At 66.6% G+C, this 55,542-nt stretch carries 53 protein-coding genes (1 of these 53 only partly in view); 29 read left to right on the top strand and 24 right to left on the bottom strand.

Going from position 1 to position 55,542, the window contains the following annotated elements; genetic code table 11:
* The 15 genes from A6723_RS08495 to A6723_RS08425 form a co-directional block, all read left to right on the top strand.
* A protein-coding gene (locus A6723_RS08495) for a CoA transferase subunit A (protein WP_054907163.1) crosses the window boundary here: on the top strand, positions 1-866 show its 3' portion. It extends 16 nt beyond the left edge of the window; the window shows 866 of its 882 coding nt (coding positions 17-882); its start codon lies beyond the left edge, outside the window; it ends in the stop codon at positions 864-866.
* A gap of 2 nt (positions 867-868) precedes the next feature.
* Entirely contained in the window at positions 869-1,684 is an 816-nt protein-coding gene (locus tag A6723_RS08490) for a CoA-transferase subunit beta (protein WP_054907162.1), read from the top strand.
* On the top strand, positions 1,681-2,538 hold the full coding sequence (locus tag A6723_RS08485) for an enoyl-CoA hydratase (RefSeq protein ID WP_054907161.1): 858 nt from the start codon (positions 1,681-1,683) through the stop codon (positions 2,536-2,538). The genes A6723_RS08490 and A6723_RS08485 overlap by 4 nt, the downstream gene beginning before the upstream one ends.
* Positions 2,535-3,635: a nitronate monooxygenase family protein gene (locus A6723_RS08480; protein ID WP_054907160.1), complete on the top strand. Its 1,101-nt coding sequence runs from the start codon at positions 2,535-2,537 to the stop codon at positions 3,633-3,635. Before A6723_RS08485 ends, A6723_RS08480 begins: the two co-directional genes overlap by 4 nt.
* The gene (locus tag A6723_RS08475; RefSeq protein WP_054907159.1) at positions 3,616-4,368 is read left to right on the top strand and encodes an enoyl-CoA hydratase family protein; all 753 of its coding nucleotides are present in this window, start codon (positions 3,616-3,618) and stop codon (positions 4,366-4,368) included. Before A6723_RS08480 ends, A6723_RS08475 begins: the two co-directional genes overlap by 20 nt.
* A gap of 16 nt (positions 4,369-4,384) precedes the next feature.
* Positions 4,385-5,551 carry an acyl-CoA dehydrogenase gene (locus A6723_RS08470; RefSeq protein ID WP_054907158.1) on the top strand — a complete coding sequence of 389 codons (1,167 nt, stop codon included), beginning with the start codon at positions 4,385-4,387 and terminating at the stop codon, positions 5,549-5,551.
* Between the two features lie 11 nt (positions 5,552-5,562).
* Entirely contained in the window at positions 5,563-6,624 is a 1,062-nt protein-coding gene (locus A6723_RS08465) for an acyl-CoA dehydrogenase family protein (RefSeq protein ID WP_054907157.1), read from the top strand.
* 10 nt (positions 6,625-6,634) lie between these two features.
* The gene (locus A6723_RS08460) at positions 6,635-7,783 is read left to right on the top strand and encodes an acetyl-CoA C-acetyltransferase (RefSeq protein ID WP_054907156.1); all 1,149 of its coding nucleotides are present in this window, start codon (positions 6,635-6,637) and stop codon (positions 7,781-7,783) included.
* A 165-nt stretch (positions 7,784-7,948) separates the two neighbouring features.
* Entirely contained in the window at positions 7,949-8,824 is an 876-nt protein-coding gene (locus A6723_RS08455; protein WP_054907155.1) for an SDR family oxidoreductase, read from the top strand.
* Positions 8,825-9,134: 310 nt separating this feature from the next.
* Entirely contained in the window at positions 9,135-10,301 is a 1,167-nt protein-coding gene (locus A6723_RS08450; RefSeq protein WP_054907148.1) for an acyl-CoA dehydrogenase family protein, read from the top strand.
* Positions 10,298-11,491 (top strand): acyl-CoA dehydrogenase family protein, encoded by a 1,194-nt coding sequence (locus tag A6723_RS08445; protein WP_054907147.1) that lies wholly within the window; start codon positions 10,298-10,300, stop codon positions 11,489-11,491. Before A6723_RS08450 ends, A6723_RS08445 begins: the two co-directional genes overlap by 4 nt.
* A 12-nt stretch (positions 11,492-11,503) precedes the next feature.
* Entirely contained in the window at positions 11,504-12,286 is a 783-nt protein-coding gene (locus tag A6723_RS08440) for an SDR family oxidoreductase (RefSeq protein WP_054907146.1), read from the top strand.
* A 1-nt stretch (position 12,287) separates the two neighbouring features.
* On the top strand, positions 12,288-12,746 hold the full coding sequence (locus A6723_RS08435; RefSeq protein WP_054907145.1) for a MaoC family dehydratase: 459 nt from the start codon (positions 12,288-12,290) through the stop codon (positions 12,744-12,746).
* A gap of 145 nt (positions 12,747-12,891) precedes the next feature.
* A complete protein-coding gene (locus tag A6723_RS08430) occupies positions 12,892-14,094 on the top strand; it encodes an acetyl-CoA C-acyltransferase (RefSeq protein ID WP_054907144.1) in 1,203 nt (400 codons plus the stop codon).
* Positions 14,094-14,477: a nuclear transport factor 2 family protein gene (locus tag A6723_RS08425; protein ID WP_233297684.1), complete on the top strand. Its 384-nt coding sequence runs from the start codon at positions 14,094-14,096 to the stop codon at positions 14,475-14,477. Before A6723_RS08430 ends, A6723_RS08425 begins: the two co-directional genes overlap by 1 nt.
* 126 nt (positions 14,478-14,603) lie before the next feature.
* On the opposite strand, the gene A6723_RS08420 is transcribed toward A6723_RS08425, so the two are convergent.
* Together A6723_RS08420 and A6723_RS08415 are read right to left on the bottom strand one after the other, a co-directional pair.
* Positions 14,604-15,077 carry an SRPBCC family protein gene (locus A6723_RS08420; protein ID WP_054907143.1) on the bottom strand — a complete coding sequence of 158 codons (474 nt, stop codon included), beginning with the start codon at positions 15,075-15,077 and terminating at the stop codon, positions 14,604-14,606.
* 4 nt (positions 15,078-15,081) lie between these two features.
* The gene (locus tag A6723_RS08415; RefSeq protein WP_054907142.1) at positions 15,082-15,852 is read right to left on the bottom strand and encodes an SDR family oxidoreductase; all 771 of its coding nucleotides are present in this window, start codon (positions 15,850-15,852) and stop codon (positions 15,082-15,084) included.
* Between the two features lie 276 nt (positions 15,853-16,128).
* Between A6723_RS08415 and A6723_RS08410 the strand changes: the two genes are divergently transcribed.
* The 4 genes from A6723_RS08410 to dmpG are packed head-to-tail and all read left to right on the top strand — an operon-like array spanning position 16,129 to position 19,708.
* A complete protein-coding gene (locus A6723_RS08410) occupies positions 16,129-16,956 on the top strand; it encodes an alpha/beta fold hydrolase (protein ID WP_054907141.1) in 828 nt (275 codons plus the stop codon).
* A complete protein-coding gene (locus A6723_RS08405) occupies positions 16,953-17,744 on the top strand; it encodes a fumarylacetoacetate hydrolase family protein (RefSeq protein WP_054907140.1) in 792 nt (263 codons plus the stop codon). The genes A6723_RS08410 and A6723_RS08405 overlap by 4 nt, the downstream gene beginning before the upstream one ends.
* 9 nt (positions 17,745-17,753) lie before the next feature.
* Positions 17,754-18,662, top strand: coding sequence for an acetaldehyde dehydrogenase (acetylating) (locus tag A6723_RS08400; protein ID WP_054907139.1), 909 nt, complete (start codon positions 17,754-17,756; stop codon positions 18,660-18,662).
* 11 nt (positions 18,663-18,673) lie between these two features.
* Complete coding sequence (gene dmpG / locus A6723_RS08395) at positions 18,674-19,708, top strand: 4-hydroxy-2-oxovalerate aldolase (RefSeq protein ID WP_054907138.1); 1,035 nt, start codon at positions 18,674-18,676, stop codon at positions 19,706-19,708.
* Between the two features lie 42 nt (positions 19,709-19,750).
* Here the strand turns inward: dmpG and A6723_RS08390 are convergent, their stop codons facing one another.
* Entirely contained in the window at positions 19,751-21,259 is a 1,509-nt protein-coding gene (locus A6723_RS08390; RefSeq protein WP_054907137.1) for a winged helix-turn-helix domain-containing tetratricopeptide repeat protein, read from the bottom strand.
* A gap of 105 nt (positions 21,260-21,364) precedes the next feature.
* On the opposite strand from A6723_RS08390, the gene A6723_RS08385 reads away from it, so the two are divergent.
* Both A6723_RS08385 and A6723_RS08375 read left to right on the top strand, forming a co-directional pair.
* Positions 21,365-21,580, top strand: a complete 216-nt coding sequence (locus A6723_RS08385; RefSeq protein ID WP_054907136.1) for a DUF1127 domain-containing protein — start codon at positions 21,365-21,367, stop codon at positions 21,578-21,580.
* Between the two features lie 362 nt (positions 21,581-21,942).
* On the top strand, positions 21,943-27,153 hold the full coding sequence (locus A6723_RS08375) for an autotransporter domain-containing protein (protein WP_082450507.1): 5,211 nt from the start codon (positions 21,943-21,945) through the stop codon (positions 27,151-27,153).
* A 30-nt stretch (positions 27,154-27,183) separates the two neighbouring features.
* On the opposite strand, the gene A6723_RS08370 is transcribed toward A6723_RS08375, so the two are convergent.
* Positions 27,184-27,669 (bottom strand): GFA family protein, encoded by a 486-nt coding sequence (locus A6723_RS08370; protein ID WP_054907134.1) that lies wholly within the window; start codon positions 27,667-27,669, stop codon positions 27,184-27,186.
* 130 nt (positions 27,670-27,799) lie between these two features.
* Here A6723_RS08370 and A6723_RS08365 point away from each other — a divergent pair, with 130 nt between their 5' ends.
* Positions 27,800-28,699, top strand: coding sequence for a LysR family transcriptional regulator (locus A6723_RS08365; protein WP_054907133.1), 900 nt, complete (start codon positions 27,800-27,802; stop codon positions 28,697-28,699).
* A 3-nt stretch (positions 28,700-28,702) separates the two neighbouring features.
* On the opposite strand, the gene A6723_RS08360 is transcribed toward A6723_RS08365, so the two are convergent.
* The 3 genes from A6723_RS08360 to A6723_RS08350 form a co-directional block, all read right to left on the bottom strand.
* Entirely contained in the window at positions 28,703-29,884 is a 1,182-nt protein-coding gene (locus tag A6723_RS08360; protein ID WP_054907132.1) for an iron-containing alcohol dehydrogenase, read from the bottom strand.
* A 117-nt stretch (positions 29,885-30,001) separates the two neighbouring features.
* Positions 30,002-31,507: an APC family permease gene (locus A6723_RS08355; protein WP_054907131.1), complete on the bottom strand. Its 1,506-nt coding sequence runs from the start codon at positions 31,505-31,507 to the stop codon at positions 30,002-30,004.
* Between the two features lie 557 nt (positions 31,508-32,064).
* Positions 32,065-32,280, bottom strand: coding sequence for a hypothetical protein (locus tag A6723_RS08350; protein WP_054907130.1), 216 nt, complete (start codon positions 32,278-32,280; stop codon positions 32,065-32,067).
* Positions 32,281-32,814: 534 nt separating this feature from the next.
* Between A6723_RS08350 and mntP the strand changes: the two genes are divergently transcribed.
* Positions 32,815-33,384, top strand: a complete 570-nt coding sequence (mntP, locus tag A6723_RS08345; protein ID WP_054907129.1) for a manganese efflux pump MntP — start codon at positions 32,815-32,817, stop codon at positions 33,382-33,384.
* A 141-nt stretch (positions 33,385-33,525) separates the two neighbouring features.
* Here mntP and A6723_RS08340 read toward each other — a convergent pair whose 3' ends face one another.
* The 8 genes from A6723_RS08340 to A6723_RS08305 all read right to left on the bottom strand — a co-directional run bounded on the left by A6723_RS08340 (position 33,526) and on the right by A6723_RS08305 (position 39,950).
* A complete protein-coding gene (locus A6723_RS08340; protein WP_054907128.1) occupies positions 33,526-35,562 on the bottom strand; it encodes an LTA synthase family protein in 2,037 nt (678 codons plus the stop codon).
* A complete protein-coding gene (locus tag A6723_RS08335; RefSeq protein ID WP_054907127.1) occupies positions 35,559-36,200 on the bottom strand; it encodes a hypothetical protein in 642 nt (213 codons plus the stop codon). The genes A6723_RS08340 and A6723_RS08335 overlap by 4 nt, the downstream gene beginning before the upstream one ends.
* Positions 36,197-37,474, bottom strand: coding sequence for an exo-alpha-sialidase (locus A6723_RS08330; protein WP_054907126.1), 1,278 nt, complete (start codon positions 37,472-37,474; stop codon positions 36,197-36,199). Before A6723_RS08330 ends, A6723_RS08335 begins: the two co-directional genes overlap by 4 nt.
* Positions 37,471-37,746 carry a PepSY domain-containing protein gene (locus A6723_RS08325; protein ID WP_054907125.1) on the bottom strand — a complete coding sequence of 92 codons (276 nt, stop codon included), beginning with the start codon at positions 37,744-37,746 and terminating at the stop codon, positions 37,471-37,473. The genes A6723_RS08330 and A6723_RS08325 overlap by 4 nt, the downstream gene beginning before the upstream one ends.
* A gap of 267 nt (positions 37,747-38,013) precedes the next feature.
* Entirely contained in the window at positions 38,014-38,442 is a 429-nt protein-coding gene (locus tag A6723_RS08320; protein ID WP_054907124.1) for a molybdopterin-binding protein, read from the bottom strand.
* A 76-nt stretch (positions 38,443-38,518) separates the two neighbouring features.
* A complete protein-coding gene (locus tag A6723_RS08315; protein ID WP_054907123.1) occupies positions 38,519-38,860 on the bottom strand; it encodes a gamma-glutamylcyclotransferase family protein in 342 nt (113 codons plus the stop codon).
* A 15-nt stretch (positions 38,861-38,875) separates the two neighbouring features.
* Positions 38,876-39,541: a M24 family metallopeptidase gene (locus A6723_RS08310; protein WP_054907122.1), complete on the bottom strand. Its 666-nt coding sequence runs from the start codon at positions 39,539-39,541 to the stop codon at positions 38,876-38,878.
* 73 nt (positions 39,542-39,614) lie between these two features.
* Positions 39,615-39,950: a hypothetical protein gene (locus A6723_RS08305; RefSeq protein ID WP_037008997.1), complete on the bottom strand. Its 336-nt coding sequence runs from the start codon at positions 39,948-39,950 to the stop codon at positions 39,615-39,617.
* A 116-nt stretch (positions 39,951-40,066) separates the two neighbouring features.
* On the opposite strand from A6723_RS08305, the gene A6723_RS08300 reads away from it, so the two are divergent.
* Complete coding sequence (locus A6723_RS08300; protein WP_064979609.1) at positions 40,067-40,711, top strand: TetR/AcrR family transcriptional regulator; 645 nt, start codon at positions 40,067-40,069, stop codon at positions 40,709-40,711.
* 13 nt (positions 40,712-40,724) lie between these two features.
* Here the strand turns inward: A6723_RS08300 and A6723_RS08295 are convergent, their stop codons facing one another.
* The 4 genes from A6723_RS08295 to A6723_RS08280 all read right to left on the bottom strand — a co-directional run bounded on the left by A6723_RS08295 (position 40,725) and on the right by A6723_RS08280 (position 44,252).
* Positions 40,725-41,039, bottom strand: a complete 315-nt coding sequence (locus A6723_RS08295) for an AzlD domain-containing protein (protein ID WP_054907120.1) — start codon at positions 41,037-41,039, stop codon at positions 40,725-40,727.
* A complete protein-coding gene (locus A6723_RS08290; protein ID WP_054907119.1) occupies positions 41,036-41,734 on the bottom strand; it encodes an AzlC family ABC transporter permease in 699 nt (232 codons plus the stop codon). The genes A6723_RS08295 and A6723_RS08290 overlap by 4 nt, the downstream gene beginning before the upstream one ends.
* 108 nt (positions 41,735-41,842) lie before the next feature.
* The gene (locus A6723_RS08285; RefSeq protein WP_054907118.1) at positions 41,843-42,865 is read right to left on the bottom strand and encodes a DNA topoisomerase IB; all 1,023 of its coding nucleotides are present in this window, start codon (positions 42,863-42,865) and stop codon (positions 41,843-41,845) included.
* Positions 42,866-43,049: 184 nt separating this feature from the next.
* The gene (locus A6723_RS08280; protein ID WP_054907117.1) at positions 43,050-44,252 is read right to left on the bottom strand and encodes an NAD(P)/FAD-dependent oxidoreductase; all 1,203 of its coding nucleotides are present in this window, start codon (positions 44,250-44,252) and stop codon (positions 43,050-43,052) included.
* Between the two features lie 323 nt (positions 44,253-44,575).
* Between A6723_RS08280 and A6723_RS08275 the strand changes: the two genes are divergently transcribed.
* Positions 44,576-45,097, top strand: coding sequence for an Rrf2 family transcriptional regulator (locus A6723_RS08275; protein WP_054907116.1), 522 nt, complete (start codon positions 44,576-44,578; stop codon positions 45,095-45,097).
* On the opposite strand, the gene A6723_RS08270 is transcribed toward A6723_RS08275, so the two are convergent.
* Together A6723_RS08270 and A6723_RS08265 are read right to left on the bottom strand one after the other, a co-directional pair.
* Positions 45,094-45,720, bottom strand: a complete 627-nt coding sequence (locus tag A6723_RS08270) for a cell wall hydrolase (RefSeq protein WP_054907115.1) — start codon at positions 45,718-45,720, stop codon at positions 45,094-45,096. The genes A6723_RS08275 and A6723_RS08270 overlap by 4 nt on opposite strands.
* 172 nt (positions 45,721-45,892) lie before the next feature.
* Positions 45,893-46,714: an alpha/beta fold hydrolase gene (locus tag A6723_RS08265; RefSeq protein WP_054907114.1), complete on the bottom strand. Its 822-nt coding sequence runs from the start codon at positions 46,712-46,714 to the stop codon at positions 45,893-45,895.
* 422 nt (positions 46,715-47,136) lie between these two features.
* Between A6723_RS08265 and A6723_RS08260 the strand changes: the two genes are divergently transcribed.
* On the top strand, positions 47,137-47,841 hold the full coding sequence (locus tag A6723_RS08260; RefSeq protein WP_054907113.1) for an MgtC/SapB family protein: 705 nt from the start codon (positions 47,137-47,139) through the stop codon (positions 47,839-47,841).
* A 157-nt stretch (positions 47,842-47,998) separates the two neighbouring features.
* Here the strand turns inward: A6723_RS08260 and A6723_RS08255 are convergent, their stop codons facing one another.
* The 3 genes from A6723_RS08255 to A6723_RS08245 form a co-directional block, all read right to left on the bottom strand.
* Positions 47,999-49,084 carry an MBL fold metallo-hydrolase gene (locus A6723_RS08255; protein ID WP_054907112.1) on the bottom strand — a complete coding sequence of 362 codons (1,086 nt, stop codon included), beginning with the start codon at positions 49,082-49,084 and terminating at the stop codon, positions 47,999-48,001.
* Positions 49,085-49,403: 319 nt separating this feature from the next.
* Positions 49,404-50,546: a class C beta-lactamase gene (gene ampC, locus A6723_RS08250; RefSeq protein WP_054907111.1), complete on the bottom strand. Its 1,143-nt coding sequence runs from the start codon at positions 50,544-50,546 to the stop codon at positions 49,404-49,406.
* Positions 50,547-50,642: 96 nt separating this feature from the next.
* Positions 50,643-51,083, bottom strand: coding sequence for a hypothetical protein (locus A6723_RS08245; protein WP_024763830.1), 441 nt, complete (start codon positions 51,081-51,083; stop codon positions 50,643-50,645).
* 206 nt (positions 51,084-51,289) lie between these two features.
* On the opposite strand from A6723_RS08245, the gene A6723_RS08240 reads away from it, so the two are divergent.
* From A6723_RS08240 to A6723_RS08230, 3 genes are all read left to right on the top strand, one after another.
* Positions 51,290-52,306 (top strand): RNA methyltransferase, encoded by a 1,017-nt coding sequence (locus tag A6723_RS08240; RefSeq protein ID WP_054907110.1) that lies wholly within the window; start codon positions 51,290-51,292, stop codon positions 52,304-52,306.
* Positions 52,307-52,681: 375 nt separating this feature from the next.
* On the top strand, positions 52,682-53,569 hold the full coding sequence (locus A6723_RS08235) for a hypothetical protein (RefSeq protein ID WP_054907109.1): 888 nt from the start codon (positions 52,682-52,684) through the stop codon (positions 53,567-53,569).
* A 520-nt stretch (positions 53,570-54,089) separates the two neighbouring features.
* Positions 54,090-55,542, top strand: a 1,453-nt coding sequence (locus A6723_RS08230) for an ESPR-type extended signal peptide-containing protein (protein WP_256546894.1), incomplete at its 3' end; no start/stop codon positions are given.

Here is a 55,542-nt window from a genome sequence, read left to right as displayed (position 1 = left end):
CGGCCAGCGAGGCGGTCGCCCGGCTGCGCGACGGCATGACCATTGGCATCGGCGGCTGGGGCCCGCGCCGCAAGCCCATGGCGCTGATCCGCGAAATCCTCCGTTCCGGGCTCAAGGACCTCACCGTCGTCGCCTATGGCGGCGCTGACGTCGGCATGCTCTGCGCTGCCGGCAAGGTCAGGAAGCTGGTATTCGCCTTCGTCTCGCTGGATTTCATTCCGCTCGAACCCTACTTCCGCAAGGCCCGCCAGGCCGGCGAGCTGGAAGTGATGGAGATCGACGAAGGCATGCTGCTGCTGAGCCTGCGCGCAGCGGCGATGAACGTGCCGTTCCTGCCCACCGCCGTGGGCCTGGGTACCGATGTGCTCAGGCACAACCCGCAGATCAGGCTGGTGGCCTCGCCCTACGCCGACGGCCGCGACTGGGTCGCCATGCCGGCGCTGGAGCTGGACGCGGCGCTGGTCCATGTCGACCGCGCCGATGCCCGTGGCGTCTGCCAGATCGAAGGGCCGGACCACTACATGGACGACCTGTTCGTGCGTGCCGCGAAGCAGACCTTCGTCAGTTGCGACGAGCTGGTGGATTCCGCGCACTTCCACGCCAACCCGCAGGCGGCGCGCCAGGTGTTCTGGGAGCGCAACCTCACCGATGGCGTGGTGCATGTCCCCGGCGGCGCGCACCCCAGTTCCTGCGCACCGCTGTACGGCTTCGACGTGCCGCACTTCCAGCGCTACAACGCCTCGGCCCAGGAAGAGGGCGGCTGGCAGCGCTACTACGACGAATTCATCCGCGACGGCGAAGCCGCCTACCTGGACAAGGTCGGCGGGCTCGACGCACTCCGCAAGCTGCCCCTACCGGTGTTCTGACCATGACTGACGCAACCGCTTCCTGCAGCCTCGCCGAGCTGCTGATCTGCGCCGCCAGCGAGTGCTGGCGCGACGACGGCGAAGTGCTCGCCACCGGCATCGGCGTGGTCCCGCGCCTGGCCGCTTCCCTGGCCATGCTGAGCAGCAACCCGGACCTGCTGATGACCGATTCCGAGGCCTTCATGGTCGCCGAGCCGGTGCCGCTGGGCGCGCGCAACGGCTACGTGCCGAAGTTCGACAGCTGGATGGGCTTCTCGCGCATCTTCGACAACGTCTGGGGCGGCCGCCGCCATGCGCTGGTCGGGCCGACCCAGATCGACCGCTTCGGCCAGGCGAACATCTCCTGCATCGGCGACTACGCCAGGCCCAAGGCACAGATGCTCGGCGTGCGCGGCTTCCCCGGCAACTCCATCAGCCACGCCAACTCCTTCTTCGTGCCGGCGCACAGCCGCCGGGTGTTCGTCGAAGGCGAGGTCGACATGGTTGCCTCGGTCGGCTACAACCCGGCGCGCCTGGCCCGTGGCTGGTCGCTGGACGACATCGACATCCGCCTGATCGTCACCGACCTCTGCGTGCTCGACTTCGGCGGCCCGCAGCGACAGATGCGCGTGCGCTCGCTGCATCCGGGCGTGGAGCTGGCGCAGGTGCTGGACAACACCAGCTTCGACCTGGCGCTGCCGGCGCAGATCCCGACCACCGCGCTGCCCACGACGGCGCAACTGGAAATCCTCCAGCGCCTGGACCCGCACAACCTGCGTAGCCGCCAGCTCAAGGACAATCCGCCGGTCGTGCGCAGCGCCGAAGGAGTGCGGTCATGAGCGAAGAGGTCGTCCTCTACGAAGTCCAGGGCCCGGTGGCCCTGGTCAGCATGAACCGCCCGGAGTTCCACAACGCGCAGAACTCGAAGATGACCTACGCGCTGGACGCGGCCTTTCGCCGTGCCTGCGACGACGATGCGGTCAAGGTCATCGTCCTGCGCGGCGAGGGCAAGCACTTCTCCGCCGGCCACGACATCGGCACGCCGGGGCGCGACGTCAACCAGAGCTTCGACCGCGCCAGCCTGTGGTACGACCACGTGAACAAGCCCGGCGGCGAGTTCCTCTATGCCCGCGAGCAGGAGGTCTACCTGGGCATGTGCCGGCGCTGGCGCGAGATGCCCAAGCCGACCGTGGCCATGGTGCAGGGTGCCTGCATCGCCGGCGGGCTGATGCTGGCGTGGGTCTGCGACCTGATCGTCGCCAGCGACGATGCCTACTTCCGCGACCCGGTGGTGCGCATGGGCATTCCCGGCGTCGAGTACTTCGCCCACGTGCATGAACTCAATCCGCGCATCGCCAAGGAGTTCCTCTTCCTCGGCGAGCGCCTGGGCGCCGAGCGTGCCTGGCAGTTGGGCATGGTCAACAAGGTGGTGCCGCGCGATGTGCTGCTGGACGTGACCCTGGACATGGCCCGGCGCGTCGCCGAGATGCCGCGCCTCGGGCTGCAGTTGGCCAAGCAGGCGGTGAACAACGCCGAGGACCTGATGGGCAAGCGCGCCACCATGGACATGGTGTTCGGCCTGCACCACTTCGCCCACGCCCACAACGAGCTGGTCAGCGGCGACCGCCTGGGCGGCTACGATGCCCGCGCCATGGCCAGCTCGCAGCGCGAGCCGGTGGAGGGCGGCCGATGAGTGCGGACCTGGGCACCCGCGTCAGCCAACTGCTCGGTTGCCGCTACCCGATCATCCAGACCGCCATGGGCTGGGTGGCCGACCCGCGCCTGGTGGCGGCCACCGGCAATGCCGGCGGCTTCGGCTTCCTCGCCGGGGCGACCATCGAGCCGCAGCGGATGGAGGCGGCGATCCTGGAGACCCGCTCGCTGACGACGGCGCCGTTCGGCGTGAACTTCCATATGTATCAGCCCAACGCTGGCGAGATCGTCGAGCTGGTGCTGCGCCACGGGGTGAAAGCGGTGAGCTACAGCCGCTCGCCGGGCAAGCAGATGATCGCCCGGCTGAAGGAAGCCGGGGTGATCTGCATGCCCACCGTCGGTGCGCTCAAGCACGCGCAGAAGGCCGTGGAGATGGGCGCCGACATCGTCACCGTGCAGGGCGGCGAGGGCGGCGGCCACACCGGCGCAGTGCCGACCTCGCTGCTGCTGGCGCAGGTGCGCGAAGCGGTGCAGGTGCCGGTCGTCGCGGCAGGCGGCTTCCATGACGGCGCCGGCCTGGTGGCTGCGCTGGCCCTGGGCGCCGAGGGCGTGGCCATGGGCACGCGCTTCCTGATGAGCCGCGAAAGCCCGGTACCGGACGCCACCCTGGCGCGCTACCTGGGCGTGAAGGACCCGGCGCAGGTGATCGTCAGCCGCGCGCTGGACGGCCTGCCGCAACGGATGATCCGCAACGAACTGCTCGATGCCCTGGAAGCGGCCGGCCCCTGGCGCCGCCTGGGCCTGGCCGTGCAGTGCGCGCTGGCCTACCGCCGCCACTCCGGCATCAGCCTGGCGCAGATGCTCCAGGCCCTGCGCAACCGTGGCGAGCTGACGCTTTCCCAGGCGCTGCTGGCGGCCAACGCACCGATGGTGATCCAGAAGGCCATGGTCGACGGCCAGCCCGAAGATGGCGTGCTTCCGGCCGGGCAGGTCGCCGCGCTGCTCGGTTGCCGCCTGCCGTGCGCCGAGATCATCCAGAACATCGTCACCCAGGCCGAAGCCCGCCTCGCCGAGCTGGCCCGCCGGGTAGAACCGCAGCCGTCACAGGAGAACCGCCATGCCGCCGTTTCGCGTTGAGATCCACGAGCACATCGCCGAGCTGGTGTTCGACCGGCCGCCGGTGAACGCCTTCGACTGCGCCGGCTGGGCCGCCATCGCCGCCGAGCTGGAACGCCTGGGCCGCGATGACGCGGTGCGGGTCATCGTCATCCGCGCCGAGGGCCGGGGCTTCTGCGCCGGCGTCGACATCAAGGAACTGGCCGCCGACGGCAACCTGATCGTCGCGGTGAACAAGGGCAACTACGACAGCTTCAAGGCTGTGCACCGCAATCCCAAGCCGGTGATCGCCGCCGTGCATGGCTTCGTCCTGGGTGGCGGTATCGGCCTGTGCGGCGCGGCGGACATCGTCGTCGCCAGCGAGTGCGCGACTTTCGGCGTGCCCGAGGTGGACCGCGGCGCCATGGGCGGCGGCGCGCACCTGCAGCGGCTGTTCCCGGTGCAGAAGGTGCGCCACATGTACTTCACCGGCGAGCCCATCGATGCCTTCGAGGCCTATCGGCTGGGCGCGGTGGAGCGCGTGGTGCCGCGCGAGCAGCTGCGCGACGCGGCGCTGGACGTGGCCCGCAGGATCGCCGCCAAGAGCCCGGCGATGATCGCCCTGGCCAAGGAGGCGCTGACCGGCATCGAGGACGGCAACCTCGAAGACAAGTACCGCTGGGAGCAGGGCTTCACCCTCGAGGCCTACCGCTCGCTGGACTCCCAGGAAGCGCGCGACTCCTTCGTCGAGAAGCGCGAAGCGCAATTCAACTGATCACAGGCAGCAGCCCATGGACCTGAACTACAACAACGAACAACAGGCCTTCCGCGAGGAAGCGCGCGCCTGGCTGGCGGCCAATGTGCCGCAGAAACCCTTGCCCTCGTACGACACCGAGGAGGGCTTCCGCCTGCACCGCGAGTGGGAAGCGCGCCTGCACGACGGCCACTGGGGCATGGTGACCTGGCCGCAGGAGTATGGCGGCCGCGGTTGCGACCTGATCCAGTGGCTGATCTTCGAGGAAGAGTACTACCGCGCCGGCGCTCCCGGCCGGGTCAACCAGAACGGCATCTTCCTGCTCGGCCCGACGCTGATGGAGTTCGGCACCGAGGAGCAGAAGGCCCGCTTCCTGCCGCGCATGGCGCGCGGGCAGGACGTCTGGGCCCAGGGCTGGTCCGAACCGGGCGCAGGCTCCGACATGGCGGCGATCCGTTCGCGGGCCGAGCGCGTGGGCGACCACTACGTGATCAATGGCCAGAAGACCTGGTCGACCCGCGCGGTCTGGGCCGACTGGCTGTTCGGCATGTTCCGCACCGACCCGGCCTCCAGCCGCCACCATGGGCTGACCTTCATCCTGGTGCCGCTGGACTCGCCGGGCATCACCGTGCGCCCGATCGCCCAGCTCGACGGCTTGCCGGGCTTCGCGGAAATCTTCTTCGATGACGTCAAGGTGCCGGTGGAGAACGTCCTCGGCGGCGAAGGGCAGGGCTGGCATGTGGCGATGTCCACCGCCGGCTTCGAGCGTGGGCTGATGCTGCGCTCCCCGGCGCGCTTCCAGGAAACCGCGCGGCGCCTGCTGCAGCTGTACCTGGACAACCGCGAGGTGGCCGACCGCGATCCGGCCATCGGCGAGGCGGTGATGCGTGCCTGGCTCGACGCCGAGGCCTACACCCTGAGCACCTACATGACCGCCTCGCGCCTGCAGCAGGGCGGCCGCATCGGCCCGGAATCCTCGACCAACAAGATCTTCTGGTCGGAGCTGGACCAGCGCATGCACGACACCGCCCTGAGCATCCTCGGCGCCCGCGCCGAACTGCTGCCCGGCGAGCCGCTGGCCGGTGAGGTCGGGCGTTGGCTGGACGGTTTCCTGTTCTCCCTGGCCGGCCCGATCTACGCCGGCACCAACGAAATCCAGCGCAACATCATCGCCGAACGCATGCTCGGCATGCCGCGCGCCTGAGGAGCCGGGACATGGACTTCACTTTCAACGACGACCAGCTGAGCTTCCACGACAGCGTGCGCGCCTTCCTCACCAACCAGGTGACCCCGGAGCGCCAGCGTGAACTCTGGGGCAGCGAGACCGGGCGCAGCGACGAACTCTGGGCGCAGCTCGCCGAACTCGGCCTGACCGCCCTGAACCTGCCCGAAGCCTATGGCGGCCTGGGCCTGGACGAAACCGACTGGGTGCTGCCGGCGCAGGAGTGCGGCTACGCCGCGCTGGCCGAACCGCTGCTCGACAGCGTGCTGGTGGGCGCGCCTTTGCTGGCCGCGCTCGGTGACGAGCACGAGGCACTGAAAGCCGACTGGCTGGGGCGCATCGCCGCTGGCCAGGCGCGGCTCGCGGTCGGCCATCCGGACAACCTGCTGGTAGCCGACGCCCACGTCGCCGACCTGCTGATCCTCGGTCACCACGACGACATCCACGCCGTCCCGCGCGAGGCCGTGCAGCTGACCCGCAGCCAGGCGCTCGACCCGGCGCGCCGCCTGTTCAGCGTTGCCTGGACGCCCAGCGCCGCCACTCGTGTGGCCAGTGGCGAGCAGGCTCGCAGCTTGTGGGCGGCGGCCTTCGAGCGCGGCGCGCTGGCGTGCGCCGCGCAGCAACTGGGTCTGGCCCGGCGCATGGTCGACCTGGCGGTGGACTACAGCTTCGAGCGCAAGCAGTTCGGCAAACCCATCGGCAGCTTCCAGGCGGTCAAGCACCTGATGGCCGATGTGGCGGTACTCATCGAGTTCGCCAAGGCGCCGCTGTACCGCGCGGCGCAGTCCCTCGCCGAGGGTCACCCGCAGGCGGCGCTGCACGTTTCCCAGGCGCGCCTGGCGTGCTCGGAAGCCGCACAGCTGGCGGCGAAGAACGCCATCCAGGTACACGGCGCCATGGGTTACACCTGGGAAGTCGACCTGCAGCTCTACATGAAGCGCGCCTGGGCCCTGGACAAGGTCTGGGGCGACCGCAGCCTGCACAAGGCGCGGTTGTGCCAGGCACTGTTCGGCGGGGCGATCAGCGCCGGCGCCGGCCACACCTTCGCGGTCTGAGGAGATCGAAATGGCAGAAGCCTACATCGTCGACGCCCTGCGCACGCCCACCGGCAAGCGCAAGGGCGGCCTGGCGCAGATCCATGCCGCCGACCTGGGCGCCCACGTGCTGCGCGAGCTGGTGCAGCGCAACGGCATCCCCGACGCGGACTACGACGACGTCATCTTCGGCTGCGTCGATACCATCGGCCCGCTGGCCGGCGACATCGCCCGCACCTGCTGGCTGGCCGCCGGCCTGGACCAGGGCGTGCCCGGCACCACCGTGGACCGCCAGTGCGGCTCCTCGCAGCAGGCCGTGCACTTCGCCGCGCAGGCGGTGATGAGCGGCACCCAGGACGTGGTGATCGCCGGCGGCGTGCAGACCATGACGCAGATCCCGATTTCCTCGGCCATGACTGCCGCCGAGCCGCTGGGCTTCAGCGATCCGTTCAGCGGCTCGGAAGGCTGGGTCAGGCGCTATGGCGCCACGCCGCCGAGCCAGTTCCGTTCCGCGCAGATGATCGCCGAGAAGTGGGACATCAGCCGGGAGGCGCTGGAAGCCTATTCGCTGGAGTCCCATCGCCGCGCCCTGCGCGCCATCGAAGCGGGGCGCTTTGCCCGCGAGATCGTTCCCATGGCCGGGGTTGCGCACGACGAGACGCCGCGCCAGACCAGCCTGGCGAAGATGGCCGAGCTGGAAACCCTGTTCGGTTGTGACCGCGTCACGGCCGGCGTTTCCAGCCAGACCTGCGACGCCGCCAGCGCGCTGCTGATCGTCTCCGAGCGAGCGCTCAAGCGCTACAACCTGACGCCGCGGGCGCGCATTCACCACCTCAGCGTGCGCGCAGACGACCCGGTGTGGATGCTCACCGCGCCGATACCCGCCACCGCCTACGCACTGAAAAAGGCCGGCATGCGCCTGGACGACATCGACCGGGTGGAGATCAACGAAGCCTTCGCCTCGGTGGTCATGGCCTGGCTGCAGGAAACCGGCTACCCCCACGAGCGCACCAACGTCAACGGCGGCGCCATCGCCCTCGGTCACCCGCTGGGCGCCACCGGTGCGCGGCTGATGACCACGCTGCTGCATGAGCTGGAGCGCACTGGCGGCCGCTACGGCCTGCAGACCATGTGTGAAGGCGGTGGGCAGGCCAACGTGACCATCATCGAGAGACTGTGATGGGGCGGCTGCGCTAGGCCATGCGGCGTTGGAATGCGGGTCGTGAATGCTCATTGGCTGCAGCCAACTCCGCTTCCCGCCCCGCATTCCGCCTTGCCTGGCCGTCGCTCGCTACGCCCCGAAGATTTGTTCTGCGCGTACTAGCGCAACCGCTTGGAGAACCCCATGTCCATCTGCAAAGACCGCGTCGTCATCATCACCGGCGCAGGCGGCGGCCTTGGCCGCGCCTACGCCCTGGCCCTGGCGGCAGAGGGCGCGAAAGTGGTGGTCAACGACATCAACCGCGAAGCCGTGGCCGGCGTTGTCGCGCTGATCCGTGACCAGGGCGGCCAGGCCATCGGCGACTGCCACGACATCACCGACTACCACGAGGCCGGCGAGATCGTTCGCGCCGCCATCGCCGCCTTCGGGGACCTGCACGCGGTGGTCAACAATGCCGGCATCTGCCGCGACCGCATGTTCGCCAGCCTCACCGAGGCCGACTGGGACGCGGTGATGAACGTGCACCTCAAGGGCCACTTCTGCATCGCCAGCCACGCCGTGCACCACTGGCGCGACCAGGCCAAGGCAGGCGTGACGGTGCGCGCGCGGATCATCAACACCAGTTCCGGCGCCGGGCTGCAGGGCTCCATCGGCCAGTCCAACTACTCGGCGGCCAAGGGCGGCATCGCTTCCCTCACGCTGGTGCAGGCCGCGGAACTGGCGCGCTACGGCATTACCGCCAACGCCCTGGCCCCGGCCGCCCGGACAGGCATGACCGAGCAGGTGTTCGCCGAGGTGATGAAGAAACCCGACGATGGCTTCGACTACTTCGCCCCGGAGAACGTCGCGCCGCTGGTGGCCTGGCTGGTGTCTGAGGACTCCCAGCACGTCAGCGGCCGCCTGTTCGAGGTGGAAGGCGGCAAGCTCTCCCTCGGCGACGGTTGGCGCCGCGGCCCGGAACGCGACAAGGGCGAGCGCTGGTTGCCGGCGGAAGTCGGCGGTGTGGTCAACGAGCTGATCGACCAGGCCGTACCGGCGCAGAAGGTCTACGGCAGCTGACACGCATCCCCGCTTTGTGGGATGGGCTTCGCTTTGCTCCACTCATCTTCCGCTGCTGTTTGCAGGAGCGAGCTTGTTCGCGAACCACTTGCCGCTGCGGGGCCTAGCGCGTTGTAGGGATCTGCTCCTGCTCTTCGTAGGAGCGAGCTTGCTCGCGAACCAATCCCCGCTGCGGGGCCGGGTTCGCGAGCAAGCTCGCTCCTGCATTGTCTGGCCCACTTCAGTACGTTGCCCCACGTCCATTCGGACGATTCCCGCCCGGGCATCTCCCGCCAGACTGCGCCCATCCGACACCACAGGGCCGCCTTCCATGGAATTCGCCTTCACCGACGAGCAGCTGATGATTCGCGATAGCGCGGAAAGCTTCCTCGCCGATGCTTCACCTACCAGCGCCGTGCGCGCGGCGATGGCCGCGGGCGGGCACGACGCCATGCTCTGGCAGCGGATTCGCGATGAACTCGGCTGGCAGGCGTTGCTGGTGCCCGAGGCCCACGGCGGCCTGGGGCTGGGCTTCGTCGAGCTGGCCATCGTCCAGGAGCAGCTGGGCCGTCGCCTGGCGTCGTTGCCGTTCCTCGCCAGCGCCATCGCCATCTGCGCCCTGCGCCTGCTGGGTGGCGAGGCGCAACAGGCGCGATGGTTGCCGGCATTGGCCGAGGGCAGCCTGAGTGCCACCCTGGCGCTGGGCGCTGAAGGTGTGCCGGACGTCGGCGCGGTTCAGGTCCGGGCGCGCAAGGAGGGCGAGGGCTTCGTGCTGGATGGCCGCCTGCGCCCGGCGCTCGATGGCCACAGCGCCGACCTGCTGCTGATCCCCGCGCGGCTGGCCGGCAGCCGGGGCGAAGAGGGCATTTGCCTGTTCGCCGTTCCTGCGATCAGCAGCGGTTTGCAGCGTCGCGCCCTGGCCACGCTGGACCAGACTCGCCCGCTCGCCGAAATCGAATTGGACAATCTCTATCTCCCCGCTGACGCATTGCTCGGCGTAGCCGGCAGCGCCTGGCCGAAGCTGCAAACCGTCCTGCAACTGGCTGCCATCACGCTGGCCGCCGAGCAGGTCGGCGGCGCCCAGCAGGCGCTCGACCTCACCGTCGCCTACACCCGCGAACGCCAGCAGTTCGGCCGCCCGGTGGGCAGTTTCCAGGCGCTCAAGCACCGCATGGCGGACATGATGGTGAAGGTCGAATGCGCACGCTCAGCGCTCTACTACGCCGCGTGCGTGGCCCAGGAAGCGCTGGACGCCGAGGGCGACTCGGCCCTCGCCGCCGAGCTGCCGCTGGCCGCTGCCGTGGCCAAGTCCCACGCCTCGGAAGCCTTCTTCCACTGCGCCGCCGAGTCGATCCAGCTGCATGGCGGCGTCGGCTTCACCTGGGAGTACGACCCGCACCTGTACTTCAAGCGCGCCCGCGCCGGCGAGGGCCTGTTCGGCACGCCCGCCTGGCACCGCGAGCGCATCGCTGCCGCGATCCTGGAGGAATGCCCATGAAGATCGGATTCGACGCCGCCGACGAAGCCTTTCGCGACGAAGTCGCGCAGTGGCTGGCGGACAACCTGCGCGGCGAGTTCGCGCCGCTGCGTTTTCGCGGCGGCCCCGGTGACGAACACAGCTTCCCGGAGGAGCGCAAGGCCTGGGAGCGCAAACTCGCCGAGGGCGGCTGGACCTGCGTAGGCTGGGCCAGGGAGCACGGCGGGCGCGGTCTGTCGATCAACCAGCAGGTGATCTTCCACGAGGAATACGCCCGCGCCGGCGGCCCCGGTCGCATGGGCCACATCGGCGAAGGGCTGGCCGGGCCGACCATCGCTGCCTTCGGCAATGACGAACAGAAACGCCGGCTGCTGCCGGGCATCGTCAGCGGTCGGGAGTTCTGGTGCCAGGGCTATTCCGAGCCGGGCGCCGGCTCCGACCTTGCGGCGGTCAAGACCCGTGCCACGTTCGACGCCGAGCGTGGCGTGTGGCGGATCAACGGGCAGAAGGTCTGGACCTCGCTGGCCCACGAATCCGACTGGTGCTTCGTCATCGCCCGCAGCGAGGTGGGTAGCGTCGGCCACCACGGCCTTTGTTTCCTGCTGGTGCCGATGCACCAGCCGGGCATCAGCGTGCGGCCGATCGAGCAGCTCACCGGCACGTCGGAGTTCAACGAGGTGTTCTTCGACGACGCCGAAACTGCCGCCGAGAACCTGCTCGGCGCACCGGGGGATGGCTGGAAGATCGCCATGGCGCTGCTGGGCTTCGAGCGTGGGGTGTCCACCCTTGGCCAGCAGATGCAGTTCCACAACGAGCTGGACGAGATCATCCGCATTGCCCGCGCCAATGGCGCTGCCCGCGATCCGCTGCTGCGCCAGCGCCTGGCCGAGGCCTGGGGCGGGCTCAAGGTGCTGCGCTACAACTCGCTGCGCATGCTCTCCGGCACGCAGGACGGCGGCCTGCGGCCCGAGGCGCTGATCTACAAGCTGTGTTGGTCCGACTGGCACGCGCGGCTGGGCAAGCTGGCCATGGACGTGCTCGGCGCCGAGGCGGAAATCCTCGACGGCTCGCCGTACCGGCTCAGCCGCTTGCAGGGCCTGTTCCTGTTCAGCCGCTCCGACACCATCTACGGCGGCAGCAACGAGATCCAGCGCAACCTCATCGCCGAGCGTGCGCTCGGCCTGCCCAGAGAACCCAAGGTGCCTCGCTAGGAGATCGCACTCATGCTCAAACCCGAATACGTATCCGGCCGCGGCCTGCTGCGCGGCAAGTCGGTGCTGATCACCGCGGCCGCCGGCGCCGGCATCGGCTTTTCCGCCGCCCTGCGCGCTGCCGAGGAAGGCTGCCGCGCGCTGATGATCAGCGATATCCACGAAGGCCGGCTGAACGAGGCGGTGGAGCGCATCCGCCAGGCCTGCGGGCTGCAGGCGGTGTACGGGCAGGTGTGCAACGTCACCAGCGAGGAGCAGGTGCGCGCCCTGGTGGCGGCCGCCGAGGAACGCCTGGGCGGTGTCGACGTGCTGATCAACAACGCAGGGCTGGGCGGCTCGCGCACGCTGGTGGAAATGACCGACGAGGAGTGGAACCGCGTCCTTGACGTCACGCTCACCGGCACCATGCGCATGACCCGCGCCATGCTGCCGCACATGCTGGAGCGCCGCGCCGGCACCATCGTCAATAACGCTTCGGTGCTCGGCTGGCGCGCGCAGAAGGAACAGAGCCACTACGCCGCGGCCAAGGCCGGGGTGATGGCGCTGACCCGTTGTGTCGCGCTGGAGGCCGCGGAGCACGGCGTGCGCATCAACGCCGTGAGCCCGAGCATCGCCCTGCACGATTTCCTGCGCAGGTCCGCCCCCCAGGAACTGCTGGAGAAACTGGCGTCCACCGAAGCCTTCGGCCGCGCCGCCGAGGTCTGGGAAATCGCCAACGTGATGATGTTCCTGGCCAGCGACTACAGCTCCTACATGACCGGCGAAGTACTGTCGGTCTCCAGCCAGAGGGCCTGACATGGCGCGTGTCTTCGAGCATCCGGAAGAACTTCTGGCCTGTATCGGCGAAGTGCTTGGCGAGAGTGACTGGCTCACCGTCGAGCAGTCGCGCATCGACCAGTTCGCGCAGGCCACCGGCGACCACCAGTGGATCCATGTCGACCCTGTGCGCGCGGCCAGCGGCCCCTATGGCACCTGCATCGCCCACGGCTACCTGACGCTGTCGCTGGTCAACCTGTTCCTGCCGCAGATCGTCGAGGTGCGTGGCATCGCCATGGGCGTCAACTACGGCTGCGACCGCGTGCGTTTTCCCAACGTGGTCAAGGCCGGCGCCCGCGTGCGTGGCCGCGCCGAGCTGGTCGCCGCCGAGGCGGTAAAAGGCGCGGTACAGGCCACCGTGCGGGTCAGCGTCGAGATCGAGGGCGAACAGCGCCCCGGCTGCGTGGTGGACACCATCAGCCGCTACTACCCCGCTTAACGAGCTCTTCGTCGTGCGTAGGGCGAATGACCTGGAACAGGTTATCCGCCGGCTGCGGTGTGGCGGATAACGCTGGCGCGTTATTCGCCCTACGAAAGCCGCCGCCCGCGCCCGGGGCTCCCTTACAAAAACCTGAGGATTCGCAATGAGAGAAGCCGTCATCGTCTCCACCGCCCGCACCGCCATCGGCAAGGCCTTCCGTGGCGCCTTCAACGACACCGAGGCGCCTGCCATGGGCGGTGCGGTGGTGGCCGAAGTGGTGCGCCGCGCCGGTGTCGAGCCGGGCGAGGTGGAGGACGTCATCATCGGCGCTGCCGCGCAGCAGGGCACCCAGGCCTACAACCTCGGGCGCCTCTGCGCCATCGCCGGCGGCCTGCCGTCGAGCGTGGCCGGCATGGCCGTGGAGCGCCAGTGTGCATCGGGCCTGATGAGCATCGCCATCGCCGCCAGGTCCATCGCCTGCAATGAACTGGATATCGCCGTGGCCGGCGGCCTGGAGTCCATTTCCCTGGTGCAGAACAAGCACAAGAACGCCTACCGCAACCAGTCGCAGGCGGTGCTTGCGCACGACCCGGTGGCCTACATCCCGATGATCGAGACCGCCGAGATCGTCGCTGCACGCTACGGCATCAGCCGCGAAGCCCAGGATGCGTATTCGCTGCGCAGCCAGCAGCGCACGGCGGCAGCGCAGCGCGACGGCCTGTTCGCCGACGAAATCCTGCCCCTGCACGCCCAGCGCCTGGTGGTGGATAAGGCCAGTGGCGAAAGCCGCCACGAAACCGTGCTGATCGACCGCGACGAATGCAACCGTGCCGATACCACGCTTGCCAGCCTCGCGGCGCTGGAACCGGTGTGGCAGGGCGGCCAGTGGAGCGAGGCGGGGCGGTTCATCACCGCCGGCAACGCATCCCAACTCTCCGACGGCGCCTCGGCATCGCTGCTGATGGAAGCGCGCGAGGCAGAGCGCCGCGGTCTGCAACCGCTGGGCATCTACCGGGGCCTGGCGGTGGCCGGCTGCAACGCCGACGAGATGGGTATCGGGCCGGTCTTCGCGATCCCGAAGCTGCTCCAGCGCCACGGCCTGAAGATGGACGACATCGGTCTGTGGGAGCTCAACGAAGCCTTCGCCTGCCAGGTGCTGTTCTGCCAGGACAAGCTGGGCATCCCCGATGAGCGCCTGAACGTCAACGGCGGTGCCATCGCCATCGGCCATCCGTTCGGCATGTCCGGCGCGCGCATGGCCGGCCACGCGCTGCTGGAAGGGCGTCGTCGCGGCGTGCGTTACGTCGTGGTGAGCATGTGCATCGGCGGCGGCATGGGCGCGGCTGCCCTGTTCGAGGTGGCCTGATGGACGCCCAACTGATCCGCCGGCGCATGGCGCGCTACGTGGAACTGGTGGACGCCGGCGATATCGATGGCATCCTCGCGCTCTATGCTGACGACGCGGTGGTCGAGGACCCGGTGGGCGCCGAGCCTCAGGTGGGGATCGAGGCCATCGCTCGCTTCTACCGCGAGGGGCTCGGCCGCGCCGAAGTCAGCGCCCAGCTCACCGGGCCGGTGCGGGTCACCGGCAACGGTTGCGGCGCCATGCCGTTCCGCGTCGACCTGAACTGGAACGGCGCGCCGTGCAGCCTGCATGTGATCGACGTGATGGAGTTCGACGAGCACGGCCTCATTCGCCGCATGAAGGCGTATTGGGGGGACCTCAACCTGGAGCAGCGGCCGGAGTGAAGCCGGCGTACACCGCGGCGCGTGATACGCCCTGCGGTGAGGCTACTTGTAGGAGCGAGCTTGCTCGCGAACAGACTCCGCTGCGGGGCCCGGGTTCGCGAGCAAGCTCGCTCCTACAGGGGCGGTTTATCGGCCGCTGAAGCTGGCGTTCTGCGTCTTGCCGGTTTCGTAGAAGGCTTTCAGGTTCACCGCGATCTTCGCCACGGTCCGCCGCAGCGCGCCGGCCAGCAGCCATTCACCCAGGCGCCCGCCGCGCAGGTCGCCGTCCAGGCTCAGGACCAGTCGGGTGCGCGCGTCTCCCTCGGGAAGCAGTGCGTAGCGGAAGCTGGCCTGGCGAAACGGGAAGGGCGGCCCCTGCTCGGCGCGATGCAGGCGCAGCACCAGGCCCTGGCCTTCGTGCCAGTCGACCACGCTTTCGTCGAGGAAGCCGCGCTTCATGTGCACCCGCCGGCTGGCGCCGAGGCCTTCGCGCGGGCCGGGGTGGAAGTCGCAGCCGGTCAGGCCGGGCACATAGTGCGGCGCCAGGCTGAGGTCGCGCAGGCGCGCCCAGGCGGCGGCGTGGGGCAGGTCGAGAATCAGTTCGTGTCGGGCACTGAGCATGGCGTCATCCCTGGGCCGCTTCGAGGAAGGCGGGGCGCTCGCCGCCGCCGTGCAAGGCAATCTCGGCGCCGCTGACATAGGCCGCCAGCGGTGAAGCAAGATACAGGCAGGCGTCGCCGATATCACCCGGCTCGGCCAGTCGCCCCAGCGGAACGGTGCTGGCGACGCGTTGCAGGCCAGCTTCGTCGCCGTAGTGCAGGTGGCTCTGCTCGGTGCGGATCAGCCCGCCGATCAGCGCGTTGACGCGCACCTTCGGCGCCCATTCCACCGCCAGCGAGCGGCCCAGGTTGAGCAGCCCGGCCTTGGCTGCGCCATAGGCGGCGGTGCCAGGGGAAGGGCGGGTGGCGCTGACGCTGCAGATGTTGATGATGCTGCCCCCGTCGGCCTGCTGCTGCATGCGCTGGTTGGCCAGTTGGCAGAGATTGAGCGGCGCCAGCAGGTTGAGCCGGACGATGGCCTCGGAGAAGCGCGGTGAAGCGTCGGCGGCATCGGCGTACGGCGCGCCGCCGGCGTTGTTGATCAGCACGTCCAGGCGGCCATAGCGTTCGTCGATGGCGGACATCAGTGCCTGCAGTTGCTCGAAATCGCGCACGTCGCAGGGGATGAACCAGGCTTCACGCCCTTCGTGGCTGGGCAGTTGCTCGGGCGCCTCGCGGCCGCAGATCACCACCTCGGCGCCCTGTTCCAGGAAACGCTGGCTGATGCCCCGGCCGACACCCTTGCCACCGCCGGTGACCAGCACCACCTGGCCGCTGAAATCCAAAGCTCTCGTCATGTCCGTGCCTCTGTGGGGAAGGCTTGCAGCCTAGGCGCGGCGGCCCCGCGCGCCCACGTCCGAAGGGACTAGGGCGGTCAGCGAGGTGTCGCTGGATAGCGCCTTTCGCGAGCAAGCTCGCTCCTGCGAAGAGCCGTTTGGTTCCAGGGGCTGGTGCCAGTGACCCATCCCACGAAGGGCGAGCCTGCGCACGAAACCACCCGTAGTCCTCTCGGACGATGTGGCACCGGCCAGGGCGCCGAAATAATCCCGGCACATTCCCCCTGGAGCGATGCCATGGCTGCCTTGCCGCAAGGACACTTCGTCACCCTCAACGACGGACTCCGACTGCATTACCTGGACAGCGGCAACGGCGACGCCGTGCTGTTCATCCACGGCAGCGGCCCCGGCGCCAGCGGCCACAGCAACTTCAAGCAGAACTACCCGGAGTTCGTCGTGGCTGGCCATCGCGTGCTGGTGCCGGACCTGCCGGGCTACGGCGCCAGCGACAAGCCGGAAACCGACTACACCCTGGATTTCTTCGTCGATGCCCTGTTCGGCCTGCTCGACGCGCTGGACATCCCGCGCTGCACCCTGGTGGGCAACTCCCTGGGCGGTGCCATCGCCATCCGCATGGCCTTGCTGCAGCCGCAGCGCATCACCCGCCTGGTGCTGATGGCGCCCGGCGGCCTGATGGAGAAGGAGCAGTACTACCTGCAGATGGAGGGCATCCAGAAGATGGGCGCGGCCTTCGCCAACGGCGAGCTGAACGACGCCGCCGGCATGCGTCGCCTGCTCTCGCTGCAGCTCTTCGATGCCGCGCAGATCAGCGATGAAACGGTGAACGAGCGCGTTGCCGTGGTGAAGGAGCAGCCGCGCTGCGTGCTGACCCGCATGCAGGTGCCGAACCTGTCGGCACAGTTGGCCGAGCTGAGCTGCCCGATCCTCGGTTTCTGGGGCATGAACGACAAGTTCTGCCCGGCCAGCGGCGCGCAGACGCTGATGCAGGCGTGCCGCAACATCCGCTTCGTGCTGCTCAGCGAGTGCGGGCACTGGGTGATGGTGGAGCACCGTGCGCTGTTCAATCGCGAAGTGCTGGCCTTCCTCGCGGAGGACGCGGTATGAGCGAGCTACTCCAGCGTCAGCACGCCGATGAACTCTACGCCGCGCTCATGGAGGGCCGCACCCTGGCGCCGCTGACCGAGCGCTGGGCCGATATCGGTATCGAGGATGCCTACCGCATCTCCCAGCACATGCTGCAACGCCGCCTGGCTGACGGCGACGAGCTGGTGGGCAAGAAGATCGGCGTCACCTCCGCAGCCGTGCAGCGCATGCTCGACGTGCACCAGCCGGACTTCGGTTTCATCACCCGCCGGATGTGGTTTGCCAATGGTGCCGATATCTCGCTCGCGGAAAACCGCCTGATCCAGCCCCGCGCGGAGGGCGAGATCGCCTTCCGCCTCAAGCATGACCTGAAGGGCCCCGGCGTGACCGAGGCCGATGTGCTGGCGGCCAGCGAATGCGTGATGGCCTGCTTCGAGATCGTCGATTCGCGCATCCACGACTGGAAGATCCGCATCCAGGACACCGTGGCCGACAACGCTTCCTGCGGCGTGTTCGTCCTCGGCGAGGTGGAGCGCGACCCGCGCGAGCTGGACCTGCCCAACCTGCGCATGCGCGTGCGCAAGAACGGCATGCCGATCAGCGAGGGCCTGGGTTCGGCGGTGCAGGGCAACCCGCTCACTGCCGTGGCCTGGCTGGCCAACACCCTGGGCGCCTTCGGCATCCCCTTCAAGGCGGGCGAAATCATCCTCTCCGGCTCGCTGGTGCCCCTGGAGCCGGCGCGGGCCGGCGACCATTTCGAACTGGATATCGACGGCCTGGGCAGCGCCCGGGTGTCCTTCCGTGCATAGGAGTCATCCATGAGCAAGAAACTACGGGCCGCGATCATCGGCCCCGGCAACATCGGCACCGATCTGCTGATGAAGATGCGCCGGTCCGAGTGGATCGAACCGGTGTGGATGGTCGGCGTCGACCCGTCTTCGGATGGCCTGGCGCGTGCCCGCGAGTTCGGCCTGAAGACCACTTCCGAGGGCGTCGACGGCCTGCTGCCGCACGTACTGGACGACGACATCCGCATCGCCTTCGATGCCACTTCGGCCTATGTACATGCCGAGAACAGCCGCAAGCTGAACGCCCTCGGCGTGATCATGGTCGACCTCACGCCGGCGGCCATCGGGCCGTTCTGCGTGCCGCCGGTGAACCTCGCCGAGCATGCCGGCAACCTGGCGATGAACGTCAACATGGTCACCTGCGGCGGCCAGGCCACGATTCCCATGGTGGCGGCGGTCTCACGGGTGCAGCCGGTGGACTATGCCGAGATTGTCGCCACCGTTTCGTCGCGCTCGGTCGGGCCGGGCACGCGCAAGAACATCGACGAATTCACCCGCACCACCTCCGGCGCGATCGAGCAGGTCGGCGGGGCGAAACAGGGCAAGGCGATCATCGTCATCAACCCCGCCGAGCCGCCGCTGATGATGCGCGACACCATCCATTGCCTGACCGCCGGCACGCCGGACCAGGCGGCAATCCGCAGCTCGGTGCACGAGATGATCCGCGAGGTGCAGCGCTACGTGCCGGGCTACAAGCTGATCAACGGCCCGGTGTTCGAGGGTAACCGCGTCTCGGTGTACCTGGAGGTGGAAGGCCTGGGCGACTACCTGCCCAAGTCCGCCGGCAACCTCGACATCATGACCGCCGCCGGCCTGCGCACCGCCGAGATGTTCGCCGAACAAGCCCACCAGGGCGCCCTGCAACTGCCGTCCCGCTGAGGAGAATCACCATGAACCTGCAAGGTAAGAAGGTCCGCCTGCACGACATGAGCCTGCGCGATGGCATGCACGCCAAGCGCCACCAGATCAGCCTGGAGCAGATGGTTTGCGTGGCCACCGGCCTCGACGAGGCCGGCGTGCCGCTGATCGAGATCACCCACGGCGACGGCCTGGGCGGCGCCTCGGTGAACTACGGCTTCCCGGCCCACACCGACCGCGAGTACTTCGAGGCGGTGATTCCCAGGCTCAAGCAGGCCAAGGTCTCGGCGCTGCTGCTGCCGGGCATCGGCACCGTCGAGCACCTGAAGATGGCGCATGGCTGCGGTGTGTCCACCATCCGCGTGGCGACCCATTGCACCGAGGCGGACGTTTCCGAGCAGCACATCGGCATGTCCCGCGAGATGGGGCTGGATACCGTCGGCTTCCTGATGATGGCGCACATGGTCAGTGCCGAGCAGCTGCTGGAACAGGCGCGGCTGATGGAGAGCTTCGGCGCCAACTGCATCTACTGCACCGATTCGGCCGGCTACATGCTACCGGCGGAGGTCAGCCAGAAGATCGGCCTGCTGCGCGCCGAGCTGAAGCCGCAGACCGAGGTCGGCTTCCATGGCCACCACAACCTGGGCATGGCCATCGCCAACTCCCTGGCCGCCATCGAGGCCGGTGCCGCTCGCATCGACGGCTCGGTGGCCGGCCTGGGTGCCGGCGCCGGCAACACGCCGCTGGAAGTCTTCGTCGCGGTGCTCAAGCGCATGGGGGTGGATTGCGGTGTCGACCTGTACGGCATCATGGATGTCGCCGAGGACCGCGTGGTGCCGATGATGGACCAGCCGATCCGCCTCGACCGCGACGCGCTGACCCTGGGTTACGCCGGCGTGTACAGCTCCTTCCTGCTGTTCGCCAAGCGCGCCGAGGCCCGCTATGCGATTTCCGCCCGCGACTTGCTGGTGGAACTGGGGCGGCGCGGCACCGTGGGCGGCCAGGAAGACATGATCGAGGACCTGGCCCTGACCATGGCGGCCAAGGCCGGGCTGTTGCCGACCTGAGTGGAACCGCGCCGGCTGCCTTGTGCGCAGTCGGCGCAGTGCTCAGTCGGGCAGGCCCGCCTTGCGGAAGCCTTCGACGAAGTGCTCGCGCACTACCGCGTCACGCAGGGGTTCGGTCTCCACCCAGTGGCGGATGGTGAAGTTCGGATTGCCCACCAGGAAGAATTCGGTTTCCGCGCGAGCCTCGTCCAGCCGGCCGAGTTGCGCGAGGCTGGCGGCGAGGAAGCGCCGCGAGCTGCTGCGGTAGGTTTCGTCGTGGCGCAGGGTCTGGATGGCGCCCTGGTAATCGCGCGCGGCGTACTGCGCCTGGCCGAGGGTCAGGTAGTACCAGCCGGCGGGGAAGGGGTTGAGGCGAAAGGCCCGGCGGATGTGCTCCAGGCCTTCGTCGATGCGCCCGGCCAGTACCGTGACGTCGGACAGCGCCGCCCAGGCGTCCGCATCGTTCGGGTCGAGCTCGATGGCGCGCTGGAACTCCCGGTCGGCTTCGGCGTACTGCCGTTCATACGTCAGCAGGTAGGCCAGGCTCCAGCGGCAGCCGGCGTCATTGGGGGCGATGGCCACGGCTTCGCGCGCCCGCTGCAGTGCCGTGTCGCGCTCAGCCTGGGTGGGGCCGCCGCTGTGTATCCAGCCCATCCAGTGGTTCATCGCCAGCCAGCGGCGCGCTTCCGCGTACTGCGGATCGAGGGCGATGGCACGGCTGAGCATCAGGTGTGCTTCGCGCGCGGCCAGCGGCGAGTCGTCCATCAGCTGGCGGGCGCGTACGCACAGTTCGTAGGCCTCGATGTTCCTCGGGCGATTGCGCGGCAGGGGTGTGCGCAGATGGCCGAGCAGGGCCTGGACGATGTGCCCGGCGACCTCGTCCTGCACGGCGAAGACGGCCTCCAGTTCGCGGTTGAAGCGCTCTGCCCAGAGCTGCTCGCCACTGAGCGCATCCACCAGCTGGGCGTTGATCCGCACACGGGCATCGGCGCGGCGTGCGCTGCCCTGGAGCAGGTAGCGCACGCCCAGTTGGCGGGCGATCTCGCGCACGTCCATGGCCTTGCCCTTGTAGGCGAATGCCGAGGTGCGGGCGATCACGAACAGGCCGGAAACCCTCGACAGCTCGGTGGTCAGGTCCTCGGTCAGGCCATCGACGAAATACTCCTGCTCGGCGTCGGGGCTGCCGTTGACGAAGGGCAGCACGGCAATCGAAGGCTCATCCGGCAACGACAGCGACGCACGCGGCGCCTCGGCCAGGCGCTCCACGCTTGCGCTGAAGCGGTAGCCGACGCGGGGCACCGTGGTGATCCAGGGGCTGCCGTCGGGGTGCTCGCCCAGCACCTTGCGCAGCTGGGCGATCTGCACCGTGAGGTTGCCTTCCTCGACCACCAGGCCCTGCCAGGCGGCGTCCATCAGCTCGGCCTTGCCGAGGATTTCACCCGGCCGCTGGAGCAGGGCGCTCAACAGGTTCAGCGCACGGGATCCGATGGCCACGGGAACGTCGTTGCGCTTGAGCGTGCCATTGGCGCCATCGAGCACGAAGGGACCGAAAGCCAGACGCGATTGCTGCATGCCGCCCCCTTTGCAAGTTTTTGGAAGTGTTTGGCGCCACTTAAGGACGGCTTGCCGGGCGCTCTCCATGCTTGACCCATGAGGTCCGAGTCCATGGAGGCTGTCATGAACGATACTCCCCGCCTGCTGCTGTCGGAAGCTCCGCCGCGGCACTTCAGCCCGTCGGCCGTGCTCGAACTGCTGGCGCTCTGGCAGGCCCGCGCCCAGCTTCGCCAGCAACTCGCCGTGATGGCCAGGGCCAATCCGCACCTGATCGAGGACATCGGCCTGACGCGGCGCCAGGTGGTACTGGAGATCGCGAAACCTTTCTGGCGGGCGTGAGGGCTGACGCAATTTTCCTGAACGGTAGTGCAAGATTTTTCCTACAAATTAGTGGCAGTCTGCTACCCTCGCGGCCCATCGGTCACCACTGCGTCAGGGTGTCGCATGCTCGGCGGGGCCATGCCTTGCCGTTCGAGCGCCGGTTCCAGGCCGAGTGGTGCATCACCCATCACCCATAACAAGGACGACAAGCGTGACTCTGCGATGCGCCACACCAGGGAGGGTGCGATGCATTTTCCTGCGTGCTTTTCCGCATCTCGACTCCTGCGCCGCCATCGCGGCGATGAAGGTCACGGCTGTCCGTTCCGTGCTGGCCACCGGGTCACAGAACCCGGAGCGCCGTTTACCTTGAGGAGCAGGTCTTGAATCACATCTATCGGCTGGTATGGAACCGTCGGCTGGGCGCCTGGCAGGCCGCTTCGGAGCTGGCGACGCAGTCCCGCGGCGGGCGTTCGTCGGTGGGCGGGGTGGCGGCACGGATTGCTATCTGCGGGGCGGCGCTGTTCACCCTTTCGGGGTTGAGCACGGCGGTGCAGGCGGGTTGCACGCAGAACTCCCCGGTCACGGTGAGCTGTAGCGGCGCAGCCAACCCGCTGGTTCCCTATTACAGCAACATTGCGGACAGCCTTGATGTCACTGTGGCGGCGGGAGGCGAGTTGGGCGTCTTGTTAGGCAGCGGCGGCACCGCGCTGCAGCTGACGGGCAGTTTTGTGACGTTGACGAACCACGGCGTTATCGATCCGAGCGTGCTGGGGCCCATCGCTATCCAGTCGTCGGGATTGGTCGTGGGTAACGCCAACGGAAGTAACGTCAGCATCAGCAACTTCGGGAGCATTGCGGGAGCACGGGGCCAGGAGGGCGTCTCGACGAACACGCTGAGCGGCCTGGCAATGCTCGTGCAGAATGGCATGGGTGGTACAACCCAGGTGGTCAATACGGGAACGATTGCCGCCCGTTCGATTGCTGGCGTGCCGCAGGCGGCCGGGGATATGGCGGCGATTGCCATCGTCGGCGGCAGCGCAGTGGACTTCGTCAACACCGCGGGTGCGACCATCTCCGGCCGCGTCGCACTGCAGTCCCCCTCCATCCTTGGCTTCGGCAACCACTTCACCAACGCCGGAACCATCGCCGGTAGCGTCTCTCTGGGCGCCGGCGGCCACAATACCTTCACCGCCGTGACGGGCTCGTCGATCACTGCCGGAGGCAGCACAGCGGATACCATGCCGGTGGCTGGCATGAGCGACTTGAGCTTTGCCAAGGCCGGCACGGTCGACGGGGTTGGCTACGACAATACCCTGGTGCTGCAGAACGTCCTGCCTTCGCTCGGGACCGGGTCCGGAACGGCGGGTTCGGGTGCGGCTTCAGGCGATACCTACCTGAATTTCCATTCTCTGCAGGTCAACAGCGGCACCTGGACCCTGACCGGCAGCCCGCTGGTGCCAGGGGCGTCGGTCGAGCTCAATGGCGGCGCAGTGATCCTGGCGACCGGCACCGAGATGGGGCTGGGTGACATCCAGGCCAAGGGCGGCACGTTGATCAGTTCTCTGGGTGCTGTGACGATGAGCAACCCATTCAATCTGGGCCTGGGCGGGCTGACGCTGGCCGGGCCCAACAACTACACCCTCAACGGCAGTATCGGCGGTACGGGTGGCCTGAATATCACAGCTCCGGTGGTCTCCCTGAATGGGGTGAACAGCTCCCTTTCCGGCAATATCCAGGTCGGCGCCAGCTCGACCCTGGTAGGCAACACGAACAGCATCAGAGGCAACCTCGTCAACAGCGGCACCGTGACCTTCAACCAGTCTTCCAATGGCACCTATTCCGGCGCAATGTCCGGCACGGGAGCGTTGGTCAAGTCCGGCACCGGCACCTTGACACTCAGTGGCAACAATACCAGCAGCGGTGCCACCAGAGTTGCCGCCGGTACATTGGTAGTTCGCCCTGGCGGACTGTCGAGTGGGGCCCTTAGCCTGAGCAGCGGAACCGTACTGGACCTGGGCCTGGGCGGCCCTCAGACGGTGGCAGCGCTGAGTGGCGTTGGCGGCTCTATCTTGCTGGGCACGAGCGCACTGACCGTCGATAGCAACGTTTCCACGACTTATCTGGGGGATATCTCCGGGCCGGGGCAGTTGCTGAAGCAGGGATCGGGCGAGCTGACGCTCATCGGCAACTATCTGGCCGGTAGCCTCACCGTCAACGGCGGAACGCTGGCCCTTAATACGATCAGTAACCCGAGCCTGATGGCCGAGGTGAATACCGGCGCCACGCTGAACCTGTCGTCGCAGCCTGGCCAATCCCTGGGGTCGTTGGTTGGCGGCACTGGCAGCGCAGTCAGGCTGGGCACCAGTAGCCTGTCCCTGGCATCAGGCAATTACGCGGGTGTCATCAGTGGTGCGGGCGGGCAGTTGAACAAGGTGGGCAGCGGCACCTTGACCCTCAATGGCAGCAATACCTACACCGGCGGCACGCAGATTACCGGTGGCAGCTTGCTGGTCGGTGACAGCAGCCATGCGTCGGCGCGTGTCGAAGGCCCGGTCTCGGTTTCCAGCGGCGCGTCGCTGGGTGGCTTTGGCACCGTGGCCGGCAATGTCGATGTGGCCTCGGGCGGGCATCTCGCTTCGGGTGCCCCGGTCGGGGTGTTCACCATCGACGGCGACCTGACCCTGCGCCAAGGCAGCCAGGCGGACTTCAGCCTGGGTGCCTCGGGTGGATTCTCGACGCCAGGGGCCAGCCACAGCGTCTCGGTGACCGGTGACCTGAATCTGCAGGGCGCCCAGTTGAACCTGAGCAATGCGGGGGGCTATGGCCCGGGCGTCTACCGGCTGTTCGACTGGGGCGGCGCACTGACCATGAGCAGCGGCGGCCTCCTTCCACCGTCGGGGCCGACCCTGCAGATCCTGAGTGACGCCAAGCAGATCAACCTGATCAATTCGGGCAGCCTCTCGCTCAACTTCTGGAACGCCGATGGCCTTGCCAGCGCATCGCAGATGGGCGGTGGCACCGGCGTCTGGTCGCAGGCCGGTGCGAACTGGACGGACGCCACGGGTAGCACCACCGCGTGGCGCAACCCCAACGACGCGTTCTCCATCTTCGGCGGTGCGGCCGGCACGGTGACCGTCGATAACAGCAATGGCGCCATCGCGGCGCAGGGCATTCAGTTCGCCAGCGACGGCTATCACCTGGTCGGCGACAACCTGGTGCTGACCGGCACCACGCCGGGCGCCCTGGGCGAAGTGCGGGTCGGCGACGGCAGTCAGGTGTCGAGCGGCTGGGCAGCTTCTATCGACAATTCGCTGTTCGGCGCTGGTATCGACAAGACCGGGCTGGGCACTCTGGTGCTCACTGGCACTAACAACTACAAGCAGAGCACGCGTCTGAGCCTGGGTACGCTGTCGGTTTCCAGCGACGCCAACCTCGGCGCGTCCTCCGCCAATCTCGACTTCGAGGGTGGCACCTTGCGCATCACCGGCAACGGTTTCCAGAGCACGGCGCGCGACGTCGTGTTCGGGGCGGCCGGTGGTGGTCTGGACATCGCTGATGCCGATAACACCTTCACCCTCGGGCAGGTGCTTTCCGGCGGCGGCGCACTGACCAAGCTCGGCGACGGCACCCTGGTGCTGGGCGGCAATAACAGCTACACCGGTGGCACGCTGGTGAGCGCGGGCACGCTCAGCGGCTCGGCCGGCAGCTTCGGCAGCGGCGCGATCGTCGACAACGCGACGCTCGTGCTTGACCAGGCCCGTGACGCCACTCTGGCCAACGCGATATCCGGCACGGGCTCGCTGACCAAGACCGGCGCCGGCAACCTGACTCTGGGCAGCAACAGCTACAGCGGCGGCACACTGATCAGCGCGGGGACGCTCACCGGCTCGGTCGAGAGCTTCGGCAGCGGCGTCATCACCAACAATGCACGGCTGATCCTGGATCAGGCCAGCAACGCCAGCTTCGCCAATGCCATGTCCGGCAGCGGCAGCCTGGTCAAGCACGGAGCCGGTGCCCTGGTGCTGGAGAGCGACTCCAGTGTCGGCGGCGGCACCCAGGTGGAAGACGGGCGTCTGGTCGTCGGCGGGAGCGTGGGCTCCACTGCGCGCTTGACCAGCAACGTGGATGTCGCCGGTGGCGCTACGCTCGGTGGCCATGGCGTCATCGACGGCAACGTCACCCTCGCCAATGGTGCGAAATTGGCGCCGGGCAACTCCATCGGCACGCTGACTGTGGATGGCGATGTGACCTTGGGCGCCGGCTCGACCCTGGAGATCGAGAACGCCCCGGACGGCAGCACCGACCGCCTGGTGTCCACCGGTACCGTCGCTCTGAACGGTGCGAACCTCAGCGTCCTGGCCGAGCCCGGTACCTGGAAGCCCAGCTCCAGCTACGCCATCATCCAGGCGGCCGCGTTGCAGGGTACTTTCGCCAATGTCACCAGTAACCTGGCATTCCTCGATGCATCGCTGCAGTACTCGGCCACTGGCGTCACTCTGGTGATGGAGCGCAACGACACCACCTTCGTTTCCGTGGCTCGAACGGGCAACCAGCGGGCGGTGGCCGGGGTCATCGACCCTGCTGTTGGCAAGGCGCTCTGGAGCGAGATGTCCGGGCTCAGCGTCGAGCAGGCGCAGCGTGCCTACGACAGCCTGTCCGGTGAAATGCATGCCAGCGCGCGGACGGCGTTGTTCGACGACAGTCGTCAGGTGCGCGAGGCGCTCACCGACCGTCTCTATGAGGTACGCCAGGGCGGCGCCGGCAGCGCTCTGGACGTCTGGATCAAGGGCTACGGCGGGGCCAGTGACAGCGACGGCACCGGCGGTGCCGCCAGCCTGGACCGCAACAGCCAGGGCATGCTGGTTGGCGCGGACCTGGCGCTGAACGACACCTGGCGCGTGGGCCTGGCCACAGGCTACGGCACGGCTGACCTGGACGTCGATGCGCGGAGCTCCTCGGCCGACGTCTCCAGCACCACCCTTGCGGCCTATCTCGGCGGCCAGTGGGATGCCCTTGGCTTGCGCCTGGGCGTGGCGCGCACCTGGAACGATCTGGACACCCGTCGCGATGTGACGGTGGGCAGCCAGCAGCAGAAGCTCAAGGCCAGCTACGACGCTGATACCACGCAAGTGTTTGGCGAGCTGGGCTACCGCCTGCAGCTCGCCGAGCTGGAGCTGGAACCCTTTGCGGGCATCGCCCATGTCGAGGTACACAGCGACAGCTTCAACGAGCATGGTGGCGAAGCCGCGCTGCACGGTGGCAGCGAAACCGATCGGGTCGACTACACCAGCCTGGGCCTGCGTGCCAAGGCACCGCTCGGCATGTTGTTCGATCGCCCGTTGGCGCTGACCACCAGCCTGGCCTGGCAGCACGCGCTGGATGTGCCGGAGGACGAGAGCCGGATGACCCTCGGCGACTACGGCAGCTTCACCGTCACGGGTGTCCCGCTGGCACGCAATACTGCAGTGGGGCGTGTCGGCGTCAGCCTGCAACTGGCGCCGCAGGCCAGTGTCGAGCTGGGCTATTCCGGCCAGACCGGCGACGGTAGCCGCGACAATGCGGCGCGACTGGGGCTCAGCATCGCCTTCTGAGTCATGCCGGGGCGCGGCAGCGCGCCCCGGTTACCGCTCCAAACCAAGCCGCTGGTGCCACTGGGCGATGGACTCCTGCGGGTAATCGTCGAATTGCAGGTCATGCGACGTGGCCTGCACTTCGACCCAGCTCGCCTTCGAGCGCAGCAGCAGGTGGGTGTGTTCAGGTGGCACGGGCAGCGGGGTGTCGATGGCGGAGGCGAAGGGGTGGATCAGTTCCGGCCATCGCGCGTCGTACAGCCACAGGCCGCTGCCGCACAGGCTGCAGAAGTGCCGTTCGGCGCCACTGGTACGCGTGCGCTGGCCTTCCTCGCGGAGCTTCGCGTGGTAGATGCTGATGTGCTTGCGCCCGCGCACTTTGAGGCTGGCGGAGTCGCCACCGAGGTTGATCGCGTAACCGCCGCCGCCCTGGGTCTTGCGGCAGATCGAGCAGTAGCAGCGCTGGTAAGGGTAGGGATGGGCACTGTGCAGGCTGAAGTGCACGGCGCCACAGTGGCAGGAACCTTCGAGCAGCATGGCTTTTCTCCATCAGGACTACCTGAGCAGGGACTCGCGGGCGCGCCAGGGATTCCATCGGATCGCACCAGCGGGACTGGCCGTGCCCCGTGCAGTAGACTAGCCGCCCGCCCAGCGACGGACGCTGCCCATGCTCAGGAATTTCACCGACCTCGATCTGCGCCTGCTGCGCATCTTCGCCTCCGTGGTGAAGTGCGGCGGCTTCACCGCGGCGCAGGCCGAGCTGAACATGAGCCAGTCGAACATCAGCATGCACATCGGCAGCCTGGAGAAGCGCCTGGGCTATCGGCTGTGCGAACGTGGCAAGGGCGGCTTCCGCCTGACCGCGAAAGGGCAGCGGATTCTCGAGGCGTCCCAGGCGATGTTCGACGCCATCGGCCTGTTCCGCGACCAGGCGCAGGCGCTCTCGGGCAAGCTGGTGGGCGAGCTGTACCTGGGGCTGGCGGACAACGTCACGACCCTGCCGCAGGCGCGCTTCGACGAGACCCTGGCGGCCTTCCACGGTCGCGAGCAGGACGTGCAGCTGAACCTCTACGTGAATTCGCCCACCGAGTTGGAGCTGGCGGTGATCGACGGCCAGTTGGACCTGGCTATTTCCTACTTCAGCCGCGCGCGCCCGACTCTGGATTACCTGCCGCTGTACACGGAAGAGATCGGCGTGTTCTGCGGCGAGCGCCACCCGCTGTTCGCGGCGCACGAGCCGACACTGGAGCAGATCGCCGAGTACAACTGGGTGCGCCATGGCTTCCTGCCGGCGGACCAGGAATTGCCGTTCCGCCCCGAACGCAGCAGCGCCACCGCGCATCACATGGAGGCGGTGGCGCATTCGGTGCTGGCCGGCACGCACTTGGGCTATCTACCGACCCACTACGCGAACATCTGGGTCGAGCGCGGGCGGATGAAGCCACTGCTGCCGGAGCAGCTCTGCTACGAGGTGACCCACAGCATGATCACCTACGCCGGGCGGCCGCGCAGCGAGGCCGCCCGTGCCTTCATCGAGGACCTGCTGAGCGTGCACGGCCTCGGCTAGCCCTCAGGCGAGCACGCCGTTGACCGCGTTGAGGTAGATGCGCGAGTAGTCCTCGGCCTGCAGCGGCAGGGCATTGGTCTCGGAGGAGGAGATATCCGCCACCGCCTGTTCGCCGACCCACTGCGCATCTTCGCCGTCCAGGCCCAGCTCCCTGAGCGTATGCGGAATGCCCACCGCCGAACGCAGTTCCAGCACCCAGCCCAGCAGGCCGTCGAAGCTCGCTTCCGGCAGTTCGAGGTAGCGCGCCAGACGCGTGGCGTCGGCTTCGATGGCCGGGCGGTTGGCCACCAGCAGGTACGGCAGCAGCACGGCGTTGAGCAGGCCGTGGTGCTTGTGGTGCTTGGCACCCAGTGGGTGGGCCAGCGCGTGCACACCGCCGAGCCCCTTCTGGAAGGCGACTGCCGCACTGGCCGAAGCCACCAGCATGCCTTCGCGCGCGGCGAGGTCGGTGCCGTTGTGCACGGCGCGTTGCAGGTGCTCCTTCACCAGGCGTACGCCTTCGATGGCGACGCCGGCGGACATCGGGTGGTAGAGCGGCGAGAACAGCGACTCCAGGTGATGGGTCAGGGCGTCCATGCCGGTGGCGGCGGTGAGCGACTTCGGCAGGCCGACGGTCAGTACCGGGTCGAGAATCACCGAGCGGGCCAGCAACTCGCGGTGGCCGACGACTATCTTGATGCCGCGCGCGGTATCGGTCAGCACCGCCTCGCGGCCCAGTTCGGAGCCGGTGCCGGCGGTAGTGGGAATGGCGATCAGCGGCGGCAGATCGAGGGCGGGGTGATCACCCAGGGTCGGGTAGCGTTCGATCAGTTGCGACCATTCGAAATTGTGCAGGCCGTTCGCATCGCGGCTGAGCAGGGCGATGCCCTTGGCTGCGTCCAGTGCGCTGCCGCCGCCCAGGGCGATCAGCGAGTCGTGGCCGCCGTCGGCCAGAACGACGGCGCCGGCGCTGACTTCTTCCAGCGCGGGGTTGCTGGAGAAACCGTGGAACAGCGCGTAGTCGATGCCGGCCGTTTCCAGACGGCGCCGCACTTCGTGCAGCGGCGGCAGTTCGAGCATGCCGGGGTCGGTGACCAGCAGCGGCTTGCGCATGCCGGCCAGGCGGCAGCGTTCGGCCAACTGATCGAGGGCGCCGACGCCGCAGAGGATTTCCGTGGGGTAGTTCCAGTAGTTCAGGGTGGACATGACAAGCTCCGGATTTCAGGCATGGCCTGCCCGTGCCGGCTCGTGCAAAGCCAGCGGCGGGAGGATGTGGGAAACGGGGCGCCGGACAGGCCCGGCGCCAGACGTTCAGGTGAGCGCTCAGCCGACGGCGCGGCCGGCGAAGCTCAGGCTAGTGGCGATGCGGCGGTGCGGCTTGGCGATGAACAGGTAGGCCAGGCCGAACAGGGCGAGAGCGGAGAACACCACGACCACCGCCCAGACCTGGAACCAGGGCGCGCCGGGCGGGGCGAGCATCTCCCGCGGCCAGGCCACGTTGATCGCCTCGAACACCAGCCAGACCACGGCGATGACGTTGACCAGCAGGCCCTTGCGACCGAGCCTCAGCGCGCCCTTGTCCGGGTCCCAGCGGCCGGTCAGGCGTGCGTACAGCGCGCTGGCGGCGACGATCAGGAAGACGAAGAAGAAGCCGCCGCTGCCGAAGGCGATCAGCGTGCCGACCGCCGTGGCGTTCAGCCCCAGGGCCAGGCCCAGGCTGGCCAGCAGGGTGCTGCAGACCATCGCGGCCATCGGTACCTTGCGCTTGTCGACGCGGCGCAGCAGGGCGGAGCCGGGAAGGATTTCATCGCGGGCCATGCCGAAGATGGCGCGGCCGATGTAGGTCTGCACCGAGACCACGCAGGCGACGAAGGCGACCAGCACGATGGCCACGAACGGCTGCTCGGCCCAGGCGCCGAAGGCGTCCACCACGGCCGGGGTTACCGGGTCGATGATCTGCCCGCTGACCACGGCGGCCGGGTCCTTGTACGACAGGGTGACGGCGAAGGCGGTGAGCATCACCGTCAGCCCGACCACCAGCATCGAACGCAGGATGGCGCGGGGCGTGGAGACGCGGGCGTCGGTGGTTTCCTCGGAAATCTGCGAGCAGGCATCGAAGCCGAGGAAGGCCCAGCCGCCCACGGCCAGCGCGGTAAGGAAACCGCTCCAGTAGGTGCCGCCGGAGACTTCCAGGGCATTCAGGCTGCTGAACAGCATCTCGAAGGAGTGGTTGCGGAAGAACAGCAGCAACAGCACGCCGATGCCGATGGAGGCGATGGCCTCGGCGAAGATGCCGGCGTTGACGAAGTACTTCAGCGGGTTGATGCCCAGCAGGTTGACCGCTAACCCAAGGGCCAGGAGCGCCGCGCCGCAGAGCACCTGTGCGTTGGCCGACGGCGGCTCGCCGGTCAGCAGCAGGCCGAGCCAGAAGCCGCCGAGGTAGGCGACGGTGGTCAGCGAGGCGAGGGCGGAGGCGAGGTAGAGGAAGCCGGTGAACCAGGCCGCGCGGTCACCGATCAGCCGCCGTACCCACTGGTAGCAGCCGCCGGCCAGCGGGAACTGCGAGGACAGTTCGGCGTACACCAGTGCCACAGTCAGTTGCAGGAGCAGGCACAGGGGCACGACCCATACCCAGGATGGCCCGACGCTCATGGCGCCCAGGGACATCACCGAGTAGATGCCGACGACCGGGGAAATGGTGGCGAAGCCGACGGAGAACGACGACCACAGGTTCAACCCGCGGTCCAGTTCCTGGCGGTAGCCGTGGCTGGCGAGCAGGCTTTCGTCGCCGTTGCTGTGGGATGCGACAGGGCTGCGAAGGTCAGACATGCCGGCCTCCGGTGTTCAGGGAAATAGGGGATTCACGGCCAGGCATGACGGGGCGCATGGGAGATCCTCGGGGCAGTTGGAGTTGTTATCGAGAACCCGCGTCTCTAAAGGACGGCTGAGTAGCTGGCGCTGTCAGTGCAGCGCGTGGCCAGAGTAGGGCGCTGCCGCATCAGGAAAAATTCATATTTGATTGGGCTGACATCAATGAAGGCTGATGTTTATGGGCGGATTGCCGGAATGATGCCAGGGAACCGGTGTGGCGGGCAGCGGATTGCCCTGTTGCGAGCAGAGCTGCTGTCGATACGGTGGGAGCCTGCAAGATGCACGAGCCGCTCTACGGCGCTGCCACTCGGATCAGCGAGTAGGGCGGATAACGCCCAGGCGTTATGCGCCCTACGAAGGCGTTCACGGCAGGCGCAGGGTATAGAGGCTTATGGGGTCGGTCAGGGGATGCGGTTTGCGAGCAAGGCCCACGCGTTCCCCATGGTTCTACAAAAGGTGACGAGTTTGCCGGGGAGGAACCGGGAGCGACGGCGCGCTCCCGGTGTGCAGCGCTATCAGCAGTGCTTGTCCTGCCCGGCCTTTTTCTCGGTGTCCGGCTGGGCGTTCTGCGCGGTCTGCTGCTCGGCGTCGGCCTTGGCGCGAGCGGCCTGCAGGGCCTGGTAGTTGGCCTCGGTCAGGCGGTTGGTCATCAGGGCGGATTCTTCGGCCATGGATGCCTGGCTGGCGAGCAGGGCGGCAAGGGTGAGGGCACTGGCAGTGAGCAGTTTCATGAAGGGATTCTCGGGTAGTGGACTTCTGACAGGTGATTGCTCGCGAGTGGCCACAGTCTACTGACGGGGTGGCGGATGAACCCATGAGGAAAACTGCTGGAAATGATCGAATCGCTGATCGGTCGGCGAGGCAGTGCGCACACCGAAGATTGGCGGCTGAGCGGAAAGCCGCATGCGCAGCGGCATACAGCCGAATTTTAAGGGGCTTCGGTTGGCGCAGGGGCTGATCAATTAACCATCGATCATGAAGCCTGGCTTACGAATTCATGCCGTTCGGCTAATGAGTAACGGCAGGTTGCGAGGCGCACGTTCGCCCGACCGAGGTGACGCTTTCTTCACGAACTCCTGTTAAGATCGCCGCCTCTTTGGGGAGTAGCCTGGCTTCACCACCCGCGTGAAGTCGCCCTGGTCAACATGATCGGCAACCTGCCGTGGCCAGTGCATCCGTCCGGATTGGCGAGACCAACGACATGACTGCGCTCACGCCGGGCTCGCAGTGTCTTGTCGTTGTCTCGTGCCCGGCTGGAGTTATCCGTGAATCCCATCTCGCTCATCTTCCTGGCCTTCGCCATGTCCACCGACGCCTTCGCCGCCGCCATCGGCAAGGGCTCGAGCCTGCACAAGCCGCGTCTCGTCGAAGCATTGCGCACGGGTTTGATCTTCGGCGTGATCGAAGCCATCACCCCGCTGATCGGCTGGTTCCTCGGCCAGGCCGCCAGCAGCTACGTCACCGAGTGGGACCACTGGATCGCCTTCGGCCTCTTGCTCGTGCTGGGCCTGCACATGATCTACAACGGCGTGCGCCACGATGATGAAGCCGAGGAGGAGAAGCCCTCGCAGCATTCCTTCTGGGTACTGGCAGTGACCGCCGTGGCCACCAGCATCGACGCCCTGGCGGTCGGTGTGGGCCTGGCCTTCGTCGATGTGAACATCTGGGTCGCCGCCGCTGCCATCGGCCTCGCCACCATGACCATGGTGACCATCGGCACCATGCTCGGCCGGGTGCTCGGCGCCGTGGTCGGCAAGCGCGCCGAGATCATTGGCGGTGTAGTGCTGATGCTGGTCGGTGCCACCATTCTCTATGAGCACCTGTCGTCGGTCTGAATCGACGATCCCAGCTTTTCGCCTGCAAGAAAAAGGGCCGCATGAAGCGGCCCTTTTTTCATCACGTTGAACCCTCACATACACCTGTACGCAGGGCGAATAATGCGCAGCGTGATCCGCCCTGCGTCTTGCCGTTCGGCTTCACTCGCGCACGTTGCGGTACAGCATCACCCGCGAGGTCTCGTGCATGGCGCGGGTCAGCGCGGTGAGGCGCTGGAATTCCTCCGGGTGTTGCGGCGCGACGTTTTCCATGGGCGTCGGCGAGTAGATGTCGTGCAGCGTTGGTGAGCTGCCGTCGTGCTGCATCTGCAGGAGGAAGCGCCGGGTCACGCCGCCGATGATCGGGAAGGTGCCTTCGCGTAGCACCAGCGGTACCACGCGTTCGCCTTCCGCCGCGACCTGCTGCAGGTCGCGGCCCATGCCGCCGTTGACATAGGGCTTGCCGAGCAGCCCGAGCACCGTGGGCAGCAGGTCCGCCAGGCCCACCGCCTCGTCGAATACGCGCGGTTTCAGCAGGCCCGGTGCGTAGATCATCAGCGGCACGTTGTTGCTCTCCAGGCCCAGTTGCTCGAAGCCTGGGGCCATGTGCGGTATCTGGCTGATGCGGGTGTTGTGGTCGCCGAAGAACACGAAGATCGTATTGTCGAGGTAGCCGTCGCGCTCGGCCATTTCCAGCAGCTTGCCGATGTTGAAGTCCAGCAGGCGCACCGCGTTGAACTGCTCCAGGCTGCGCGAGCCGGCGGCCTGGACCTTCTCCAGCGGCAGATCGAGGGGCTGGAAGCCGTCGTTGTCCCGCGGGATGGTGAAGGGCCGGTGGTTACCGGAAGTCTGCAGGTAGGCGAAGAACGGCTGGCCCTCGGGCAGTTGGCGCAGTACCGCGGTGCCTTCCCTGAAGAAATCCAGGTCGGAAATGCCCCAGACGTCCACCAGCGGCGATTGCCAGTGGCGCTCTTCGTAGAGCTGCACGCCGTCGATGCTGCGCTGGATCAGCGCATTGATGTTCGCCCAGCCAGCGTTGCCGCCGATCATGTAGAACTTCTCGTAGCCGTCCAGCGCGTTGATCAGGCTGTGCTGGCGCGAGATCAGCGGGTTGCGCGTGGCGGTCTGTTCGCGGGTCACGTCGGGTACCCCGGTGATGCTGGCCCAGACGGTCTTCGCGGTGCCGGTCACCGGTACGTAGAAATGACGGAAGAACCAGCCTTCACGGGCGATCCGATCGAGGTTTGGCGTTGGATCGAGCGGATTGCCGTAGGCGCCGACGGCGCTGGTGCCCAGGGACTCCAGCATGACGAATACCACGTTGGGCTGGCGCCCGGCGGCCAGTGCCGTGGGTTGCGCCGGCTGTTGCCGGCGGTAGTCCAGGGCCTGTGCGTCGGCGGCCTGGATGCCCAGGTAGTTCGCCATCAGCGGGTAATGCTGGCGCGCCTGGTCTTCGTCGAAGGCGACGGCATCGACGCGCAGGGTGTCGTAGAGGAAGATCACCGGGTTCAGCCCGAGCGCCGAGATCTGCGCATCGCCGCTGTAGAAGGCGTCGCTCCAGCGCAGCGGCACCGGGTTCTCCAGGTTGAGGTTGTCGACCCGGCCGAGCAGGCCGAGGAACACCAGCACCGTCACCACCGCGGAGCCGGCGGCGACGGACCAGCGCGAAATCGGCGTGGCCGGGCGTTGCAGTGTCCTGCGCTCCACTTGCCAGAGTGCGGCGACCGTCAGCGTCAGGAGCGCCAGCCAGCCGAGGCCGATAGTCACCACCGGGTAGGTTTGCCAGACCATGCCGGTGGAGATCTGCGCATCTTCGATGAAGCGCAGCACCGTGGCGTTGATGCGCACGCCCAGGTAGGCGTAGTGGCCGAAATCGACGATGTACACCAGCAACAGCAAGCCCACGACAAACGCCAGGTAGGCGCGGGCGAGGTAGCGCGTAGCGCGACTGCCCAAGAGGTTCAGGCGTGGCAGCCAGGCCAGCAGCATCAGCGGCAGGGTGACCAGCAGCGCCAGGCGCAGGTCGAAGCGCAGGCCGATTCCAAGGGTTCGGGCAACGTCCTCGTTCTCTATCAGGGCCGGCCAGGAAAGACCGGAGAACCCGACCAGGAAAACCCCGCGCAGCAGGGCAAACAGCGCGAACAGTACGGCAACGACGGCGGCCAGATAATGCAGGCGCCTGGAGTGAATCCAACTCATCGATCGACCTCGGCCAGATCCCTGGTGTGGCGAGCGCTGCCAGCACTGGGGCGCAATGCTCGCAGCCGGCGTATAGCGGCGCGCACCGCGCAGTTGAGGCAGAAGAGCCAGGCGTAGAGCGCCAGCAACGGGTCGATCAGGTAGTTCCAGTAGTTGCCGGAACCGTCGCCTCGCAATGCGTAGGCCAGCGTTGCGATCAGCAGCGTCGCCGCGCCTAGGCCATTGCCCGTGAGAAGGAAGCCAAGGGTCAGCAGCGCCATCGCCAGCAGCAGCCAGCCGGGCTCGTAGCCCCAGCGGAACGGGTCGAGATAGCTCAGGCCCAGGGACGCCGGGTAGAGCACCAGCGCCAGTATCGACATGGCCAGCAGCAGGTCGCGCTGGTGCCTGGCACGGATGGTCACAACGCCGAAGCGCATCAGGGTGAAGCCCGCCAGCAGCACCAGCAGGCTGGTGGACAGGTCATGGGTGAAGCTGCGCACCACCATGGCCAGTGACAGGCCGTCGACGGGGACGAAGGTCAGCCCGACGGCAAGCGCGAGCCTCAGTGCTTGCCAGCGCGGCGCCGTGCCCAAGGGGGCCGTCAGCAGGAACAGGAAGAGAGCGAGCGCGAGGTGCGCCTGCCAGAGACCGAACATCATTTTTTGCCCTCGACCCAGGCGTCGGTGAAGCTGACGTGCTTGATGAAGGTGTCGTTCCACGAATAGACCAGGTGGTAGACACCGGCCGCATCACGGGCGAAGTAGGGGTACTCGTACTCGAATCGGCACTGGCCGGATTCGCACATGCGCTGGCTGACGCTGGCGAGGAAGTTCTGCTCCAGCGCCGGCCGCTGCGGCGCGCCCACGGCGTCCCAGGTTTCCCCGATCAGGGCGCGGAAGACTTCCGGCGCCACCGGGTCGCCCCAGGGGTCGGGAGACTCGTCGATCTGCGAGACCAGCCTCCAGTTGCGCAGTTGCGTGTCGGTTTCGTAGAGCGTGAGGCGGAAGCGGCCGTCCTCCAGGTCGTTCATCGCCACCAGCAGGTGGTCGTTGGCGCGGCCCACGGCGGCCAATGACGAATTGGGGTTGCTCGGCTCCACCGGCTGCGGCTCGCTCCAGGTTCGCCCGGCATCCGTGGTGCGGCTGGCGAGCACGCGGTGGTGCTCTTCGCCCGCATAGCGCAGCAGGGCGATGGCCTGCCGACCGTCCTGCGCCACCACGGTGGGTTGCAGCGAGTGCTTGCCCTTGCTGATGCGGAATTTGTCGAGCACCTCGCCGTCGCGGTTCAGGTAGAGGTACTCGGCGAACTTGCCCATGAACTCGTGGTACACCGGCAGGCCGATGGAGCCGTCGCGGTGGAACACCGGCGCGCCGCGTACCAGGGTGCTGAGGTTGAGGAAGGGCGTGGTGACCAGTTGGCGCGGCTGGCTCCAGGTCAGCCCCAGGTCGTCCGAGTGCATGGCGTTGATCGCGCTGCCGGCCCAGCCGCCAACCGAGACGGAAACGTAGAACAGCCAGAGGCGGTTGTCCGGCGACAGGGCGATGACCGGGTTGCCGAGCTTGCGGATGTTCTTCTGCACCGCCTGTTCGGTGCCGATCCGCGTGGCCAGCACGCGCTCGGGCAACCATTGCCGGGCGCGCGCATCGAACTGCGCGGCACGGATCTGCACATCGGCTGAGCCTTCGCGGGTGCCGGCGAACCATACCGCCATCAGCGCCCCGCCCGGCAATGTGGCGAGCGAGGCGGAATGCACGAAGTCGCGGGTATCGGAGGAGGCGAAGCGTCGGGTCAGAACCGGCGCTTGGGCCGCAGCGGGCGCATTGGCGCTGGCGGCGAAGTCGGCCACCTCGAAGGATGGCGCCTGGTACCAGGCGAAGCCGAAGACGGCGACGACCAGCAGGCCCAGCACAGGTTTGAGGGCGGCTGCCTTCATCGCCGGAGTACCGGTTCAGCCTTCACCAGGGCGAAGGTCACGGGATGGAAATACAACTCGACCCGGTCGCTGCTGCGGTCGAAGGCGTAGATCTCGTAGCAGTTGCCCGGCGTCACGCGGAACTTGGTGATGCGATAGCCCTGCTGCTTCATGGCCGAACGGAAGATCGACTCCAGCTGCCAGGTGGATCTGTCGGCGCGGGTGCATTGGGCGTCGGCGAAGGCGAGGTTGGCGCTGCCCAGCGCCGCAAGGAATATCGTGAGCTTCCACATGGGCTTGTCCGATCAGTCGAAGGCGCCAAGTTAGAAACCGAAATGTGAATTAATTGTTAAACATAACAAGCAGTTACATTGCTTTTTGATGTTCTTTGAAGGCCTTCTCCGGCTGCTTTCCGGCGAGCCTAGCGGCTATGTCGGCGACGCGCCAAACCGCTTTTGATGACTTTCTGTTTCGTTGCGGACGGTGGGGTGGGAAAGCACGGGCCGGTCAAGAGACCGGCCAGTGCCAGGGAGCGTCGGGTGGCGCTCCGCGAGGATCGGTCAGGCCGGCACGCCGAGAATGACGTGGGACGCCTTGATGACCGCGGTGGCACTGGCGCCCGGCACCAGGCGCAGGTCTTCCACGGCGTCGCGGGTGACGATCGAGTAGACCTGGGTGCCGCCGGCCAGCTCGATCACCACCTCGGCGTTGACGGCGCCGTCGGTGACGCTGACGACCTTGCCGTGCAGGCAGTTGCGCGCCGACAGGCGGAAGTCGCTGGCTTCGGTCATCAGCACGACCCAGGGCGCCTTGACCAGGGCGACGGCTTCGGCGCCGGCGGCCAGCTTCAGGCTGTTGACGCTTTCCACGGTGACCACGGCCACCAGGGTTTCGCCGCCGGCCAGTTCGAGGACGACTTCGCTGTTCACTGCGCCGGCGCGTACTTCGCGTACTTTGCCGTGGAAGACGTTGCGTGCACTGACTTTCATTGTTGCTCTCCGGTAGGTCGTAAAAACCTGACCAGAATGTCAGGAAACGCTATGCAGTTTCCACCACAGCGTCAGCTCAGGCCTTGATATAGACCCACGCCTGGAGGCCGGACTGCAATTGCACGTTGACCCGCTGGTAGTCCGATACCTCGTATGCATCTGCCGCCAGCAGCTCGTGCGGGGTGATCTCGAACACTGTCCCGGGTACCTGGTCGGCATCCGCTCCGCTGTACTGGACGATGGGGTGGTGGGTCTTGCCGCTGGTGGCGAGTACGGCAGGGTCGGTGATTTCCACCCAGTCCTGGCGGAACCCCACCAGGGCGTCGACATGCCCGTGCAGCTCGCGGCCGAAGCTGGCCAGTTGCACGGCCTTGTCCTGCAGGGTGCCGTAGGAGAACAGCAGTACGGTTTCGCTCATGGCTTGTGCTCCGCGTCAGGCCAGCAGGTCTTCGTAGAAGGCGCCGTAGGCCTTGCTCGGGTGGGCGAGTTGGATTTCCAGGATCCACAGGCCACCGCTCGGGTGGTCGGCGTAATCGCCCAGATCGCCGGCGCGGTAGATGGCGTGCGGGAAATCGCTGACGCGGTGGCCCTTGATATCCAGGTTGAGTAGCCAGCCCAGTTCCCCGGCCTGTTCATGGGCGAAGTCGTACAGCGCCACGCCGCTGCAGCCGGTCTCGCGCCAGCGCGCCTCGACGCGCTCGAATAGGGTTTTCGCCGCTGCCGCGCAGGCGGCCATCTCCGGATCGTTGCCGGTGACGAAGGTGGCGCCGGCATCGCCTTCATGGCCGCGCCAGACCACGCCCATGTCGATGAAGAAGATGTCGTTCTCGCCCAGCACCGGGTTGCCCTCGGAGCGCTGCTTGAAGGTCTTCAGGGTGTTGGCGCCGAAGCGGATCAACAGCGGGTGCCAGATGCGCTCCATGCCCAGGTCGGCGAGCACCTGCTTGCCGATGGCGACGGCCTCCAGTTCGGTCATGCCGGGGCGCATCTGCGCGGCGATGGCGTTCACGGCTTCCCAGGTGCGGGCCTGGGCGTATTGCATCGACTCCAGCGCGTAATTCGCGCCGACGGCTTCCTTGGCGTACACGGCGGTGTTCATGTCCTTTCCTCTGAACGACAGGCTAATCGGCGTATATATTTCTACATAGCGGTGCCGGAATTCAATCGGAGTTTCAGCAGCAGGACATGGCGCAGGCGATGAAGGCGGTGGTCAGGGTGGTGATGCTCAGCCCCACCAGGAACAGGGTGTCGGCGACGCGTTCGAGACGGTGATTGCGTTGCAGCTTGCGGGTCCGCAGGCCGAAGTAGGCGGTGAGGGTGGTCGCCAGGTAGATCACCGTGTTCAGCGCGAGCATGTCCTGGCCGATCAGGTCCACGCGGTGCTGGCCGACGATGATGCGCAGGATGCCCACTACTGTCAGGCACACGCCGACCATGGCGCCGGACGCGGCGAAGATGTGCACGCAGATGTCGTCGTCCAGTGGGGCGGTATGGCTCTTGTGGCTCATGGCGGGTCTCCTGCGCCGGCCGCTGCGGTTCATCCGCTCGACTTGCCGGTCTCGATGTGGCTGCCATGATAGGTAGGACGCAACGCGTGCTGTACTCGCTTTCCCGGTGGCCCCAGGTGAACCGAAAAACAGCGGAAAATCAGCCAGATAGCCGTCGTCTGCCGCGGCAGGCGCGGGCGCTGGAGAAGGTCGAGCTCATATTGGAGGCGTCGCGGCGCATCCTGGAGCGCCATGGTCTGGAGGGTTTCACCACCAACCACGTGGCGGAACTGGCCGGGGTCAGCGTCGGCTCGTTGTACCAGTACTTCCCCAACAAGGACCGCATCCTCGACGAGCTGGCCCGGCGCGAACTGGCAGCGTTGGCCGCCGGCATCATGGGCGCGCTCACCGGCCGCCCGCCGGAGACGCCCGGCGAGCGCATCCGCGCAGTGATTCACGCCGCCGTCAGCGCCTATGGCGGGCGCACCGGCGCGCACAAGGCGCTGATGCACTACCTGATGACGCGCGTCGGCGGCAGCCCGCTGCCAGCCTTGCGCGGCAGCGTCATGACCCACCTGGTGACCCACGGCCTGATCGACCACGACCAGCAACTGCGCAAGCTCGACGAGGCCGAGGTATTCGTCCTCGCCCATGCCGTGGGCGGTGTGCTGCGTGCCCTGCTGGACGACCCCGGCGCCCTGGCCCCGGAACGGCGGGAGGGCATCGAGGAAGCACTGGTGCAGTTGGTGCTGGCGTACTACGGGCGGGGCGAGGCGGGATGAAGCTCGGCGTCGGTCACAGCCACCAGCGCAGCAGGTAGAACGCGCCCATGCTGAGGATCACGCTGAGCAGCACGTTGCGCGTCCACAGCACCAGCGCCACGGCGACGATGGCGCCGAGCAGGTAGGGATTGTCCACGCGCAGGTTCAACTGGTGCTCGGGGAGGAACACGATGGGGCCGCAGATTGCGGTGAGCATGCCCGGCACGGCGAAGCCGAGGAACTGCCGCACGTTGCTGCTCAGGCGGATCGGCAGGCGCGGTTCGAGGAACACGTAGCGGTTGAAGAACACGATCAGGCCCATGCCGAAAATCACTGCCCAGACCATCATGCGCGCACCCCCGAGAGTTTCTGGCAGATGAAGCCGGCGAACATCCCCGCCAGCCCGGAAAGCACCAGCGCCGAGCCGACCTGCCAGTAGCTGAAGAGCACCGAGCAGAACAGCGAGACGGCGACGCAGACCACGGTGGGTACGTTCTTCACCACCGGCGCGATCAGCGCGACGAAGGTCGCGGCAATGGAGAAGTCCAGCCCCAGGTGTTCCAGCCCCGGAATGCTGCTGCCCACCAGCACGCCGGCCAGGGTGAAGAGGTTCCAGGCGATATAGAACGTCAACCCCACGCCCAGGGCGTACCAGCGGTTGAAGGTCTCGCGGTCGTGGCCGCTGGTCAGGGCGAAGAATTCATCGGTGAGCAGGAAGCCCAGGCCCGCGCGCCAGCGTCCCGGCAGGCCGGAGATCGCCGGGCGCAGGGTCATTCCGTAGAGCAGGTGCTGCGAGGTCAGCAGCAGGGTGGTGATCATGATCGAGATGAACCCGGCGCCGCCCTTGAGCATGCCGATGGCCACCAGTTGCGCGGCGCCGGCGAAGACGATGGCAGACAGGCCCTGGCCATGCAGTGGCGAAAGCCCGGCGTCGATGGCCAGGGAGCCGGCAAGCAGGCCCCAGGGCAGCACCGCGAGCGACAGCGGCATGATGTCGATGGCGCCCTTGAGGAAGGCACGTGAAGGAAGCTGATCTTGGGACATGAACGTTTCTTGCAGGCAGATAAGTGCCTTCAGGGTGGCAGAGAAACGCGTCGCCTGGCTTGAACAATCTTGCTGTCGTGAGCGTGTGAAGGTTCTTCCGGGGACCTGTCACGACGGCGGGCGAGACAGGAATGCCAGCAGGGTGGCTTCCTCGGCGCTCAGGTTCTGCCGCTTGCGCGATTTGCGCAGCCCGTTGAGTTCACCGGCGAGGAAGGCTTCGATCACCCGTGGGTGTATGTAGCATTTGCGGCAGATCGCCGGGGTATTGCCAAGCTCGTCCGCTACTTGCTGGATGATCGCCTTGAGTTGGCGGTTGGCGCTCTTCTCGTCTTCCCAGCGGGTCCTGCGGCAGTGCTCAAGGGCCAGGGTGGTACCGGCCCAGGTGCGGTAGTCCTTGGCGGTGAACTCCTCGCCGGCGTGCTCGCGCAGGTAGGTGTTGATGTCGCGGGAGTCGATCATGTGCCGCTGGCGCTCTGCGTCCAGGTACTGGAACAGCTGTTGCCCGGGCAGCTCCAGGCAGCGCCGGAGGATGCGCGCCAGGCGTGGGTGCTCGATGTCCACGCTGTGGCGGATGCCGCTCTTGCCACGAAAGGCGAAGCGGATGCGTGTGCCGCGGACTTCGACATGACGGTTGTTCAGCGTGGTGAGGCCGAAGGAGCGGTTCTCCTTGCGGTAGCGTTCGTTGCCGATGCGGATCAGGGTGCGATCGAGCAGTTCGACCACGGTCGCCATGACCTTTTCCGCTCCCAGGCCGGGCAGCGCCAGGTCCCGCTCGATGCGCCTGCGCAGCGCTGGCAGGCTTTCCCCGAAGCGCAGCAGGCGCTCGTACTTGGCGCTGTCGCGAACCTCGGTCCAGCGCGGGTGGTAACGGTACTGCTTGCGGCCGCGCATGTCGCGCCCGGTCGCCTGCAGGTGGCCGAGAGGGTCGATGCAGATCCACACATCGATATATGCCGGCGGAATCGCCAGGCGGTTGATGCGCTCGATCTCTGCTTCCACGCGGATGCGTTCGCCGCCCGGGTCGAAGTAGGCGAAGCGCCCGCGCAGGCGACGCCGGCTGATGCCCGGCAGGCGATCATCGACGTAGTGCAGGTCGGGGGGAAGGTCCGGCAGCTCCGGCGGTGTGCTCATGGCGGCTCCTCGAAGGCTCTTCCGTAATGGATCGCGGAAGGGCATCGGGAGTGCGGTTTTTTTCATCCGCCGGCGGCATGGCGAAGCCCAGGAACGCCCATCTTCGGCGGCCAGGTGCGTGGTTGAGTGCGCCTGCGAAAAAGCCCCGGAAGGCTCGCGCCAACCGGGGCTCCTGCTCAGCGCGTCAGGCCACGACAGGGATCATCGGATCGGCTGCCGCCAGCGCGGTGGCGCGATCAGCGGCCGGCGGGTAGATCCACACGGTGTTGATCTCGGTCTTGATCTTCTTGCCTTCTTCGCGCTGGAAGCGCACCTGGCGGTCCCAGCCTTCGGTGAACAATGCGCCCCAGGCGCCCAGGTCCAGGCAGGTGACGTACTTCTCTTGGCTGTAGGGGATGGGAGCTACGCCCAGCAGGTCGGCGGCAGCGTTGTTGCCGGCCGAGCGGCCCAGGGCGATGGCGTGCTGGCAGGTCATCAGCGCGTAGTTGCCGGCGTTGTCCACGGCGGCGTAGGCGACGTCGCCGGTGGCGAACACGGCGTCCTGGCCAATCACCTGGAGGTTGCGGTCTACGTGCAGGCGGCCCTGGCGATCACGTTCGCCGGCGACCTGTTCGGTCAGCGAACTGGCGCGCACGCCGGCGGTCCAGATCACGGTCTTCGCCTCGATGCGCTCGCCGCTGGAGAGAGTGACGCCGTTTTCGTCGATGGATTCCACCGAGGCCTTCAGGCGCCATTCCACGCCCAGCTCGGCGGAGGCTTCGGCCACCACGGATTGCGAGGTGACGCCCAGCGCACCGCCGATCTCGGCGCCGCGATCGACCACGATCACCCGTACCTTGGCGTCCGCGCCCAGTACTTCTCGCAGGCGCGTGGGCATTTCAGCGGCTGTCTCGATGCCGGTGAAGCCGCCGCCGGCGACGACCACGGTGTTGCGCGCTGCGGATTCCGGCAGTTGGTTCAGCGAGCGGAGATGTGTCTCAAGGCGCACGGCCTGGTCGATGTCGTCGACGTCGAAGGCGTGTTCGATGCCCGGCAGCGCGGGGCGGGCGACCTTGCTGCCGCTGGCGAGGATCAGGCGGTCGAAGCCCAGGGTGGCGATCTCACCGCTGGCATCGCGGTAATCCAGTTGGCGCCCGTCGACGTCGATCTGCTCGGCGCTGCCCTGGATGAAGGTCACGCCCACGGCGCCGAACAGGTCGCCCAGCGGCGCGGCCATCTGGTGCACGTTCGGCTCGTAGAAGCGCGGGCGGATGCGCAGTTCGGCCTGGGGGGCGAGTACAGCGACTTCGATGTCGCCGCGCTGGTGCAGGTCGAGCAGACGCGTGGCGCTCAGGGCGCTCCACATGCCCGCGAAACCGGTGCCGACGATCAGAATGCGTTGTTTCATGGTCTCTCCGACGAAAAGGATGAATCCAGGTTGTAGGGTTCCCGAGTGCCTGATATCGGAGCGGTTCGCTTCCCGGCTCGCCTCGGATAACTACGACTATATTTGTCGTAGTTATCCGGCGCAACTGATTTTTACCCCAAACTCCGACCATTCGTCACACCTGGGGCGGAGGCGGTAGCTCTGCTTCTGTTTATTCGCTGAACGCTTTGAAGTGCTGCAAGCCCTGCTCTGCGGGTTACAATTCGTCTGGTTGCATGCTTAAGTGCTTGCCGGGCGCAGGCTTTAGCTTGAGAATAATGCGACTAACTTAGTCGGAGTTTGTGATGGCTTTATACAGCGCAGGGGTGGAGTACGGCATTCACTGCCTGCTCTTCCTGACGGATGAGAAGGGCGACAGCCGTGACTCCAGCGTGCGAGCGCTGGCGGAGTTGCAGGGTGTGCCCCAGGAATTGCTGGCCAAGGTCTTCACCAAACTGGCCAAGGCTGGGCTTGTAGCGGCCACTGAAGGTGTGCGCGGTGGTTTCCGCCTGGCGCGGCCGGCGGACGAAATCACCGTGCTGGACATCGTCAGGGCCATTGATGGCGACAAGCAGATTTTCGAGTGCCGCGACATCCGCGGCCGCTGCGCGGTGTTCGAAGGTTCGCCGCCGGAATGGGCGACCTGCGGTACCTGCTCGATCCACGCCGTCATGCTGACCGCGCAGAAGCGTATGGAAGAGGCGCTGGCCCAGCACACCGTGCTCGATCTCGCACGCCGCGTCGGGCGCAAGGCCCCGCCGGAGTTCGGCGAGGCCCTGGTGCGCTGGATGGACGCCCAGCGCGACGGCAGCAGCGCCGTCAGCTAACGCGCATCGCCGCCGCGCGGCTTGTAGAAGACGAACTCGTCTGTCTCGGCCGTGCGGATGTATTCCTTCGCCCAGGACGGCGAGACGTGGCGGTCGTGGAAGTACATCGCGCCGCGCGTACGGTCGCCCAGTTGCTGGTTTAGCGCCTTGCGGGCGATTTCCTTGGCGATGTCGTAGCGGTTCTTTTCCTCCACCTGGTCGGAGCGGCCGTCGCACCACCAGGAAAACTGGCAGTGTTTCTGCTCCTGGCCCTGCTTGACCACGCCGCACACGGTGTCGGGGAAGCCACCGTGGCCCATGCGGTTGAGCACCACATTGGCCACCGCCTCCATGTCGGCGCGGCCGCCCCCCTTGGCTTCCCAGTAGATGGTCCGCGACAGGCAGACGACGGCGTCGTCCAGCGGCGCCTTGCCGGCGGGGTCGACGGCTTTCACTTCGGCCTTGGTGATGGGGGTTGCGGTGGTTACCGCGGTAGCGGGGTGGGCGACCTGTTGTTCCAGGACTTCGCCCTTGGTCACGGCGGCCTGGGCTTTCTCATCGGTGGATGTGCCCAGCTCAGCGGCGATGGAAGAGGGTGCCCAGAGCGCGAGCAATAACAGCGGAAGAAAATGAAGGCGGCACATGATCGAACCTACCTGCGGGACAAAACCAGTCCGGCCGTTGCGCAGGGCCCTTCCGGTACCTGCGCGACGGCGCCCTTGAGGCTGCTCCCTGGGAAAAGAAAGCGAAGCGACCGCGCCTGGTCGTTGTGACCGTCCTGCACGAACCCGGATTCAATTTTTCAGCCAGACGGTATTACCTGCGCCCCGCGGCTGACGGGGCCTGGGGCACATGGCGCTGGAAAAACTCGGCCACCGCCTGCAGCACGGCAGGTTGCTGTTCGCGGTGCGGAACATGTCCGCAATCGGGCAGCAGCCTGAGCATCGTCGGTACGCCCGGTATCGAGGTGAGACGCTGCGGGTGGGCGGCCGAGCCGTACTCGTCCTGCTCGCCATGCAGGCTGAGGGTCGGGCACTTTACCTGCGCCAGTTCGGCGTCCAGGTTCCAGTCGCTGAAATCGTCCGACAGCCAGGTGTCGACCCAGGCGCGCAGCACCCAGAAAGCCTTGTCGCCATGGTACTTCTGCAGGCGTTGCAACTGCCCCTCGCGGGCGAATTCCAGTTCCGCGGCGCGGATGCCGTCGCGGGTCCGGTGCTCGACGAAGGCCTGCGCCGACTCGGTGATCAACGCCGCGCAGGTTTGCGGATGCCGTGCCACGCACGTCACGGCCATGGCGCCGCCAACACTATGGCCGAACACCACGCAGCGCTCGAAACCGAAGTGCTGCTGCAGCAGAGGGAAGACGGTGCGTGCTTCCTCGTCGATGAAGTCCAGGGGCAGGGCACCGGGGTAGCGCTCTGAGCGACCGAAACCGAGGCGGTCATAGGCGATGACCGGGCGGCCGGTGGCGCCGGCGAGGCTTTCCGGGAAATCGCGCCACAAGGTGACGCAGCCCAGCGAGTCATGCAGCAGCAGGATCGGCTCGCCGGTGATCTCGGCGGGTGTCCAGGCCTGGGCGAACAGTTGGCCTTTCTCGCTGCTGATCCAGTGCTCGCGGGTGACGATGGCGGATGGCATGACGTGTTCCTGATCGTGGCAGGGGCGCATGGTAGGGCCCTGGCCCGTTCGATGCCAACCATGGGCCCAGGTACTAAGGAAACCTTAAGGCTGCTCGGGGATGATGACGACTCGCGGCCGGGGCTGTCCCGGGCAGTGCTCACACCGGGCCCGGTCGCTTTTTTTGAATAAATAGAGGAGTCCTGCCTTGGACACTTGCCCTGGTCGATTGCGACAGGTCTGAACAGCGAGCCGTCCGGCAGAACCCTGCCACTGTCTCGCTGCGTTGCGGACAGTGGCGATACGCATCCTGCCGCGGGATGACGTCTCACCATTCCCCTGCGGGGCCAACCGGCCCTTCGCTCCCTCGCAATCCACCACCCGAATGCGCGCCGGCATCGCCCGGCGCATGGAGCGGCCGAGCGCCGCAAACGAGGTGGAACATGGATTGGAAAATCTTCCTGCTGCGGGTTGCCGCGGCACTCATCCTGGGCGCCCTGATCGGCGCTGAACGCCAGCTGCGTCAGCGCCTGACCGGCCTGCGTACCAATGCGCTGGTCAGCATCGGTGCCTGTCTCTTCGTGCTGATGACCCAGGCCATGCCGGGGCTCTCGGCCGACGCTCCGCGCATCGCTGCTTATGTGGTGTCCGGCATCGGCTTCCTCGGCGGCGGCGTGATCATGCGCGATGGCCTGAATGTGCGCGGCCTCAACACTGCTGCCACGCTCTGGTGCACCGCCGCCATCGGTGTGCTGTGCAGCATGGGGCTGTTGCTCGAAGCCGCGCTGGGCAGCGTGGTGGTGCTCTGCGCCAACATCCTGCTGCGCGACATCGCCCTGCGCCTGAATCACCAGGACGTGGTGCCGGCCAGTGAAGCGGAGCAGCGCTACGGCGTCGCGATCATCTGCCGCGCCGAAGACGAGATCCAGGTGCGCAGTCTGATGCTGCACAGCCTGGACAGCAGCGAACTGCGCCTGCAATCGCTGCACAGCGAGGATCAGCCCAACCCGGCGAAACTGGAAGTGCGCGCCGAGTTGCTCGGCGGCCATGGCGCCGCCGGACAGCTGGAACGCATGGTCAGCCGCATCAGCCTGGAGAAGGGCGTCAGCTCGGTGCGCTGGCAGCTGTTCGAGCTGGCCAGCGATTGAAGCTGAGCCAGCTTTTGGGTAGGAGCGAGCTTGCTCGCGAACAGCCTTGGCAGCGGACTTCAGCCAGTTCGCGAGCAAGCTCGCTCCTACAAATGCAGGTTCTATCCCCTGCGTAGGAGCGGACTCGGTCCGCGATTGGCATCAGGCCATTGCGGACTCAACTCTCGCGGGCGGCGCGACAGCCACAGCGCGGCACCGGTTTGCGGGCTTCCTCGGCTACCACGCCGCGCCACCAGCGTTCAGCGTTATGTGGCGCTTCGATATCGATGCGCTCGCCCATCATCGGCGTTGTGACGGCCAGGCCGCGTTCGCCGGCGATCTCCAGTACGCGCTCGAAGGGTTCGTACCAGGCGTGCATGGCCAGGTCGAAAGTGCCGTTGTGGATCGGCAGCAGCCAGCGGCCGTTGAGGTCCTGGTGGGCCTGCACAGTCTGTTGCGGGTGCATGTGCACGTAAGGCCAGTGCTCGTTGTAGGCACCGGTTTCCATCAGCGTCAGGTCGAAGTGGCCGAAGCGCCGGCCGATTTCGGCGAAGCCGTCGAAGTAGCCGGTGTCGCCGCTGAAGAAGATGCGCAGGCTGTCGTCCTCGATCACCCAGGAGCACCACAGGGTGCGGTTGCCGTCGCGTACTCCGCGGCCGGAGAAGTGCTGCGCAGGGGTGGCGGTCAGGCACAGGCCGTCCACCGTGGTGCTCTGCCACCAGTCCAGTTGGCGGATCTTCTCTGCCGGTACGCCCCAGTCGAGCAGGCGGTCGCCCACGCCCAGCGGGGTGAGGAAGACCTCCGCGCGTTCGGCCAGCACGGCGATGGTCGCGCGGTCGAGGTGATCGTAGTGGTCGTGGGAGAGGATCACGCCGCGGATCGGCGGCAGGTCCCGCAGGGCAATCGGTGGCGCGTGGAAGCGCTTGGGCCCGGCGAAGCTGAAGGGCGACGCGCGTTCGGAGAACACCGGGTCGGTCAGCCACCAGCCGCCGCGCAACTTGAGCAGCAGGGTGGAGTGGCCGAGGCGATACAGGCTGCGGTCAGGCGCGGCGTCCAGCTCATCCGTAGTCAGCGCGCGCACGGGTACCGGCGCACGCGGCACGGTGTTCTTCGGTTTGTTGAACAACAAATCCCAGAGCACCCTCGCGCTTGGCTCGGGCATGTCGGCCGGGCGCGGGGTGAGGTTGTGGAAGCGGCCTCCGCGCGATTGCGCAGAGTGGTCGTAGTCGCCGATGGGCGCGCGTTGCAGTGGGAGGCGGGGCAAGGCACTGATCCTCTGGTGGCGGAATCTGTCAGGACACCACGCTACAGGCTCCGCCGCCAGGGATCATTATCGGCATTTTGATTCAGAACATCACCGGCATCGATACAGGCCGCGCGCCACGGGCGAGGCGCTGTAGGAGCGAGCTTGCTCGCGAACCGCTTGGCGCCGGAGCCACCGGGGAAACATCGCGGACGGAGCCCGCTTCCACGCGAACGCAAGCGTTGGGGGCGGCCTGTAGGAGCGAGCTTGCTCGCGAACCGCTTGGCGCCGGAGCTGCCGGGAGGCATCGCGGCCAAGGTTCGTTCCCACAGCAAGCGCGTCAATCCAGCTTCGAGAGAATGTCCCAGGCCAGCTTCACCCGCGCCTCGTTGGGGTAGTTGCGGTTGGCGAGGATGACGATGCCGCGCTGCTTCGACGGGACGAACGCGACGTAGGCACCGAAGCCGCCGGTGGCGCCGGTCTTGTTCACCCAGACGTCCTGCTGCGGTGGCATCGGCTTGCGCAGAGTCTTCACCGGCTGGCTATCTAGCATCATCTGGCTGCCGCTGTATTGCTGTAGTTCGGCGAGCTTGGGGGGGTAGGCATACTGCTCCCAGACGAGGTCCTGGGTCATCGGGCCGACCTGGTAATAGCCGGTGCGGGTGGCATCCACCGCCGCCTGCAACTTGGTACCGAGCTTGACCTCGCCCAGTTGCACCTGGACGAAACGCAGCAGGTCACGACTGCTGGATTTCACCCCGTAGGCCTCATCGGCGATCTGGTCGGGGTTAACCCGCACGGGCTGGTCGTTCTTGTCGTAGCCCTGGGCATAGACACCCTGGCGCGTCACGGGCACATCGATATGGGTATTGCTCAGTCCCAGCGGGGCGAAGACGTTGCGCTGCATCGCGGTCTTGAACGGCACATCGAGGGCGCGCGCGGTGGCGATGCCGAGCAGGCCGATACTGGGGTTGGCGTAAGTCCGCTGGGTGTTGGCGGGGTACTGCGGCTGCCAGGTCCTGTAGTAGTCGGTGAGCTGTTGGGGAGTCTTTACCTCATCGGGCAGTTGCAGCGGGAAACCGCCGGTGACGTGGGTGGCGAGCTGGATCAGCGTCACCTTGTCCAGGGCGCTGCCGCGCAGTTCCTTCAGATAATGCGTCGGGCTGTCCTGCAGCTTGAGCTTGCCGCTGGCCTCGGCGAAACCGGCAAGGGTGGCGGTGAACGTCTTGCTCACCGAGCCGATCTCGAACAGCGTATCGCTGCTCACCGGCTGTTTGCTCTGCTTCGACGCCACGCCGAAATTGTAGAAATGCTGCTCGCCATGGTTGGTGACGCCAATCGCCAGGCCGGCGATGTTCTGTTCGCGCATGACCTGCTGGGCGAGCTTGTTCACCTTCGCATCGAAGTCCGGCGGGGTGGCTTGGGCGAGGTTGGAGAATGCGAGTGCGATGAGGCTGAACGCGAGGGGAGCGGTCCGGCGCATGAAGACGTCCTGTTACGGTGTAGAAGGACTGAACCTAGCACCACCTGCTCCGTCGCTCCAGCGGTAGGCGGGGCACGATGCCCCGCCCGGCGTCCATCAACGAATGTTGTTGATGCTGCCTTTGTTGCCGGTGACCTTGACGTCCACCTTCTTGAAGATGAAGTAATCCTGCACGTTCACTTCGTAGCGCGGTGCGACGATCAGATCGGAACCGGAGCTCTTCACCGCCTTGTAAGCGGCAGCGGCCTTGACCGAGGAAACCGGGTCGAAGGCAGCCAGGCTCATGCCCGAACCGCTCTCGGCGCCGTAGGTGACGCCATCGGCGTACTGGCTGTCACCGCCGAACTTGATGAAGCCGAACAGGATGTTGACCTGGGACTGGCCACTGATCGGGCCACCGACGGCAACGTCTGCCTTCAGGTCGGTCTTGACGGCGCCGGCGATCGGGGCGATCGGTTGGCTGACGTTGTAGCTGGTGCAGCCGGTGGCGAGGGCAGCGACCGAGACAAGTGCGGCGGCGCTCAGGAACTTCTTCATGCTTACTCCTTGTATGCAAATGCCCCTTTTTGCATTGGATTGGGGGCGGCGGCACTGTAGGGGCGCGGTGAATGCTTGCTGAATCAGACGAATCTCAAAGCAGCGTGCGCGCGGTTGACGCAGCGAGGCGTCTACGACGGACATTTCAGGGTCGTCGACCGGCAGCGCTACGCCGCGTCGGCGCCGGGTGGTAGGATGCGCGCCCCATGCGAATCTCCGACCTCGACCAACGCCTTGCCAACCTTGGCGCGCTGCCTCTGCATCGCGCCCGGATGCTGCGTGCCTGGCTGCAGGGCAAAGCGCTGGATGCCGGCACCAAGCGACAGGCGACCGAGGATTTCCTGCCGCTGAGCGTGCGCAACGGCGTGGCGCAGATTGCCGCCGAGCTGGATGCATTGGCGACCATCCAGTCGCGCCACCCCGGCGGCGACAACTCCGAGCGCCTGCTGGTACGCCTGGCCGATGGGCAGATGGTGGAAAGCGTGCTGCTGCCGCGCGGCGGCGTGTGCGTGTCGACCCAGGTCGGTTGTGCCGTGGGCTGCCGCTTCTGCATGACCGGCAAGAGCGGCCTGCTGCGCCAGCTATCCACCAGCGAGATCGTTGCCCAACTGGTGCTCGCGCGGCGTGTGCGGCCAGTGAAAAGGGTGGTGTTCATGGGCATGGGCGAGCCGGCGCACAACCTCGACAATGTGCTGGAGGCCATCGACCGCCTCGGCACCGATGGCGGTATTGGCCACAAGAACCTGGTGTTCTCCACCGTCGGCGACCCGCGCGTGTTCGAGCGCCTCCCGCAGCAACGGATCAAGCCGGCGCTGGCGCTCTCGCTGCACACCAGCGATGCGGCGTTGCGCGAGCACCTGCTGCCGCGTGCGCCAAAGATTACCCCCGAGGAACTGGTGGAGCAGGGCGAGGCCTACGCCCGCGCCACGGACTATCCGATCCAGTACCAGTGGACGCTGCTCAAGGGCATCAACGACAGCCAGGAAGAACTCGACGGCATCCTGCGCCTGCTCAAGGGCAAGTTCGGCGTGCTCAACCTGATCCCGTTCAACGCCCTGGAAGGCGACCAGTACCAGCGCCCGGACAGCGACCGCATCGTCGAGATGGTCCGTTATCTGCACAGCCGTGGGGTGCTGACCAAGGTGCGCAACAGCGCCGGGCAGGACGTCGACGGCGGATGTGGCCAATTGCGCGCGCGGGCCCTGATCATCGCCCGCCGATAGTGTGGCCGCCCAACCCCGGGCGGAAAAACCTCGTAGTTCGAGATGGTTTATTCAAGGGGCTGCACATGCGTGCGAGTGACATTCATTACCTTGAGCCGGGTACTCGGAATTTCACGGTTGAACTGACAGTTGCTGGGCGAGAGTTTGTGGGATGACGTCACGAGATCAGGTGCTCGTGAGTTTGATCGTTAATCAATAAATCCGCTTCGGCTTGTATGTAGGAAGTATTTCGATCGGAGGACCATTAATAGGATATTTCCTACATGAGTTGTGGGATTTTACGACAATAAATAAGTGGGCAAATTCCTAATATCACCAGGTCATTCTCTGAGGACTTTCAGTATCGGAGAACCACTCTTTCTAACTGGTGCTGCTATGAACTCAAAATCCCTCGTTTTCTCGGCGCTATTGCTCACTCTGGCAGGCTGCGGCCCGCAAGGGGGGGCCAGCTCTGCACTGGCCGCCCATCCTGTCAGCGTTCCCGCACTGCCGGTCATTCAGGAAGCCGTGCGCTCCCTGTATCCCACCTTCAATGGCCGAAGCGCTCCCGTCCTGGCTCATCAATTGTGCTCCTTGGCCAACGGTGGCGTTACCGCGGAGCAGAACAGTGCCCAGTTGAAGAAACTGGGGATCGACCCGACTTCGCTGCCGCACCAGGGGAATGACGCGATGGCTCTGCTGGTGAACGGCGATACGGCAGCACAGGCCGCGGCCTGTGCTGCCTACCACGCGGTTTCCGCGCTGACGCCGGTCAACCCTGAGGAGTTCATGCGGCCTGGCGCGGCAACGTCACCGGCCGCACTCAGTGCTGGTGGCGCCGGGAAAACCGCAAGCGAGGAGGCGAGCACCGGCGCAGCGAAAGCAGATTCAAACGCCAGGCTCGATAACGTCGCGCTGAGCAGGCTGATGGACCTGCGGCTTGCGCAAAGCCGGGCCAATGCGGACATCTTTGCCCTCATCGCCGGGCGCCTGGCTGCCACGCCGGGGTTGATCGAGAGTGATTATCGTAACCGTGCGGCCAAGATGTTCGCGGAGCTGGCGCCACGTTACCTGGACGATCTGAAGCAGCAGATTCCACCCGCAAGTACCCGGTACCGCCTGAATCGCCTGACGGCAGAGCAGTTCTCTTTCAGCTCTGATACCGGGCTGAGCTATCAGGTCTCGAAAAGGGATGGAGTGATGCTGACCCGCTTCGGCCAGCCCTGGCTTGGCCGGGGGGTGATACTCGGCAAGAACTACTACCTGTCGATGACCTTGCCCTGATTCAGACCTGTCGTTCTGCCCCGTGCCGTGGGCCAGTCGCGCGGGTAGTGGTCCTTGTCGCCAGGGTTGCCTCACTGTGTGGGGCAGCCCTGGCGTTCTAGTTTCCCGGCCCGGTCCAGGCCCTCGCGGCGGCGGGACGGTCTCGATTCAGGCTGCCGCCTTCCACTGGTGATACAGGCGTACTTTCGCCATAGCGGATTGTTGGTGCGGCGGGTCTGTCTCCAATCCCTGTAATGAAGCGGCGCCGGGAAAGTTTGCCCTCCCATCCATGGGAGAAATCATCAGGGTGAGATATCTCCTACTGCGTGAGTGACGCTCAAGAAAACCATCCAGACTCATATTCTGGATGTGTCGCTGCCGGTTCTCTGTTTTATGCAGGAATAGCCTTAGGAATCATCCTACCCAAGTAATGGGATTATCTGAGTTCCTCGGAATTTGCCTCTCCATAACATGTGTTCATCCCGTCTCTTTTCGATCTTTAAACGAGACGATTCCTACGTATGGCATAAGGGAAATTCTGATGAACCGCGTATATCGCAGTATCTGGTGTGAAAAAACGGGGACCTATGTCGCGGCTGCCGAGACGGCTAAAAGTCGGACCAAGGCTGGGCGTATTGGTGGCCTGATCGCGGCTGCCCTGATGAGTGCATTTGGCTTCCTGCCCGAGGCGTTTGCGGGGGCGTCGTTCTCCGATACGGGGGCCTCGGTCAACGGCAACAACGGTTCTCGGGCTGCTGGCTCGAGTGGTGGCTGGGGGGCGCAAGCCAACTACCAGGGCCTGGCGATGACGCCTGACGGCGACTGCCAGGATCTCACTGCGACCTACACGACCGGGCCCGGAGCACTGGGCAACATGAGCAGCCTGTTCAGCAGCCTGGCTCCGCAGTACTCAACCACAGTCGATTATGGCTCCCAGGCGAACAAAGGCACGGGATACGTCAACTGGGGTTCGAGCCAGTTCATCGGCGGCACCGGCAACATTGGCAACAACGCCGGCGGTACGGCGGTCAATAACGGATCGACCCTGGCATATGGTTACAACTCCACGGCGATCGGCTGTGCCGTCCGCGCCTATGGTTTCGGCTCCACCGCAATGGGCTTTGGCGCAATGGCTCAGGATTCCGGTGGCATTGCCATGGGCATCTACTCTTCGTCCCAGGGCAATGGATCCATTGCCATCGGAACCCTGGCCACCGCGATAGCCGACCATGCGATTGCGCTGGGTTATGGCACCAATGCCTCGGGCGTGGACAGCCTGGCGCTGGGTACTTCCGCCAGCGCAACAGCCGCCAGCAGCCTGGCACTGGGTACCTCCGCCGTCGCCACGGCGGGCAACTCGGTTGCCTTGGGTGCCAACTCCAGCACCACTGCGAACCTTGCAGCTGCCGGTTACAACCCGGGGACCGCCGCCTTGTCGGGTGTGGCTTCCGCCACCAACGGCGAGGTGTCCATCGGCGCATCCACCCAGGAGCGCCGCTTGACCAACCTGGCAGCCGGCTCGCAGGCAACCGACGCAGTCAACGTCAGCCAATTGCAGTCGGAAGACGCCAAGGTCGCGAACCTGGCCGCAACGGCCGCATCGGCGCTGGGCACTACCGTGGGCACCAATGCTGCGATCACCGCGCCGAGCTATCTGCTGGCCAAGGCCAATACCCTTGGCGGAACCAGTGGTGCCGCAACCAATGTGGGAGCGGGCTTTGACAAGGTGGATGGCGCTCTCGGCAACCTGGATGGCCGCGTGACCCAGAACACCACGGATATCGCCGCCAACGGCCAATCGATCGCCGGGTTGGATACTCGCGTTACGCAAAATACCGCGGATATCTCAAGCAACGCGACGTCGATCACCAGCCTGGGCGGACGCATGACCACGGCGGAAGGCGATATCACCAGCCTCGACGGCCGCATGGGCAGTGTGGAAGGCGACATCACCAGCATCACCACCAACCTCAGCAGCGGCGCCATCGGCATGG

Origin of the sequence: Pseudomonas sp. AU11447, from assembly GCF_001672555.2 — a bacterium.
Lineage (GTDB): Bacteria > Pseudomonadota > Gammaproteobacteria > Pseudomonadales > Pseudomonadaceae > Pseudomonas > Pseudomonas nitroreducens.
This window is presented reverse-complemented; position numbering and strand designations above follow the sequence as displayed.

Excerpts from the sequence above, each read along its gene's own strand:
- A6723_RS08405 (WP_054907140.1), top strand. The coding sequence starts at position 16,953 with ATGAGCGAGCTACTCCAGCGTCAGCACGCCGATGAACTCTACGCCGCG.
- A6723_RS08415 (WP_054907142.1), bottom strand. The coding sequence starts at position 15,852 with ATGACGAGAGCTTTGGATTTCAGCGGCCAGGTGGTGCTGGTCACCGGC.
- A6723_RS08265 (WP_054907114.1), bottom strand. The coding sequence starts at position 46,714 with ATGCCATCCGCCATCGTCACCCGCGAGCACTGGATCAGCAGCGAGAAA.
- A6723_RS08455 (WP_054907155.1), top strand. The coding sequence starts at position 7,949 with ATGTCCATCTGCAAAGACCGCGTCGTCATCATCACCGGCGCAGGCGGC.
- A6723_RS08355 (WP_054907131.1), bottom strand. The coding sequence starts at position 31,507 with ATGTCTGACCTTCGCAGCCCTGTCGCATCCCACAGCAACGGCGACGAA.
- A6723_RS08480 (WP_054907160.1), top strand. The coding sequence starts at position 2,535 with ATGAGTGCGGACCTGGGCACCCGCGTCAGCCAACTGCTCGGTTGCCGC.
- A6723_RS08340 (WP_054907128.1), bottom strand. The coding sequence starts at position 35,562 with ATGAGTTGGATTCACTCCAGGCGCCTGCATTATCTGGCCGCCGTCGTT.
- A6723_RS08270 (WP_054907115.1), bottom strand. The coding sequence starts at position 45,720 with ATGTGCCGCCTTCATTTTCTTCCGCTGTTATTGCTCGCGCTCTGGGCA.
- A6723_RS08490 (WP_054907162.1), top strand. The coding sequence starts at position 869 with ATGACTGACGCAACCGCTTCCTGCAGCCTCGCCGAGCTGCTGATCTGC.
- A6723_RS08260 (WP_054907113.1), top strand. The coding sequence starts at position 47,137 with ATGGATTGGAAAATCTTCCTGCTGCGGGTTGCCGCGGCACTCATCCTG.
- A6723_RS08245 (WP_024763830.1), bottom strand. The coding sequence starts at position 51,083 with ATGAAGAAGTTCCTGAGCGCCGCCGCACTTGTCTCGGTCGCTGCCCTC.
- A6723_RS08385 (WP_054907136.1), top strand. The coding sequence starts at position 21,365 with ATGAACGATACTCCCCGCCTGCTGCTGTCGGAAGCTCCGCCGCGGCAC.
- A6723_RS08325 (WP_054907125.1), bottom strand. The coding sequence starts at position 37,746 with ATGTGGAAGCTCACGATATTCCTTGCGGCGCTGGGCAGCGCCAACCTC.
- A6723_RS08400 (WP_054907139.1), top strand. The coding sequence starts at position 17,754 with ATGAGCAAGAAACTACGGGCCGCGATCATCGGCCCCGGCAACATCGGC.
- A6723_RS08485 (WP_054907161.1), top strand. The coding sequence starts at position 1,681 with ATGAGCGAAGAGGTCGTCCTCTACGAAGTCCAGGGCCCGGTGGCCCTG.
- A6723_RS08460 (WP_054907156.1), top strand. The coding sequence starts at position 6,635 with ATGGCAGAAGCCTACATCGTCGACGCCCTGCGCACGCCCACCGGCAAG.
- A6723_RS08425 (WP_233297684.1), top strand. The coding sequence starts at position 14,094 with ATGGACGCCCAACTGATCCGCCGGCGCATGGCGCGCTACGTGGAACTG.
- A6723_RS08315 (WP_054907123.1), bottom strand. The coding sequence starts at position 38,860 with ATGAGCGAAACCGTACTGCTGTTCTCCTACGGCACCCTGCAGGACAAG.
- A6723_RS08235 (WP_054907109.1), top strand. The coding sequence starts at position 52,682 with ATGAACTCAAAATCCCTCGTTTTCTCGGCGCTATTGCTCACTCTGGCA.
- A6723_RS08360 (WP_054907132.1), bottom strand. The coding sequence starts at position 29,884 with ATGTCCACCCTGAACTACTGGAACTACCCCACGGAAATCCTCTGCGGC.
- A6723_RS08430 (WP_054907144.1), top strand. The coding sequence starts at position 12,892 with ATGAGAGAAGCCGTCATCGTCTCCACCGCCCGCACCGCCATCGGCAAG.
- A6723_RS08305 (WP_037008997.1), bottom strand. The coding sequence starts at position 39,950 with ATGAGCCACAAGAGCCATACCGCCCCACTGGACGACGACATCTGCGTG.
- A6723_RS08450 (WP_054907148.1), top strand. The coding sequence starts at position 9,135 with ATGGAATTCGCCTTCACCGACGAGCAGCTGATGATTCGCGATAGCGCG.
- ampC (WP_054907111.1), bottom strand. The coding sequence starts at position 50,546 with ATGCGCCGGACCGCTCCCCTCGCGTTCAGCCTCATCGCACTCGCATTC.
- A6723_RS08290 (WP_054907119.1), bottom strand. The coding sequence starts at position 41,734 with ATGTCCCAAGATCAGCTTCCTTCACGTGCCTTCCTCAAGGGCGCCATC.
- A6723_RS08280 (WP_054907117.1), bottom strand. The coding sequence starts at position 44,252 with ATGAAACAACGCATTCTGATCGTCGGCACCGGTTTCGCGGGCATGTGG.
- A6723_RS08330 (WP_054907126.1), bottom strand. The coding sequence starts at position 37,474 with ATGAAGGCAGCCGCCCTCAAACCTGTGCTGGGCCTGCTGGTCGTCGCC.
- A6723_RS08390 (WP_054907137.1), bottom strand. The coding sequence starts at position 21,259 with ATGCAGCAATCGCGTCTGGCTTTCGGTCCCTTCGTGCTCGATGGCGCC.
- A6723_RS08475 (WP_054907159.1), top strand. The coding sequence starts at position 3,616 with ATGCCGCCGTTTCGCGTTGAGATCCACGAGCACATCGCCGAGCTGGTG.
- A6723_RS08445 (WP_054907147.1), top strand. The coding sequence starts at position 10,298 with ATGAAGATCGGATTCGACGCCGCCGACGAAGCCTTTCGCGACGAAGTC.
- A6723_RS08365 (WP_054907133.1), top strand. The coding sequence starts at position 27,800 with ATGCTCAGGAATTTCACCGACCTCGATCTGCGCCTGCTGCGCATCTTC.
- A6723_RS08350 (WP_054907130.1), bottom strand. The coding sequence starts at position 32,280 with ATGAAACTGCTCACTGCCAGTGCCCTCACCCTTGCCGCCCTGCTCGCC.
- A6723_RS08435 (WP_054907145.1), top strand. The coding sequence starts at position 12,288 with ATGGCGCGTGTCTTCGAGCATCCGGAAGAACTTCTGGCCTGTATCGGC.
- dmpG (WP_054907138.1), top strand. The coding sequence starts at position 18,674 with ATGAACCTGCAAGGTAAGAAGGTCCGCCTGCACGACATGAGCCTGCGC.
- A6723_RS08465 (WP_054907157.1), top strand. The coding sequence starts at position 5,563 with ATGGACTTCACTTTCAACGACGACCAGCTGAGCTTCCACGACAGCGTG.
- A6723_RS08410 (WP_054907141.1), top strand. The coding sequence starts at position 16,129 with ATGGCTGCCTTGCCGCAAGGACACTTCGTCACCCTCAACGACGGACTC.
- A6723_RS08275 (WP_054907116.1), top strand. The coding sequence starts at position 44,576 with ATGGCTTTATACAGCGCAGGGGTGGAGTACGGCATTCACTGCCTGCTC.
- A6723_RS08420 (WP_054907143.1), bottom strand. The coding sequence starts at position 15,077 with ATGCTCAGTGCCCGACACGAACTGATTCTCGACCTGCCCCACGCCGCC.
- A6723_RS08335 (WP_054907127.1), bottom strand. The coding sequence starts at position 36,200 with ATGATGTTCGGTCTCTGGCAGGCGCACCTCGCGCTCGCTCTCTTCCTG.
- A6723_RS08310 (WP_054907122.1), bottom strand. The coding sequence starts at position 39,541 with ATGAACACCGCCGTGTACGCCAAGGAAGCCGTCGGCGCGAATTACGCG.
- A6723_RS08240 (WP_054907110.1), top strand. The coding sequence starts at position 51,290 with ATGCGAATCTCCGACCTCGACCAACGCCTTGCCAACCTTGGCGCGCTG.
- A6723_RS08295 (WP_054907120.1), bottom strand. The coding sequence starts at position 41,039 with ATGATGGTCTGGGCAGTGATTTTCGGCATGGGCCTGATCGTGTTCTTC.
- A6723_RS08440 (WP_054907146.1), top strand. The coding sequence starts at position 11,504 with ATGCTCAAACCCGAATACGTATCCGGCCGCGGCCTGCTGCGCGGCAAG.
- A6723_RS08470 (WP_054907158.1), top strand. The coding sequence starts at position 4,385 with ATGGACCTGAACTACAACAACGAACAACAGGCCTTCCGCGAGGAAGCG.
- A6723_RS08285 (WP_054907118.1), bottom strand. The coding sequence starts at position 42,865 with ATGAGCACACCGCCGGAGCTGCCGGACCTTCCCCCCGACCTGCACTAC.
- A6723_RS08320 (WP_054907124.1), bottom strand. The coding sequence starts at position 38,442 with ATGAAAGTCAGTGCACGCAACGTCTTCCACGGCAAAGTACGCGAAGTA.
- A6723_RS08370 (WP_054907134.1), bottom strand. The coding sequence starts at position 27,669 with ATGCTGCTCGAAGGTTCCTGCCACTGTGGCGCCGTGCACTTCAGCCTG.